Consider the following 57671-nt stretch of genomic DNA (forward strand, 5'->3'; position numbering starts at 1 on the left):
CCCCCCCTTCTACCCTTGCAATTTTACCTGTTTTAGGGAATGAAACAGCCCTGCCTTCTAAAGGGGGGAATCGGAATTAAAGTCCCCCAATTGATCGGGGGATTTAGGGGGATCTAGAACGTTTTGATACCTACAATAGGACTTTTCAAACAACCTCTAAGCTATATGCTGATAAGTAGTTAAGGGTAATCCAGTACGCTGTTTCACATCAATTAACGATTTATACTCACCTCGTCGTTGCCTTTCTGCTACAATTTGTTCTGCGATCGCTCCGTCTAATCCACAAGCAATCAATTCTGGAGTTGAATATGTATTTAATCGTTTCCAAGAAAAATCAGCTTCTTTTTTGTGGTTGTAGCCAAAAGTAATTAGCGGTGTAATTCTAGCCACTTGCTTTTCGGGAATTCCGGCTATTTCTATCAACTCTTCTACATGAGTAAAAACATATCCCTCATTCATTAGAGATTCAATGTTATTTGCATAGACTATCGGGAGCCCTAAATAGTTAACTAGTTCATTTTTAGAGCATTCATTAATATCTACTTTATCCCGATTACTGGCAACTAGATTTGCTAACTCTTGTTCTTCAGGAATTGGTAAATTCTTCGGATAAGTTTTAACTAAAAAAGATTTTCTCAGGTAGAATGCTACAGCGATTTGAGCCATCCAAATTGCTAACGCAAAATTATTTGCCGAAAAAGCAAAAGCTAAAGCAGAGATGATAATTCCTATAACAATCCAAGTCTTAGTCTTAGATTTGTAACCACCGTAGGCAATGGCAAATCCTCCTAATATCGGAATTAATGAGAACCATACCCAAGCAGGAGTTTGTTGAAACCAATATTTAGATTGTGACACAATAAATTGACTGATGATTTGGATTTACAAAAATTTCAGAAGATTTTGCCGTTTTTCTTCATACTCTTCTGCGGTAATTACACCAGAATCAAAAAGATTTTTTAAATCAGCTAGCGCACTGGTTGCATCTTTAGCAGATACGGCTCCACCTGTGTTTATTACACCTTGGTTATATTTTGTATTGAATTCAATATCTGACATAGTAATTAGCACAAATAACTCAACAAAGGCTATTAATGCCGGGATAAAAGTCCAAGAAAGGAACAAGTACAAAATACCTGCAACATTTTGTCCTAAATAAAATTTGTGAATTCCCAGAAACCCACCAAAAAAGCAAAGCAGAATTGCTGTAGATTTACTCCTCATGTCATTTCTTTCCTTAATTAACTCTAATCAATATCTATTACCATTCAATACAATCAAAATTTTTAAATTTCCTTAATTATTTATGTGTTTTATTATTGAATTTCCCTGTCATCAAAAAAACAATAATTATACATAGCTGGGATTCTATTAAGACTAAATATCCTTTAAATAGATAGTTTAAATCTAGGTTGGAATTGAAGTAAAAAATTAGAGAACCAATTACTATATATGGAAATAAACGTAACTGATAAAATTTAAGTTTTAGTTTTTGGTTCTTCAAGTTGCTCATTAGCAGATAAAGTTATGTTGAACAATAATTGCTTCTCAACAATTGATTGGTTGCAACAAGTTTGTTTGGTTTAACAGATATTGACCATATACAAAGGTAATTTTATCTAATTTATATCTGTTAAGCCTCACAATTTTTACCGAATTTACTTATAGTTACATCAACAAATTTACGTAAAGTTCCTGATGACTAAAGTAAAGTACAAAGCAGAAAAAACACTGAGGTTTAGCTTTGATTGTTGTTCTAGACAATAAAATAATCCAAAATTAAAGCATGACAGTAATTAGTACTTATTGCCCTACTTTGTATAACTCTGATTCATGCCTAAAAGCTTGTTTTTAGTACAATTTGTTTCAGTAGCCCCAGGCTTTAATCTGAAAGCACTTTTTATGCAGTTTTATCACTCTTAGTAGCTGCTTCCTCTGAAATTGCTCTCAAGCGTGTTGCTGTGCTTTTACGGATGCGATCGCTTTTGCGAACAGCACCCGCCATTTCATATTCCCGGCTATCTTTGCCATATTTAAAAGCAACCCCAATCAGCATTTTTTCGGTTAAATCGCTTAAATTTTTATCCAATTCGTCCATCTCAGTTCTAGAAGAATCAATCACGGCAAGAGCAGTATTATAAGCATCTATTTTGCTCCGGTATTGCTCAATTAGTTGTGTCATATTTTGTAAATTGCGCTCATCCCCAAAATCCATACTGGGATCAATTGCTTTAAGTCCCGCCGCCCTTAATTCAGCTTTTTCTAAAACGCGGTATGTACGTTGCTTCCCAGGCATAAATGTATCCCTTTTATTCTGCTTTAGAGCTAGTTTGCCTTACTAAAGCTGTATCCTAGTTCAGTAAAATCCTCATAAATTAGTATCTGGTATGACTTGAATATCAGTATTTATCACAAAAATTATGTTTTTGTTGATGAAAGACATGTTTTTGTTAATGAAAGACATGTTTTTGTTAATGAAAGACATGTTTTTATTGATGAAAGACATGTTTTTGTTGATGAAAAAGATGTTTTTGTTGATGAAAAAGATGTTTTTGTTGATGAAACAGTTGCACTAAGCGACTGGAAGTTGCGGCTACACAGACAAAACCCGCCTACGCGGGTTTCAACAAGCCCTTAATTTTTTATTAGTCCGCGTAGGCGGAGTTTGTTTGTATAGCCGCAATTTATAATTGCCAGGGCTAGATACTAAAAATTAGGGAATTTAGAACAAAGGCGGTGTATTAATATTTAGATACCATACACATAGTCAAAGCAAGATATGATACTGGAAACTGCTGCGATCGCAATTGGCACTATAATAGCCACCAAAGCCTTAGAAAAAACAACCGAAAAAGTCACAGAGTCTTTAGTAGATAAGACTGGTAAGTTTCTCGTCACGCTGAAAAAACAGTCTCCCCATACTGTAGCAGCGATCGAGAAAGCACCAGAACAACCACTTGATTATGACAAGACTGTACGAGAGGTGGAATCTGCGGCTAAAGCTAATCCTAAAGTGGCTCAAGCTATGCAAGATTTAGCATTATTAACAGAAAATAATCCACCCTCTAACTTGGCTGAAATTCTGAAGGAGATAAAAGCGGCTGTGGAAAAATCTCAACAATCATACCCTTCAACTTTTACCCAAAACATCGAAAAAGCAATTAATGCGGCTCAAAACCAAACCATTGACCAAAGAGGTAGTACTTTTAATTTTTGAGTGGAGTCGTCTGACGGGGAACGGACAAAGTTAAGCCCCACAAAATCTATTCCTTATCGCGGTTCTGTTAATTTTGTTGGGCGAGAAACGGAACTGAGAATGGTGCATGAAGACTTGCAGCGCGGAGATTATGTAGCAATAGCGGGAATGGGTGGCGTGGGCAAAACTGAATTAGCCACCCAATACGCTAGACGATATCAACAAGATTATGGCGGGATTGCCTGGTTTAACGACAGAGAAACCAATCTCACTGCCGAAGTTTTAGAGTATTTCCAATTCCAATTAGGTTTTGAGATTCCCCAAGAATTAGGAGGAAGACTTTTAAACCTTAAAGAACAAGTCGCTTGGTGTTGGTCTAGATATCCTAACTCTAAGTTGCCAATTTTAATCGTCTTCGATGACGTAACTGATTTAGACAACCTCCGCCAAGTCGTTCCCAACAATAACCGCTTTCGAGTCTTAATTACTACTCGACTGCGAAATTTAGACCCGAATTTTATTCAAGAGATTCCCTTAGATGTTCTCTCACCCCAAAAAGAACCAGGCAAAGCCTTAGAACTGTTAAAACGACTGTTAGGGGAAAAAAATAAGCGAGTCAAAAACCAAGCACAAGCCGCAACAGCAATATGTGAATGTCTGGAATATTTGCCCTTAGGCATAGAGTTAGTGGGAGGCTATTTAGCAAGCGACCCGGACATATCTTTAGATATCATGTTTGGGCGATTGCAAGAACGTAAATTAACAGAAGCAGCTTTACAAGACCGGGAAACTCTCAACTCGACTCAATTGGGAGTCAAAGCCGCCTTTGCTTTAACTTGGTCAGAACTCGACCCACTGGCGCAACAACTAGGAAAATTGTTGAGTTTATTTTCTCCTGCACTAATTCTCTGGGATTTGGTTATTTGGGTAGCGACAGGTGGAGGAGAAGCAGAAAATGAGGAAGAAAGACAGCTAACTTGGTCAGAAAATGAATTAAACGAAGCTAGAAAGCAACTCTATGGGCGTAACTTGCTGCAACGGGTAGAAGAGAGAGAAGGATGTTATAAAATTCATACCTTAGTGCGGTGGTTTTTGCAAGAGCAGTTAGCGGCATCCGGCAAAACCAAATCAGTTTTAGAAACAACCTTTGCGATCGCTATGATAACCGTTGCCCAAATACTTCCCGATTCACCAACTTCTGAGCAGATTGAAAACATCAGAGATGTTGTTCCTCATCTCGAAGACCTGGGAAACCGTTTAATTGCAGAGATAAAGCAAGCAAAAGAGGCAGAGATAATTTCTCTAGCATCAGTTCCTAATGATGAAGTAATTTGGATATTTGTAGGGATAAAAAGATTTTACGAAGGACAAGGATTATATCAATTAGCAGAACCTTGGAGTGAAGAATGCGTAAATGTTTGCCAGTCCTTATTTGCTGGCGATCATTCCAATGTCGCTAGTAGCTTGAACAATTTAGCAGGACTCTACAATAGCCAAGGGCGCTACAGCGATGCCGAACCTCTCTTAATTGATGCCCTGGCAATGACAAAGCGCCTGTTTGCTAGCGACCATCCCAATGTCGCTACTAGCTTGAACAATTTAGCAGAACTCTACAATAGCCAAGGGCGCTACAGCGATGCCGAACCTCTCTACATTGAAGCCTTAGCAATGAGAAAGCGCCTGTTTGCTGGCGACCATCCCAATGTTGCTACTAGCTTGAACAATTTAGCAGAACTCTACAATAGCCAAGGGCGCTACAGCGATGCCGAACCTCTCTACATTGAAGCCTTAGCAATGAGAAAGCGCCTGTTTGCTAGCGACCATCCCAATGTCGCTACTATCTTGAACAATTTAGCAGGACTCTACAATAGCCAAGGGCGCTACAGCGATGCCAAACTTCTCTTAATTGATGCCCTGGCAATGACAAAGCGCCTGTTTACTGGCGACCATCCCGATGTCGCTACTAGCTTGAACAATTTAGCTTTACTCTACAATAGCCAAGGACGCTACAGCGATGCCGAACCTCTCTTAATTGATGCCCTGGCAATGACAAAGCGCCTGTTTGCTAGCGACCATCCCAATGTCGCTACTGGCTTGAACAATTTAGCTTTACTCTACAATAGCCAAGGACGCTACAGCGATGCCGAACCTCTCTTAATTGATGCCCTGGCAATGAGAAAGCGCCTGTTTACTGGCGACCATCCCGATGTCGCTACTAGCTTGAACAATTTAGCTTTACTCTACAATAGCCAAGGACGCTACAGCGATGCCGAACCTCTCTTAATTGATGCCCTGGCAATGACAAAGCGCCTGTTTGCTAGCGACCATCCCAATGTCGCTACTAGCTTGAACAATTTAGCAGAACTCTACAATAGCCAAGGGCGCTACAGCGATGCAGAACCTCTCTACAAAGAAGCCTTGGCAATGTCCGATCGCATTTTCGGGGTTGATCATCCCACTACAGCAACAATTCGAGAAAATCTAGCAATCCTGCAACGCCAGTCTACTCCCCGTGCTATCTGGTTACGTCAGTTAGGTCAGTTTGTGCAAATCTTGTTAGCAATATTTATTTTACCTTTTTATCTATTGTGGCGATTGGCTAAAAAATTAATTCGTAATTAAAAGAGCGAGTTCAGGCGATAGAGATTGCAATCTAGTAGTTTAGAGCGATCATTCGCGCAGCGTCTCGAAGAGAAGACGTTGCCGTTGGCGGTAGCGTCTCTGAAAGAGAAGGCATCGCTTTTTTCTCATCAACAAAGGTGCGATCGCTAAACTTTTGCTTAAAGACAATGCCGGGAGCATCCCACTTTTTTGTATGTCATTGCGAGCGAAGCAAAGCAATCGCAAAATCTCTAACGAAGAGTGAGTCCATGCGATTGTTTGTCTACGAAACGCACTTGCGTTCGTCGTCCCTCCTCTCTACGAGACGCTACGCGAAGGCAATGACAGTTATTTTGTCAGCAAAACGGTTTGCCTCACTTCAACTGGTTCACCCGTCAAACTAAAAGGGCGAACTTCGGTAATTTTTACCTTCACTAATTGCCCTTGGAGTTCTTTGATATTGCCGCTAAAGAAGGTCAAACGATTACCACCAGTGCGTCCCATCACCTGAGTTTGATCTTTAGGATTTTGGTCTTCTACTAAAACTTCTTCAATGCGTCCAAAGTAACGTTGCGATCGCTCTGCTACTTTCAAGTTTCCTAAATGATTGAGCCGTTGCAGGCGATCGCTTTTTATTTCTTCACTAAGTTGATTGTCCCACAAAGCGGCTGGTGTCCCTGGGCGCGGCGAATATGCTGCTGTATTCAACATATCAAAGCCAATATCTTCCACCAGTTTGAGAGTATTTTCAAACTGTGCTTCTGTCTCACCAGGAAAACCAACAATGGCATCGGCACTAATGGAAGCATCTGGCATATACCGCCGAATGGTATCGATAATCCGGCGATATTTCTCATGGGTATAACCCCGTGCCATCGCCTTTAAAAGTTCATTATCCCCAGATTGAAAGGGAATGTGGAAGTGTTTACACACCTTGGGCAACTCAGCACAAGCCTGAATTAATCTCTCAGTAAAATAACGGGGGTGACTAGTCGCAAATCTTAGCCTTTCAATCCCCGGCACATCATGGACGTAATAAAGCAAATCTGTAAAGTTGTTCAGATGCCTACCTTCTGCTGTCACTCCGGGTAAATCTCTGCCGTAAGCATCAATATTTTGACCGAGTAGAGTAATTTCTTTATAACCTTGCCGTCCTAATTCTTCCATTTCAGCCCGGATAGCTGATGGAGTGCGAGATTGTTCGACACCGCGCACATTGGGAACTACGCAATAAGTGCAGCGTTCGTTACAGCCGTAAATCACATTTACCCAAGCAGTTACTTTACTATCTCGTCGCGGCTGGGTAATATCTTCAATAATGTGAACTGGCTCAGTTGCTACAACTTGGTTGCCTTCAAAGACCGACTCCAGCAAATCTTTCAGACGGTTGGCATGTTGTGGCCCCATTACCAAATCTAATTCTGGCACTCGCCGCAACAGCGCTTCTCCTTCTTGCTGGGCAACACAACCAGCCACAATGAGGGTTAAATCTGGCTGTTCATGTTTGCGCTTTGCTTGTCTGCCCAGGTAAGAATATACCTTTTGTTCCGCATTATCCCGAATTGTGCAGGTATTGTAGAGAATTACATCTGCGTTATTTGGGTCTTGGCACCACTCAAAGCCCATTTCTTCCAAAACGCCAGCCATGCGCTCTGAGTCAGCTTTATTCATCTGACAACCGAAAGTAGTGATGTGATATTGGCGTTTAGAAGTGGTCACGTCGCTTCGCTCCGAATTCAAAATTCAAAATTAATGATCCCCATCAATAAATTTAGGGGCTTGTCTCATGAGTCGTTTTCGGTCATGGGCGACTCTGCTTAATCAGCGTAATGTATTATAAGCTTTATTTCTATTCTATAAGTTTGAAATGCCAATACTAGCTCTGGCGATTAGAAATCAGAGGTAGGAGGCACGAGGCAGTATAAATTAGAGGTTGTTTGAAAAGTATTTCACTGTTTCAGATCCCCCCTAACCCCCCTTAAAAAGGGGGGAACCGGAATTGAAGCCCCCCTTAAAAAGGGGTTGGGGGGATCGATAACGTTTTGCTACCGACGAAAGAACTTTTAAAACATCCTCTTAAACGAGTTTCAAAAGCTTTGCATGAAAATGTTTTAGGAACTAGTATTTTTACTCAACACTCAACACTCAATCAGCACCAGGTTTGCACAACATGACCCTTTAACTGTTGTCCTAACCAAGGTGTATTTTGTGAAAGTGTATAAAGACTTTTCCGTTCGACTTTCCAGGTTTGCTGGGGATTAAATAAAGTAAGTTCTGCTGGTTGATGAGGTAGAATCGCACTTACTTTCTGCCCTAAACACTCTGCTGGACTGGTACTCAATGCCCGCCATAATTCTAAAGCTGTAAATTCTTCAGTTTCAACGAGATATTGCCACAGCAAAGGTAATGCTAACTCCAAACCAATTGCTCCGGCTGGTGCTTCGGCAAAGGCTTGGACTTTTTCTTCATAACTGTAGGGTGTGTGGTCAATAGCGATCGCATCAATCACACCTGTACGGACTCCGGCACGTAACGCCACCACATCACGAGGATTACCTAAAGGCGGGTCTAAATGCAAGCTAGTGTGATAACTCTTAACTGCTTTTGTATCCAGTAAAAGGTGCATCCAGGTGGTGCTGGCAGTGATTGGTAAACCAGCCGCTTTAGCTGAGGCGATTAATTCCACGCTGCGAGCGGTGGAAACGCGCATAATATGGACTGGTGTACCAATTGCTGCAACCAATTCTAACAAAGCTGCGATCGCAGTTGTTTCAGCGCTGGCGGGTATTGGGGGTAAACCGAAACGGAGAGCATCGGGCCCTTCTCTCATTACACCATTTGCTGTTAATTGGCGATCGCTAGGCCAAAACGCTACTGGTTTCCCCAACGGCTGGAGATACTCTAACACTCCTCGCACCAACGCCAAATTTTCTAACGGCTTACCATCTGTAAAACCAACAACTCCAGCCGCCGCTAAATCTGCCAATTCCGTCATTTGCTTCCCAGCAACATCTAGGGTGATAGCACCCCAGATATGAAGCAGGGGAGTAGGGGAGCAGGGGTGCAGGGGAGACAAACTTCCTCTCCTCTTCTGCTGCAACTGTGCCACAAGTGCAGGGTTATCAATAGCTGGAGATGTATCGGGTAAAATGCTAACTCTGGTAAAGCCGCCAGCGGCAGCAGCTTGTAAAAAAGACGAAATAGTTTCTCGTTCTTCAAAACCAGGTTCACCTGAGTGGCTGTACAAATCCACCAACCCAGGGCCAAGAACTAATCCCTGACAATCTCTGATTTTAGTATCGGAACTAATATCAGAAATGTGCGAAGCTACTGCTTTGATATAACCATCAGTAATCAGTACATCAAAGAGTTCATCGATTTCAGAAACCGGATCAATCACCCGTACTTTTTGCAGCAGTTCTATCATAATTTTTTTAGTTAGGAGTTAAAAATAAAGTTAGGAGTTAGAAGTTACAAGTTATGAGTTAAGATTTACCAGTTATTTGTTCCTTGCCGATCATTTTTAACTTTATTCATAACTCATAATTTTTCACTTTTAACTTAACTCCTAACTCCTCACGCCTGACTCATTACTCACAACGCTCCCGCAGCTGTTTTATCTAGTACGCCTCCACCCAAGTGAGTGGTGATGTTCATCGCTTGCAAGACTGGTAAATCAGCGATTCCAGAAGGATAGTCAATAACGCTGACTGCGCCATTACCCTGACGAAAATTCCAGAAATTTTCCAGCGATAAGCCCAGAATGTGACAAAGCAAAGTTTTGTTAGTAGCGTCATGAGCTACTACTAATACAGTTTTGAATTCATTATTTAATGCGGCTTGTACAATAGATTGCCAAGCAACAACACTGCGTTCCCACACCTGTTGCAAATTTTCTCCTTCGGGCATTTGCACTTCGGCTGGTACTAGCCGCCAACGTTGCAACTCTCCCGGAAACTCTTGCTCTATCTCTGTTTCTAATTTTCCTTCCCAAAGTCCATGACTGATTTCTCTTAAACCATCTTGCAACTCTAACTTTACATTCGGATGTTGTTTTAAAATAATCTCTGCTGTTTCTTTAGGGCGTAACATTGTGCTACTTACCGCAAAATCAATCGCTACCTCTTGGAGAAATTCGCCTGCTTTTTGCGACTGTTGTCTACCATTGTCGTTTAGAGGGACATCAATTTGTCCTTGAAACCTAGTTTGGCGATTCCAGTCAGTTTCGCCGTGACGCACCAGCAACAATCGTACTCCTTGATGATCCGGTCGCAATGAGGGTAAAGATTCTCCGGTGTGTTGCGTCTGATTTAAGGATTCTAGCTGGACTGGTTCGCCCAATCTTCCAGCAAAATTTAATACAGTGATGCCACAGTTAGATTGCTGTATTGAGTGATAGCGACTTGGAGAAATTCCTAGTGCTGTGCTAATCAGGGCGCGATTAATTCCGTTATGTCCCACAATCAGAATAGTTTCGCCTTGATGGTGAGACAAAGTTTCTTGCCAAAACTGTTTTGCTTGTTCGTATAAAGCAAGAACGGGAAAATGTTCTCTTGTCCCTTGTGCATCATTAAGCAGCATCCGCAGTTCGTCTGGGCGTTGATGCCAAGTGCGGTAGTCTTCGGCAAATTTCTGCTTGACTTCGGAAGTCAGCAGTGCTTCCCATAAAGGCAGGTCGATTTCTAACAGTAAATTAGAAACTTGGATTACAGCAGATTGTTCAGCATGATTAGCTAACTCACTATGGATAATATCTGCCGTGTGCTTTGCTCGTTGCAAAGGACTGCTATAAATTGCATTAAATAAGATATTGCTGAGGGCTTTGCCTACTTTACTGGCATCGTTACGACCTTTTTCGGTTAATGTTGACGCATCAGTACGTCCTTGGATACGCCGCTCGGTATTATAACCACTTTGACCGTGGCGCACAATGATGACACGAGTCATCTCAAAGCCCTCCTCTATCTTGACGATTAATTTTACTGCAAAATGATTGCATAATTATCGACTCAAGAAGGCGGATTGAAGAAGAGGCAGGGGGGCAGGGGGCAGGGGGCAGGGAGTAGGGAGCAGGGGGAAAGAAACTTGTTTTGGATAATTTCTTGGAAATCCCTAAAGCTATAACCTCGAATTCTAATAGAATTCGAGGTTATGAGACACTAAATATTAAGAAGATTTGCTGACTGAAAAACTTTTACAATTTCTGGCCTGCGTAAATTGAGCGCACTTCGCCGTTACGCCGGATGACTGCTTCGCCGTTACTGACATCCACTAGTGTCCAACCGCTTGAGCCGATACTTTCACCCATATTGATGCGGCGAGTCACGCCATCAATTTTAAACAATGCAGCAGATTTATTGCCCAACTCTAGCAATCCCTCTAAGGTATTACTCGGAGCCTCTGCGATCGCAGTTGCAGGATATACTTGTTCCTGGGTAATAGTTGGTTCTGACTCTGGGGCGAGTGCAGCACGTAATGGAACTACTGGTAATGCAGGCAGAGGCTTAGGTGTCTGCCGCACGGTAATGGGTGCAGTTTTCCCCGCTACTGGCTTGAGTTCAGATCGTACAGCCGCAGCTAACATATTGACGGTTACAGGCTTGGCAGCTTGCCGCACTGTATTCAGGGCAGTTTTCACAACATTAGGTTGAGATCCCTGCAATACATTGGCAACTTGTGGTAGAAGTGTAGAAGTCCCAGGAATAGCTGGAAGGGCATAGCGCATTGGCGACGGCGCTTGATAAACAGGAACGTAGATGCGCTCAACAACACTCCCAGAACGGTTGGAGGCTGATGATGTATTGTTAGTTAGAAGTGGAAGTGCTGGCAGATTACCTGTTGTTTGCTCGTTACCAAGGGCTATTTGTTTACTATTTGCCTGAGTGGAGAATCCGCGACTGAAAGATTTTTGATTGGGTGTTGCTCCTTGCTTATCTATGACTGCTAGTGATTGGAGCATATAGTCAACTAACTCTGCCTCAAGTTCTGTTTTGACAGGTAGCTGTGACTGCGATTGTGTCACTAGAAGCGCTGATTCGGGCAATTTGGCATTTAAAAGATATACAACTCCAGACTGCACCAGGTAAATTATACCTGCGATCGCCACGCCTAAAGTTGTTCCCACCATCAGCAGTTTGCCCAAAGCCGGCCTAGTTTTCTGACGCTTTCTACTAACTGCTTTCACAGCGCCGCTATCAAACACAAAGGTACTCAATTGCTTATGCTTATCTTGAGCATCTGACTGATTTAGGCTGTCTGGTAAAATAATCTGCGGTATTGTAACTGTTTGCAGAGGCACATATCCTGGAGGTGACTGGCGTTGAGCTTGGGCAGAAACCCCAGCAACAGAGTGGTGCCTAACAGCTTGAGAAGGCAGATTACCACTAACATCCAGAATGTAGTCGATATCGGCAAAGAGTTCATCCATGAGGCCATCAGCATAGTTTTCTATCGACCAAGGCTCGTTGGCGATTAAGTCTTCTGATGGTTCTGGTACTATGAGACGGGTGCTGGCTTCTTGTAACATAGACGTTCTGGGTTGTTGCTAGGACGGGGAAACGCCGTCTCTACTGCCTGGAAATTGGGATTATTCTTAAAGAGAGAATAGGGAATCGGCAACAGGAAATAGGTGGTCTCTTACTACCAAACAGGGAACATGAAATAGAAAAAACTGTTCCCTGTTCCCTTCCTTGATGAAACATCCAATCCCGGTTCTCTTAAGACGAGTTGATTAAGCGTTGGTATTAAACTCAACTTTCATCTGGGGATTGTTGATGATGGCAGTACTAGGAGTTATGTCATCTATCATACCAATCTCCCTCCTTACTACTATACTCAGTATTTATGAAGTTGGTGTTAAGCTAACGCTCGAAACTGTTGCTGGTTCTTGGTTCTACGCAATTCTAGATATAATAATAAAGCGTTTATATCTGCTGGGTTTACACCACCTATACGTGATGCTTGACCAAGAGTCAGTGGTTTTACGTGAGTCAGCTTTTCCCGTGCTTCTTTGGAAAGAGTATCAATTGTTGTATAGTCCAAATCAGCAGGTAACTGGCGGTGCGCTTGCCGAGCAATTTGGTCAATCTGATGTTGTTGCCTAGCGAGATAGCCAGAATACTTAATGTCAATTTCTGCGCCTTCTTTCTCAGCGCGCTTGAGGTTGGGGTTTCCCAATCCGAACCTGTCGAGGTCAACGTAATGGAATCCCGGACGCCGCAGCAAGTCGTTCAGGGTAATTGAACCTTTAATTGCTTGTTGGGTATTAGATGCGATCGCTATTCCCATTTCATCATGTTCTTTCACTCGTGTAGCTTGTAATCTTTGTTTTTCTGTGGTGATATTACCCTGTTTTTCAATAAACATATCCCAACGGCGATCGTCAATTAAACCGATTTCCCGTCCCAAGGGTGTTAGGCGTTGGTCGGCATTGTCAGAACGCAATATTAATCGGTACTCTGACCTACTGGTAAGCATCCGGTAAGGCTCCCGCAGGTCTTTTGTACACAAGTCATCAACTAGCGTCCCAATGTAACTTTGCTCGCGCGCAAACACAATCATTTCTTGAGAGCGAACAAATCGAGCTGCATTAATTCCCGCCACCAGCCCTTGAGCTGCGGCTTCTTCATAACCTGTAGTACCGTTAATCTGCCCAGCACAAAACAGTCCCGCAATCTTCTTAGTCATCAATGTGGGGTAACACTGAGTTGCTGGTAAATAGTCATATTCCACAGCATAAGCTGGACGCAGCATCACACATTTTTCCAAACCGGGGAGAGTCCGCAACATTTGCAGTTGCAGATTTTCTGGCAACCCTGTAGAAAACCCTTGAATATAAAGTTCGGGTATATCCCTTCCTTCCGGTTCAATAAAGATTTGATGGCTTTCTTTATCAGCAAAGCGAACAATCTTATCTTCAATACTGGGACAATAACGCGGCCCTTTGGCTTCCACCCAACCGCCATAAACTGGCGACAGGTGCAAATTATCCTGAATTAGGCGATGGGTTTCGGCGGTGGTGCGGGTGATATAGCAAGGCATTTGTTCCCGTTCGACCCACACATCGGGGTCAAAACTGAACCAGCGCACGTCTTCATCCCCTGGCTGAATGAGCATTTTACTATAATCTACCGATCGCTTATCGACCCGTGCCGGAGTTCCAGTTTTAAGTCTGCCGGTTTCAAATCCCAAGCGATTTAAGGTTTGTGTCAATCCTTCAGCGGCAAATTCCCCAGCGCGTCCGGCTGGCATTGATTTATTGCCAACCCAAATTTTGCCCCCCAGGAAAGTGCCAGTTGTCAAGATAACTGCTTTACATTGGAACCCCACACCAAAATAAGTTTCAACGCCAATGACTTCACCGTTAGCACCCAGCACCAAATCTATCGCCATACTTTCGCGGATTGTCAAGTTTTCTTGATTCTCAACAATATTTTTCATCACTGCTGCATATTCGCGCTTATCCGTCTGGGCGCGTAATGCCCACACAGCAGGCCCCCGTGAAGAGTTGAGGATACGTTTTTGCAGATAGGTACGGTCTGCTACTTTACCAATTTCTCCGCCGAGTGCGTCTACCTCATGAGTCAACTGAGATTTGGCTGGGCCACCCACCGCTGGGTTACAAGGTTGCCAAGCGATTTTATCCAAGTTGAGCGTCAATAGCAGGGTACGACAACCGAGGCGTGCAGAGGCGAGAGCTGCTTCGCAACCGGAGTGACCTGCACCGACGACTATGACATCAAAAGCGTCTTGAAATTCAACGGAATTGTGCATGGTCATACTTACAGGATCGGCAAGCTGAGAGTTCTTTTCAATTTTAACTGTTCCAGTGATTTCATGGATGTAACTTTCTGCTAAAAAAGTTATCAAAATTACTAGTACTCAAATCAAAGCAAGTTTTTATTTTTAAACTTAAGCATTAAGTAAAAAATATAATCTTTTTTTAAATTTTGTGACAACGTTCCGGTTTGTTTATCACAGCTATTGTTCATGTAGTTGGATATCACATAAATTAACTCATTGTTTAATATTGGTTTTCTATAAAAAACAATGTCCAGCATCAATAAATTGTCTTTCATTTAAATAAAAACAAATAAGAAATATTTTTAATAAATCCATTTATTTTACCTTCAAACCAAGCAACAAGCAATTATTTAAGAATGAAACTCACCATCAGTAAGAAAATAAATATTAATAGAGCTATCAGAAAAGCAACTTTCATCATGATAGTTATCTTGATGATTTTTGTTTTAGTAGCTAGTAATGAGATTACCCGCCACAAAGTTGCTATAAATGCCCAACCATTAAACGGATGCTTGAGTACTGATTCATTGCTTTGTACAGATATCTCTAAAGAAACAACATCAAAACCATTTATTCCCGATCCAAAATTAAATAATCAACAGCGTTTTTTATCTGCGATCGCTAGAAAATTACCTACAATTCCTCAGTCTGGTACTTATGAATATACGTTACTACGAACTTATGGTGCAGTCTTTGTAAATCAAGATGTTGGGATTAAACTGCCGCAACAAGATATCTTCGCTAATGAAAAAGAAACTCAAGATTTTCAAGCTACTTTAACAATGGGTCATGTTGATGGTACCAACGACTGTTACTTACAAAAATCGGCGGCTGATGCTTTAAATAAAGCACGAGTTCAGCAACAGATTCCACTAAAATCTGGTTATGGTTCTGGTGATTGTACCCGCACTTTTAACACGAATTTAAGATTTTGGCACAAATATGCTAACGATCAAGTTTTAGCAAAAGTTCAACAGGGTAAAGAAACAAAAATTCTTGGTTTAGTTGCACCTCCCGGAACTTCTCAACATCTCTGGGGATTAGCAATTGATTTACGCGTAGGCAGCAAAGAACAAAGAAAAGCTCTGAATCAAAATGGTTGGTTTCAAACAGTAGAAAATGATACTCCACATTGGACTTATGTGGGTTTATCTGAAGAGAATTTATCCCTGTTTGGTTTTAATAAACAAGTTATTCGGGGCATTATTTATTGGATAACGCCACTATGATTGTTAGATAGCATAAAACTTCTACTGTTGGCCTAACGCCCGTAATCATCTAACAACATAGTAGTCTGTTACTCGGTAATTTACTTTATATATAAATTCAGTTTGATTTTTGAAAAAATTAAATATTTGTAGTGTATTAGTGTTTCGCGTAGGGCACCCTACTAGTGTGGCAAGCTTAAAATAGTACATTAGAGGATGTTTTAAAAGTCATCTGCTCGGTAGCAAAACGTTTTAGATCCCCCTAAATCCCCCTTAAAAAGGGGGACTTTTAGAGACTTTGCCCCCCTTTTTAAGGGGGGTTGGGGGAATCTAAAAGTGCCTAAAATTACAGCCACCCACTTTTAAAACATCCTCTTAGAGGTAGGTTGTGTGGAGCGGAGCGCAACCCAAATATAATGTATCAGGATGTTGGCTTTGGCAAAGCCTCCAACGCCACTTGCTACAACGCCGGGAACCCGCGCAACGCAGTGGCTCCCCAACCTACAATTGTTTTGTAACATTTTAGCCTTGATACGCGACTACGTATCTTTTCAAAAATCAAATATGATTCCTATAGTAAGCATCAGTGCTAGGACGAGATTGGAGAATATCTAAAATAGCCTTTCTAATTTCAAGGTTAAGTGTATATTGTTGAATTAATTTAACTGCTTTCTCATAGTTAATTGGAGTAAATGTATCATGAATGCTAAAGCTTAATTGAGATACTCTTACTCTGACTAGACTACAGCGATGTCTACGACTGGCTACGCCTACGCACTTCCACTTTTACATAAAAACCCATGAGTCAAATTAATCCTGAAACAACTCCCTTACATACCTTAAACCCACTCAACCGATTTTCTGAGAGAGCAGAGGATTATGTAAAATATCGACCAAGTTACCCCGCAGATGCAATTGATATTATCTTGGAAGGATTAGGTGATAATTCACAACTTGTAGCAGCAGATATTGGTGCAGGTACAGGAATTGCTTCAAGACTGTTAGCTGAACGCAAAGTTAATATCATCGCCATAGAACCAAACGCGGCGATGCGAGAAGCTGCCCAAGCATATCCTTTGATAGAGTTTCGTGATGGAACAGCAGAATTGACCCAACTCCCTGATAATTCAGTTGATTTAGTTACTTGTTTTCAAGCTTTCCACTGGTTCAATCCCGAACCAAGTTTATTGGAATTTCGCCGTATTTTAAAACCATCAGCACGCTTGGCCGTGGTGTGGAATAATCGAGATAAAGAAGATGCCTTAACTACAGAATATAGCCGACTAGTCCGCGAAGCATCTAATAATCACCCAGCAGAATCTCGAATGGAGTCGGTAGAGCCACTGTTCATAACTCCCCATTTTATTAACATCCAGGAATATACTTTTACTTCTAGGCAACAATTAGATTTAACTGGACTGATTGGACGAGCCAAGAGTGTTTCTTATCTCCCACATGAAGGCTGGGTATACGAACAGCTTATTAACAATTTTCAAGAATTATATCAGCACTTTCGTGATGAGAATGGTTTTATCTATATGGTTTATCGCACTAGCGTATACCTTGGTGAAGCTATTTAAAAAGAAAAATGGGAATTATAAAAAGTAGAGTGCATTAATTCACTCTCAATAAATATCAGGATTCAGATGGTACAACAAAAATATGAAGGTTATTGCGAATGCAATCCTACCAAATTAGTCAGAGAAAAGTTTGGAGATGTCAATGTTTATGCCCAGAATGCTAAATCACTTTTAACAAAAGCTACTGGTTTTATTGGTAATTATGATTTTACTCTCAATCCTTATAGGGGATGTCAATACGGTTGTAGTTATTGCTATGCTGCTGCATTTACCCCTAATGCTCAAATGCGCCAAGATTGGGGTAAATGGGTAATTTTTAAGGAAAATGCTGCTGAGATATTAGCGAAAGAATTAAAAAAATGGTATGAAAAAAATCCTTACACTCCCCCTAGTATATACATGAGTAGCGTTACCGATCCTTATCAACCACTTGAGTCTAAACATCAACTGACTCGTCGGTTGTTGGAGGTAATGCTAGATATGGGGATTGACGGTTATCCAACTCCAACTTTGGTGATTCAAACTCGTAGCCCAATTATTACTAGAGATATTGATTATTTACAACGATTTAAGCGATTGCGAATTAATATGAGCATTCCGACTGGGAGTGAATTAGTGAGAAAAGATTTTGAACCGCGATCGCCAAGTATTAAAGCTAGACTAAATGCGATCGCTAAAATTAAACAAAGTATTGATTATTTCAAAGGTTTTGTTCCTAAAGTTTCTATCACTATTACCCCTCTGCTTCCTACTTTATCAACTGATGAAGCTACTTTTATTGACAAACTAGCTATCGCCGATAGGGTTGTCATTCAAGCTTTTCATGCTAGCCACAGTCGTTCTCTCATCGCATCAACTCGCCAAGAAGCTGAAGAAATTAAGCAAAAATACGCTTGGTGGTATGAAGACGAGCAATTAAGCTATATGAAATTTAAGGAAAAGTTAGTTTCTCGGCTTCCAGGTGTAGAAATTATGGAAGGCAAAGAGGGATTTGGTTATGAATAATCTTATCGTAAATTGGTGGCGAAGTCGGCAGTTAAAATTATCTTTAAAGCGGGGGGATATCCGACGTGCAGTGCAACTATTGCAAGAGATTCAAAAATCAGGTGCAAGATTCTCATGGTTAGAAAAACTATTTAGGGATAAACTTCAACTTGAACGTTATTCACAAGAATACAAACGACAAACAGAAACTTTAAGTAAACAACTAACAGAAGCATCTCAGTAAAAAGATAATCTCATATTAATCCCAGATGAGGAATTTATTAAATATATCTATAAGGTTTTTAATTTAATAGAGCATGATGAATCTAAATTGCAATTTACTAGTATTGATGAATGTATATTTGATGACTTGGAATCAAATCTAGTTGAATATCTGAAGGAAGAATTTAGTAAGATTCCTGAAAACAAGTTATTTATTAAGCTAGAAGATGCTCTTGAGGATATTAATAACTTAAAAATTGGGCAAGCTCCAGACTACCGTTTTAGTCTAACTCCTCATGTCTATTTTATGAAGTATTTTTTAGAGAATGTATATTGCATATATTTAGCTTGGTTTCTCATTTACCAGGATGCTTTACTGCCAAGTAAGGTTAATATCCTTGATATTGCAGCAGGCCCAGGAACAGTTGCTTATGGTTTAGCTTTATTTCTCCAAAGTAGTAGCGGTTTTTTTCATATTCCACAAATGCACATATCCTACTACTCTTTAGAAAAACAAGATGCTTTCCAATTTCGCGGACTTCAGTTTTGGCGACGATATATAGAATCACGTCCAATGCCAGTAAATGCTTTCTTTCGCTTTGTTACTACTGATATTTTTACTTGGGAAAGCCAATCAAATAATCTACCCCAAGATTTTTTCGACTTTATCGTAATTTCCCATTGCTTTTTTATAGATAAAGCCAAGAGAGTTGAAGCTAATAATACTTATAAGCAAATATTTGCCACTAGCTTAAAAAAATCAGGTTATATTCTGCTAATTGTGCAAAATAAAAAAATATTCAAGATTTCTGATATTCACCAAGTTGAAAACCAAGAACAGGAAAAAAATGTAGTGGATAAATTTCTGGCAGAACTTGGATTAGAGTTAGTCTGGTATAAATATCTAACCTCAACAGGTTCAAGAACACCTTTGTCCATTGCTGAATTTGGTAAATTTGCTCGAGAAAAATTACCAAAACAACTGTATATGAGTCCAATACTCCAAAAGTATTTTGCTCAGAAGCATCAGTTACACTATACATTAGATGATTATGTAATCTTGGCTAAAAAATTATATTGAAGAAGAATTCAGAATCAAGACGCTTGATAGCGACGCGCAAAGCGAATCCTTGAGCGTTGCTATCAGTCGGGGATTTAAACCTGCGACTTTCTTGTTGACCGCCAAATCTACAATTTGGTGGGGGCTTGTACCCTATTTCTAATTAGCTTTGCCATTTCCTTGAAAATTTAACAACTGATCGTCATTGACCCAAATTGCTTGTTGAGGCACGGAGATGGAAATTCCCGCTTCGTCTAGGGCAACTTTTAGGCGGCGGCGAAGTTCTCGTGCTACATCCCATTGTTTAAGGGGCTGTGTTTTAATCCAGACACGGATAATCAAACCGCGATCGCCAAATTGATCTATTCCCAAAACTTGCGGCGGTTCCAAAATTTGACTCTGCCATTGCATTTCTTGATTCATCTTATTGGCAATAGTTGCAATCAAGTTTAAAGCCTCTTCTGTATCGGCTTGGTAGGCGATGGGAACTGTTAAATCGGCTCGTGACCAACGACTAGAAAGATTGGCAACAACTTTGATTTCACCATTGGGAATCGTGATCAAGCGCCCTTCAGAATCCCGCACTTGGGTCATCCGCAGATTCAGAGTTTCTACTAAGCCTCCCACTTCTCCCACAGTAATCACATCGCCTAAAGCATACTGATCTTCTAAAATGATCAGGAAACCGTTAATCGCATCTTTAATTAAGTTTTGCGATGCCAGAGATAATGCAACACCAACTAAACTAGCACCCGCTAGCAAGGGAACGATATCTATTCCCAAGGATACTAGCGCTAGCAAGAAGGCTACTCCTACCCAAATAGCAGTAGTGATACTTTTAGTCACACCAGAAAATGTGGAAACTCGCAGTTGTAGCCGTGCAGAACTTTCTGGAGTTAAAAAAGCACCACTGCTGATTAAAGTGGAGGCAAAGCGGTCAATCAGAGCGTAGGTTAAACGGATTGCTACATAGGTTCCCAGAAATACGACACCTAATCGCAAAGGAAATTGGGCGGCTGTGAGAATTCCTACCTGAAAACCTCGTGTATAGGGAAATAGACCCAAAATAAAAAAGCTTCCACCTCCCCAAATTCCGGCTTGACTTAGCTGAAATAATCGTCTCTTAGCTTCTTGAAGATGTTGCTGTTGTCGTTGATTTAGTTGTGTTGTAATTACTTGATCTGCTGGTTTTGGGTAGTTGAAGAGTTCCCTTTGCGGTTGGGAGGCAATGGAGTGTTCTAAATCCTTTTGAGAACCCCGCTGCCAGCTATATACCCCCCAACTCATAACAATCATTGCTAGTCCGATACCGCCAGCAATTTTACCTTGGTCGATTAAAGATTGAGTTTGCCTTTCTTGCTTGGCTTGTTGCAAGTCTTCTTGTAACGATTCGGCGACTTGATTTGCCGATGTTGATATATCTACCTGTCGGAGTCCAGCATCTTCAGAAGTAACGGTCATCAGATATTGACCGTTGACATAAATTACTGGTAATTCGTTGACTTTCCGAACTTCCACCTTGACTGGCGTTTTTGCTGGTGATTGAAAGTAATTTTGGCCAATTTTCTCCAACTTCTTTTGAATATCTTCTGAACGCTCAGGAAAGTTGGTTCTTGATGCCGCTATTTGAAATAACCGACGACCATCTAAATAAATCCAGCCCGAAACAACTCTGTTATCTGAATCATTACTCACACTGCTGGGAGCTTGCAGTTGCGGTAAAAAAGGAATTTGGGCTGTGGCTTTTGGCACAGATACAACGCATATAGCTATTGAACTGGCGATGCCTACGGCGGGCAAAGCCAACGCCAAAAATTGAAAGCGCACTCAAACACCTCCTTGAGTAAAATCTACTAGTGACTATTTCTATAGCTATCCTCTGCAATATCTTTGGGTAGATGTACCTATCTAAAGTTGAAGTTTTCTTTTTAAATGATGAAATTTTGATGTTGTTTTGCTTGTACTCTATCTTTAGAGAGATGACAAAATGCTGAAAATCAGTAGCTAAGACAGAGATAATTTGAACTCTTACCAAAGATAAAACAAAAAGGAAGAACCTGGAGAGGAAGTTGACATTGCGCTGATCAAACGTCAAGCTAGTTTTGAAGACTATTAATTAGTAATTTGCTAATTGCCAGCAAAAATCAGCAGTAGTAGAATAACCTAATAGAGTGCGTAAATTTTACGTAGCTTTTTTAATTTTTTGAGGTAACTTTTGATGACCGCAACTTCTCCCCGATTAAAGCACGAGGTTAAAGACCTCGGCCTAGCTGCCTTGGGAAGACAGCGCATTGAATGGGCTGGACGCGAAATGCCAGTTTTGCGGCAAATCCGCGATCGCTTTGCTATCGAGAAACCCTTTGCTGGTTTACGCCTTGTAGCTTGCGCCCACATTACAACCGAAACAGCACATTTGGCGATCGCTCTGAAAGCTGGTGGTGCAGACGCGCTTTTAATTGCTAGCAACCCCTTATCAACCCAAGATGACGTAGCCGCTAGCCTCGTCCTCGATCACGAAATTCCCGTCTTTGCTCAAAAAGGCGAAGATAACGCAACTTATAACCGCCACGTTCAAATAGCTTTAGATCACCGCCCCAACATTATTGTTGATGACGGTAGCGATGTGGTTGCAACTTTGATACAAGAACGCCAACACCAAATTGCTGATTTGATTGGTAGCACCGAAGAAACCACCACTGGTATTGTGCGGTTACGCGCCATGTTTAGAGAAGGCGTTCTTACCTTCCCCGCAGTCAACGTCAACGACGCGGATACCAAGCACTTCTTTGATAATCGCTATGGTACTGGGCAATCAACCCTAGATGGCATTATCCGCGCCACAAATATTTTGTTGGCTGGTAAAAACATTGTCGTCGTCGGTTATGGCTGGTGTGGTAAAGGTACAGCCCTCCGCGCCCGTGGGATGGGTGCTAACGTCATCGTAACCGAAATCGACCCCATCAAGGCAATTGAAGCCGTAATGGATGGCTTCCGCGTCCTGCCAATGGCTGAAGCTGCACCTCAAGGTGATATTTTTATCACTGTGACTGGTAACAAGCACGTCGTTCGTGGCGAACACTTCGATGTCATGAAAGATGGTGCGATCGTTTGTAACTCCGGTCACTTTGACTTAGAACTTGATTTGAAATACTTGGCTGCACAAGCTAAGGAAATCAAAGAAGTTCGTCCTTTCACTGAAGAGTATAAGTTGAAAAATGGTAAATCAGTAGTCGTTCTCGGACAAGGACGCTTGATTAACCTAGCTGCGGCTGAAGGACACCCCAGCGCGGTAATGGATATGAGTTTTGCCAACCAAGCTTTGGCTTGTGAATTCCTGGTGAAGAATAAGGGTAAGTTGCAACCTGGTTTGCACTCAATCCCTGTTGAAGTCGATCAAGAAATTGCTCGGTTGAAGTTGCAGGCTATTGGTATCAAGATTGATAGCCTAACAGCAGATCAAATTGAGTACATTAACTCTTGGACAAGTGGAACTTGATACATTGATTAGTTGATTTTCTGAGGGATAGGCTTTTGAGCTTATCCCTTTTTTTGTATTTTAAGATTTGAACGCAATCATTACATAAACTATATCCAGCTATGAAAAACTACTTTTTTCAAGCCGCTAAGATTTTTTTTAACCCGGAAACCTTAGTTCCCTTCATTATCGGTACGATTTTTTTATCTGTTTTGGGGAATGCTCTCAACCCCATTGAAATTACTCTCAAGGAGCAATTTCGCAGAGGGAAAAACTAAATGAAATAATTAAATTGTAATATCTACGGCAAAATTCCGTAAATTATCCTGTCGCCACTTGGCATCAGCTTTGCGATTTGTCCGCAACTCCAAAACTCGAATTCCTATAGTTGGAAGATGGTTTAATCTTTCCTGTAACTGTTGCCAAGAAGTAATCAATTCATGCTGCACATTATAAGTTGCACACAACTGAGCAAAATCAATATCCTGGGGAGTGCCGAAAAACTCTTCAAATGGTGGGTCAAACTTGGCAACGGGTAACATTTCAAAAATGCCACCGCCATTATTGTTAATTAATACAATCGTCAGATTTCCGACAAACTTATTGCGGATTAAAAAACCATTGGTGTCATGCAACAGTGCCAAATCTCCCGTCAACATCACACTACTTTGCTGGCGATGGGCAATTCCTAAAGCTGTGGATAATGTGCCATCAATGCCATTTGCACCCCGGTTAAAGTGCGATCGCACTCCTAAATTATTCGGTTTCCAGAAATACTCTACATCCCGCACAGGCATACTATTAGCAATAAATAGAGGCGTTCCTGGCGGTAAAATCTGAGAAATTAACCAAGCTGCTTTACTCTCAATCATTTCATCTATTTTCCCCATCGTCTGGTCAACAACTAACCTGACTTTAGTTTCCGCATCACACCATTGCTTTCCATAGTCTGAGGAGAAGGATAAATTTATCTCTTGTGCTTTTATATCTTCTATAGATATCCGTAAATGCGTCGTTCTCCCATGCAAAGGGTCGAGGTTTTGGTCGCTGGGATCAATTACCCAGCGTCGCGATTTGGTTGTGCTAATCCAGGTACGCAGTTCTTTACTAGTAGGCATTTCACCCACTTGAATCACCATATCGGGTGCTAACTGCTTGGCTAATTGCTGATTTCGCAAAATCAAATCATAAGTTGAAATCAAATAAGGGTTGAGTTCGGCATAATTTCTCAGTGGGGAAAGTCCCTCTGCTAGCACAGGCCATTTGAGAGTTTGGGAAAGGCGCGCGATCGCTCGACAATATTCCTCTGGTTGCGACGGTTGGGCGACACCTGCGATGATGATACCGCGATCGCATTCTTTCCACTCTTGGGGAATGGGAAATTGGGAATGGCGCATAGGGTATGGGTTTGCTATTCCTGCGAAAAAGTCTTCTGGGTGAAACTGCGATCGCAAATAACTCAAGTCAGTTCCATCAGGAACAGGCGCTAAGGGATCGCGAAAGGGAATATTCAAATGTACTGGCCCCTTTGTAGGAGTTTGCGCCCTTTCCCAGCTATGAATTACCGTTTGTCGCAGGTAAGCTAGCATTCCCAAATCGGCTGAGGGTAAGGCTAACTCTGTTTGCCAATTTGGGTAGTTTCCATATAATCTCAATTGATCCACAGTTTGCCCAGAGTGACAATCTCGCAATTCTGGGGGTCTATCGGTGGTCAATAGCAAGAGTGGTACGCGACTTTCTTTCGCTTCAATGACTGCTGAATAAAAGTTTGCCCCTGCTGTACCAGAAGTGCAAACAACTACCACAGGGCGTCCGGTTGCTTTAGCTTGTCCCAAAGCGAAAAAGGCGGCGGAACGTTCATCAAGAATGGAAATCGCTTCAATCTCAGGTACTTGTTGAGCAAAGGCGATCGCTAGAGGTGTAGAGCGCGATCCGGGGCAAATGATGGCACAAGTCAATCCCAACCGCTTTAGTGTCTCTGTTAAAATATAAGCCCAAAGTTGATTAACATTCCTATAAGCGATCGGCATTAAATCAAACATAGTTATAAAACAATCTTAAATTTTAGATTTTGTCTAGGGAAATTCAATTTAAAATCCATCAATGCGGTGATGGAACCCAACACCGCCAAGCGAGTTTCTGGGAAAGAAAATCTCCAAGCAAACTTGCTCAACTTTCTACAAAATGCCCAATTTGCTCTCAAATTTTTATGGACTGCATTCATTTAACGGGAATTCGCGGCTATGGCTACACTGGATATCTACCAGAAGAACAGGTGCTAGGACAATGGTTTGAGGTAGATGTGAGGTTATGGTTGGATATCTCCACAGCGGCCAAGACTGACGCGATCGAAGACACTTTAGATTATCGCAGCGTCATTAGCTTGATACAACATCTGCTCAAAACCTCTAAATTTGCTTTGGTGGAGAAATTGGTAGCAACGATCGCAGATTCTATCCTTCAAGAGTGCGATCGTGTAACAAAAGTCCAAGTCACTCTCAGCAAACCTGCCGCACCTATTCCAGACTTTGGTGGCAAAATTAGCATTGAATTGACTAAAAGTAAGTCCAATCTATAAATCACAAAATGTGTTTTTTTTCAATATCTATACAGCTAGTAAAAAAGGGGTTCACATGGAGCGTAGAAGTATCTCACAAAGATAATTTTTCCTGCCATTGCCCCCAGCATTGGCTCACGATCAAAAAACTACAAAGTTCCGCGATCTGCTTATTAGTATTTAACTTACACATTTTCAGCTCGTAAGATTTTTGATTGAACAAGAATTCAGAAGTCAGAATTTAGGAGCAGAGCAATAAAAGCTCTGGCAAGGCTTCAGAATCGCTTTCGTCGGGGATTCTGAAGTGAATTATAGCTCCTGACTCCTGAATTCTTTCTTGTTAAGAATTAACCAGCAGCGATGAATAGTTCTAAGTAATACTATTTCAATTACTATTCAAGATTTAAGACAGTTTCAGACGGTAATTTAGACCCAGATCGAGAAAAAACTATTTTTAGATCAAGTGATATTGAACTCTTAAATTTCAGATAATGATTAATCTTTAATATCAATTGAGTGAATGTACATTATTATATGACATACAACACACTATATAATTTTATTAACTTATATGAAAGTGGCATGTCGTGATTTCATGAACTTTTATTCTTGATTAATTTTTACATAAATACTATACTTAGCATTTATGCTTCTCCGAAGAAAAACTATTGTATACGTTTTAAAATCAGTTATTGAATGCTTGTAATTACATGGGAATTTGAATAGATGTTAATGACATGATATTAGCTGCATGGATTAATCAGAATTAGCTTTGATAAGCACAGAAATTACCGGAGGTTAATAACATGACGCTATTTATTCATTAACTTAGTATTGATATCAAGCAAGAAGACAGGGTACTTAGATATTGTTTATGGTAAAATAATTACTTTTCGATCGAATTAACACTGACAGCAAAAATCTGAACCTTAGCAAACAGGTTATTTTAACATGCTCGCCCGCAAAATCCTAGTTGTTGAGGATGAAAAAATTCTCGCCTTAAATATTAGAAAAAGTTTACAAAAACTAGGTTATTCGGTTTCAGAAACAACTAAGTCTGGTAAAGAGGCAATAAAAAAGGTAGCAGAAACTCTTCCACATTTAGTATTAATTGATATCTGCCTAGCTGGGGAAATTGACGGCATACACGTAGCAGATATTATCCAGAATCACTTTCATGTACCTGTAGTATATCTAACAGAGTGTTTGGAATATAAAACATTACATAAAAATCAGCTAAGTGAACCTTTTAGCTACATAGTCAAACCAGTTATTGAAAGAGATTTACATTATGCGATTGAAATGGCTCTGTACAAACATCAAAGCAAAAAGATATTATACGAAGAGAAACAAAGGCTGGCAACAATTATTAACAGTATGGGCTGTGCAGTGATTGTGACTTATGCAAATGGTTCTATTCAAATGATGAATCCCATCGCAGAAAGAATCACTGGTTGGAAGCAAAGTGAAGCGTTTGGTAAAAATTTAGTAGAAGTTGTTAACTTAGTTGACAAAGATGTAGGAGAAACAATTGAAAATTTAGCCACAGATGTAATGGAAGCAGGTGAAATTTTCAATTTACCAGAAAACTGTACACTGATTACAAAAGATGGTAAAGAAATAGCGATTGGGGATAATGTTTCACCCATCCGCGATCGAGATGGTAATATTACTGGCGCGGTTTTAATTTTTCAAGATATCACCAAACGCAAGCAGACGGAGGCGCAACTGATCCGTAATGCGTTTTATGATGGACTGACAGCATTACCAAATCGTGTTTTATTCTTAGATCGGCTCAGACAAACTATTGAACGTAGTAAACGCAGAAGCGATTATTATTTTGCAGTTTTATTTTTGGATTTAGATGGCTTTAAAGAGATTAACGATCGCTTTGGGCATGGAATCGGGGATGATTTTTTAATAGCGATCGCTAGACGTTTAGAGTTGTGTTTACGTGGTGGCGATACTGTAGCACGATTTGGTGGTGATGAGTTTACTGTTCTTTTGGAGGATATTAAAGATATTACCGATGCTACCAATGTTGCCAAACGTATTCAAGACTCCTTACGATTGCCAGTTAACCTCAATGGATATCAATTATCTGCTACAGCTAGCATCGGTATTACTTGGAATTTTACTAATCATGACGAGCCTGCAACTTTGCTACGGGATGCTGATATTGCTATGTACCGAGCTAAACGGCAGGGAAAAGCTACTTATGCCATATTTTAGTTAATAGTTCTTTCTGCTGCCAATTCAAATAAGTGAGTTATGGAAAAAACTGAAAAACAGAAAATGCTCGCAGGCGAATTATATTTGGCAGAAGATCCAGAATTGGCAGCCGAAAGTAAACGAGCTAGTCGTCTGTTGCGGAGGTACAACTCTACAACCGAAGAACAGCAAGAGCAACGGCAGCAAATTTTGCAAGAATTATTTGGCAGAATCGGTGAAAAAATAGCAATTGTGCCACCTTTTCACTGTGACTATGGTAATAATATTTTCGCTGGTGACAAATTATATATGAACTATGGCTGTGTAATTTTAGACTGCAATAGAGTTCACATTGGTGAAAATGTCTTATGCGCTCCTTATGTGCAAATTTATACTGCTTATCATCCTACAGAGCCAGAAATTCGCCTTTCTGGTAGAGAATTAGCTGCTCCAATCAACATTGGTAATAATGTCTGGATTGGTGGCAGTGCAATTATTTGTCCAGGTGTAACTATTGGTGATAATACAACCATTGGTGCTGGCAGTGTAGTTGTCAAAGATATACCTGAGAATGTTGTCGCTGCCGGTAATCCCTGCCGCGTCATTCGCTATTTGTCGTAGAATTTAAAACTTATATTCTCTAGCAATCCAATAGAGCCAGTCTGCGATCGCTTCTTGAGTTTCACTATCAGCGTCAATGGCTGCTATTTCAGATAATTTTGCAGAATATACATCATCATCTTTACCATTAATATAAGCCACTTCTACAAACATATCTTTTAAGCACTCATCATCTGGGGCCATTCCCACGACTTCGACTTGTTTCTCCTCGGCGGCAGCTGATTTGCGTCCCTTCTTAGTCCATTTTGCCAGAAAAGGAAAATTTAGAGTCTCTTCGAGGTAATAGTACCAACCCATAGCCCTGTCTTCTTTGTCTTCGGCATCTACAATAATCTCTGTTTTAATGCGATGCTCTCGATTTTCGTCGGCTTCAACACTAGGCATAAAATGACGCGTTGCGTATAATACATTTTGATAATATTAGCAAAGTCTTGACTAAGAATAATTTTTCTCAAACATAGACACTGTAGCTAATTACTGCTGGAGGTACTTAAATATGCAGGAGTTAAAATCCGCCGAGGAAATGCCTGGTAGCTTTGGCTTGCCCATTTTAGGCGAGACTTTAGAAATATTTCGGGATTTAGAACTGTATATATGGCGACGATTCCAGCAGCATGGTTCAGTTTTTAAGACGAGTGTCATGGGATACAAACGTGCTTATATAATCGGCCCTGATGCGAATCGGCTGGTGCTGGTAGAACAAGCGGAAAATATGTCGTCGCGGATCGGGTGGTATTTCCTAGAATCAACATTTGGCAACAATATTTTATTACAAGATGGGGAAGAACATCGGTTAACTCGTCGTTTGATGTATCCAGCATTTCACGGAAAAGCGATCGCTACATACTTCGATACCATTCAAAATATTGTGCAAGACTTCCTCAAAGATTGGGGAGAGCGAGAAACGATTCCCTTAAATTCTAGTTTCCGCCAGCTTACCCTGATAGTTGCGACTCGCCTGTTCTTGGGAAGTCAGAACAAGAGCGAAGTCGAGCAAACCAGTCAGTGGTTTACACAACTGATAGATAGCAGTATGGCAATATTCAAATGGAATGTCCCTTTCACTTTATATGGTCGCGGTCAAAATGCTAGGGGTAAGTTAGTGGCTTTCTTGCGTCAAGAAATCGCCCAACGTATCGAGCAAGGTAATTTAGAAGAATCAAAAGATGTGTTGGGATTACTTTTAGCGGCTGTTGATGAAGACGGTAATAAATTGAGCGAAGCACAGGTAATCAACGAAGCATTACTACTGCTCTTTGCTGGACATGAAACTACAGCCTCCTTGCTAACTTGGGTAATCTTTGAATTAGGTAATCACCCAGAATGGCGAGAACGACTGCGCCAAGAACAATTAGCAGTTGTGGGAGATAATTCCCTTAACCTGTCCCATCTCAAACAACTTCCGCAGTTAACCAACGTACTAAAAGAAATAGAAAGGCTCTATCCGCCAGTGTATGCCTATAATCGTGGAGTTCTCAAGGATATTGAGTATGGAGGCTATCGCATACCTGCTGGTTGGTTTGTGACAATTTCGCCGATGCTGACTCACCGTTTACCAGAACTGTACACCGATCCCGATCGCTTCGACCCCGATCGCTTTGCACCACCTCGCGAAGAAGATAAGAAACATCCTTTGGCACTAATGGGTTTTGGTTATGGTTCACACAGTTGTCTAGGTATGGAATTTGCCCAAATGGAAATGAAAATTGTGCTTTCCACACTGCTTCGTCATTACGACTGGACAGTAAAACCAGATTATTCTGCGATCGCTCCAGTTCGTAAGCCTTCTAAAGTTAAAGATACTCTACAAGCATATATTGAGCCTTTGAATAGCAAGCTAAATTCCTGACATGATTATAAAGACAAAAAGCAAATCTATAACTAAGTTAGAAGCTCATCTCTATAAATGGTCAACCTAGTATATCAACCAAGTGCTACGCTACAGTTAGCAAGATTGAGAGGCAACTATGACTGCCCTGATTCTGAACCTCAGCCCCGCCATTGAACTAACAGATGAGCAGTTCTTCCAACTGTGTCAGAATAATCGAGATTTGCGACTTGAGCGCACAGCAGAGGGAGAATTAATTATCATGCCACCAACTGCATGGGAAAGCGGAAATCGTAATAGTAGACTGACACAGCGTTTAGGTAATTGGACTGACGCTGATGGTACAGGACTGGCTTTTGATTCTTCCACAGGTTTCAAACTCCCCAATGGTGCAAATCGCTCTCCTGATGCATCTTGGGTGAGTCGCAAGCGATTAGAAGCTCTGAATCCAGACCCCGACAGATTCCTACCGCTTGCTCCCGATTTTGCGGTAGAATTACGTTCTGCTTCAGACAGCTTAAAAACTGTGCAACAAAAAATGCAGGAATATATTGACAATGGTGTGCGTTTAGGTTGGCTGATTGATCCGCAGAACCAACAGGTAGAAATTTTCCGCCCAGGACAGGAAGTTGAGGTTTTGCGTAGGCGTAGCCCGTCGGAGACATCGCCTACCAGCTTATCAGGTGAGGATGTATTGCCTGGGTTTGTACTGGATTTAACACAGATTTTGAGTTAAGCGATCGCTGAATTTCACTCATTTCATATTTTGAGCAAATTTTAACTATAATTTGATAAAATTTTACCAAAAAATTAATACTGACTTAATATTAAAAATACTGTCTGCAATAACCCGATAACAAAACCCAAAACACCACCTAAACTTACAATCGCCTGCAATTCGTTTTTCACAATTCCCTCAATTGCCGCTTCTAAATCAGCCGGTGAAGTTGATTTTACACGGTCAACTATCACTTCATCTATCGACAAAATTGGAATTACCTGGGTCACAATTGCTTCTAAATCTTTTTCCAAATACTTATCTAAAATTAGAGCCAATTCTTGACTCATGACTTCTAAAGAAGTACTGACAACTGGTGAAGTACTAAGACGATTCAGCAGCACTACAGCAATATTTTCCCAATCAACAGAATCAGTTAATCCTTGTAAAAAATCGCTACCACTATTTTGCAGATAATGGCGAACACTTTCGCGGGTGGTCTTTTGGAGTTGGCGCACCGTCCCCATTGGCAAGTTTTGTAATGATAAATTTTGCAGTAATTTCCGAATGCGATCGCGCATCTGCAAATCTTGAATCAATTCCTGTAAGCGAGTATTGGTAGCCTCTTTTTCATCCAAGCAAAAAGTTCGTAGCCGTGTGAGAGTATTACGTAAGCCAAACAAATTTGCTACTACCCAATAAGTCCCACTGGTTTTTTCGCGGAAGCCTTCATCGATAATTTGAATCGTGCGATCGGTCAAAAAATCAACTATCGCTTGGCGTAGCATATCTGGCGGTAAAACTACTTGCAATAACCAGTCAGCCAGCCGCGTAGCTTGTTCTTCGCTTAGTTGAAATTCCAGCAATATCTGGTCAAAAATTTGATTGATCTGTGCTTCCAAAAAATCTTCCCGTCGCGCCAAAACCTTGAGTAACCGGGGCAAGGATTCCCCTAGTAAATCCCGCAAAATTCCCGCAACAATTTTGGCACTTTTCTGGTTTTTATCTGTTTTGATTTGTTCAATCGCCAGATGCAACAACCAAAGAATTGCAGCTTGAACGCGTTCTGTTTGCAACAAACGCCGCGCCAGATTTTGTAATTCTTTTGGTGTCAACAGTGACCCCATGATTGTATTGGAAATGTTCTTAGCCAGACGTTCCTGGTTGCGGGGGATCAATCCAGGGGTGAAGGGTACTCTTCGTCCCGCAATGTGAATTGCTCGGTAAGGACGGAACAACATTTTTATCGCTATATCATTTGTGAAATAGCCAATAATTCCACCCAGTACCGGGGGAGACACATAAAGCCAAAGATGAGACCAGTCCAAGGGAAGAATTAAAAAAGTTACGAGGTTAGAGCTTAGTGTTAGGAGTTAGGAGTTAGGAGTTAAGAGTTAAGAATGATAAATTTTAAATGAGAATTTATCACTACTGATAATTCATAACTTTTAACTAATAACTCCTAACTTACTAAGCACTAACACTCCCATCATACCGTTCGCAATGGGATAGTGTGTGGCAACAGCAAAACCAACTTGACGAGCTAACTCTATTTGCTCTTTGCCAATGGGAAAGCGGTCTAGGCTGGGACTGATGTAAGCATATTCTTCTTTTAAGCCCAAATAAGTGGCAACTGGCACCACGAAACCGTCCAGATACCACTGCTGAAAGGTACGTAGCTGAAGATTACTCGGTCGATGAAAGTCTAAAATTGCGGCTTTAGCTCCTGGCTTCAAAACACGGTATAACTCTTGGAGACTGCGGGGAATATCTTTAACATTTCTTAAACCATAACCCATTGTTGCGGCATCAAATTGGTTATCGTCAAAGGGTAAATTGAGGACATCAGCTTCTATCCAGGCGATCGCCGGTTGGGGGTACTGCTTTTGAGAGCGTTCTTTAGCGTTTTCGAGTAGGTTTGAGGAAAAATCCACTCCGTACACCTTTCCTATTGCTCCCACGCGCCGCGCCAAACGCAAGGCTAAATCACCACTACCGCAACACAAATCTAATGCACTATCTCCCGGTTTAGCTGCACTCCATTTTACTGCCATTTCCTTCCAGATTCGATGCTGTCCCAGACTCAAGCAATCGTTCAACTGGTCATAAACTGGAGCAATACGGTTAAAAATGGACTGAATTTCGTTACTCATTTAATATTGGGCATGGGGCATGAGGTATGGGCAAAACAGTTTCATTAGCGGATAGCTAGGTTTGAGCCAGTTCCGAGTTCCCAGTCCTGAGTAAAGAAATAAGATTCCCCACTCAGCACTCATTACTCAGCACTTTTGAGGGGCATTGCTTGTTGACTAATGACTAGTGACTAATGACTACTAGTCAGAGCGATCGCCACTAGTTGCGCTGATAAATTAATTAGGGTTAATTCATCTTCTCGCAAAGTGCAGGGTTGTTTCCACTGTAGTGATAATACGCCCAAAAGTTTATTACGGTAGCTAATGGGAATCACTAAATGTGCTTGCACACCTGTATTTTGGTAGTGAATAGCATCAACTAATTTAGTGTCTTTCAGTATATTTAAGGAAACTTGCATTTGCCCGGTGGCGATCGCTTCCCTTGTGAGTGGGTCTTGAGATAACCAATTTTCTATTGTACCTGTATCGCTGTAACTTCCTTGAGTTCCAACCAGAGTATTTCCATCTGTAAGTTGTAAAATACAGCCATCTGCCCCAAAAGTCTCACTCACAGCCCTAGCAATTGGAGCAAGAGTTTCCTCTAAGCTAGAAGCTGCTTGAGTTACCTGTACCAAAACACTCAGCAACGCCATTTGAGCATGAGCGCGGCGTAATTCTTCTGTGCGTTGCTTGAGCAAGTCATAGGTTTCTGCTGCTCTTTGCACCACTGCCTTCAGTTCCCCTGGGTCCCAAGGCTTGGTAATATATTTGTAGACTTGCCCCGCATTAATCGCTTCTACCAAGTCTTCAATATCAGTAAATCCGGTGAGAATTATTCTTACTGTATCGGGAAACTGAGGTACTGTCTTGCTGAGAAACTCAGTTCCTTTCATTTCTGGCATTCGTTGATCGGAGATAATCACCGCTACCTCGCCTTCTGCGGCCAAAACTTGTAGGGCGTTTACTCCACTATTAGCTTTGAGAACGTTAAAGTCGCGTCGAAATGTACGATAAAGTAGATCGAGATTATCTGGCTCATCGTCAACTACCAAGATTTTCAGCTTTTTTGGTCGTTCGAGAGTCATAACTTGATACTGGACTTTATCAATTTCAACACTGGGATTATCCATAAGATATTTCCTTTAAATATTCACTCTCTTGTTATATTCCATACCAAGTTTAGTTGAGAATAGCCGAAAATTGCCAAAGGTTTATACGGAGTTATTTTGCATGTTTTAAAATGCTAAGAGTGAGCGCTACAGGGAAAATTTACTTGCCCACATATCCGAATTAGAAAAAATCGTAAAATAAGAACCAACTAAATCAGCTTAACTGGCTGTTTTTATTATGGATGAGGTAGGTTAAAAACCTCCTTACAGCGCAATATGTTTCAGTTAAGAGCTAATGGTAACAATTGTGGATTTTCGAGACGCGATAAATCGCCGTCTCTACAAGTGTTTTGGGCTGATCTTAACTGTATTGCTTTAAAGTGTTCCAAAAAATAAATGATCCAAAACTTGTCATTGCGAGCGAAGCGAAGCAATCGCAATGACAATTGGAGATTTTTTTAATAGGAGTACTCTTATAGTCTTTCCCGATAAGCGTGAGGTACACCCGTAGGGGCACGGCACTGCGCCCTACACTCACGATATAATGTTATACCGCATCTGAATGGGAACCGCTATAGCAAAGCAGTAGCCTTTGTGCGTAGCTTCACCCGTAGGCTGGCCTAGAATTAGATGGAGTTGAAAGCAATAAAAGCAATAAATTCCAACCTCCTGCCCCCAAGATAAGTTTCCACAGATAAACTCAAGGCAGTAGGTCTGGGTAGTTCATAGATTAGAATAAGACTTGCTCATGAGGTGTTAATTAACCTCTCAAGTTGAAGCTCGCACTCTGATTATGACTGATCTACCACCCAACGCTCAGAATCCCGAAGACAATGCTAATAACGATGTAGCACAAGAGTTACTGCGAAGGCTGAGGCAAAAACAAGGTAACTGGGTGGAATGGGGAACAGCGATCGCCTCGTTACTAAAAGCCGGTTACAATCCCCAAGACATTTTTGAGGCGACTGGATTTGAGCCAATTCAACAAAATCAGGTGGTTGTTGGTTCTCAAGTTTACAATTCTTTGGAAAAGTTTGGAGTATCGGAAGCAACGCAATCGCACTATGCCACACGCGGCAGTGATGTTTTATACGAACTGCGTTTACTCACCCAAGAAGAACGCGCCGCCGCCGCCGAACTAATCTTCGTTCACAACGTTGATGCTGATGAGGCACGGGAAATAGCAAAAGCCCTGAAAGAGTTCTCTTATTACCGCACTTTGCCAGAAGGGTTTTCTGCCCATCCTGGGGATGCTGTTGCTCATCAAGTTTGGAAACTGGCACGCCAAAATGCAGATTTACAACAGCGATCGCGCCTAATTGCCAAAGGTTTACGTTTTGCTCACACGCCGGGTGCAAGGCAAAAAATCGAACAACTACTGACTGATTTTACTACCGTTCCCCAGCGTCCAGCGCCAATTTTACCCTTTTACCGTCTGGAATTTGAAGAACAATTACCCCGAATCTTGCCCGTGGTAGGCGAGTTGCCATTGTCACGGCAAGACTTGCAAGCTGTGCCCATATTGACAGAAATTGAACCATTTCGGATGGTCAAGTTTTCTGGAGAACAAGCTTGGGTACCCTTACCAGGTTGGCAAGTGCTTTTGGCGGCAGAAGATCCAGTAGTAATTTTAGCGAATAGCGATCGCTTCCCCATCCAAACCCAAAGCCAAATAGGGTCAGTTGTAGTTGTGGTAGATCGTGCCCAGCGAGAATGGGATGCCTCCAGCTACTTTGTTGTTGAAAATGGTGGTGAATTAGATTTTCAATGGTTTGAAACTGAGCCAGAAGTCCCTCTACTAGGTCAAATTATCATCATCGTTCGTCCTAAGAAAATTTTGGATGAAGAATTAACTAAAGATTCCTGGCAGATTGACGAATAAATTCAATTTTCAATACTGTTCGGTTAAGGAAAGAGACGCGATGAATCGCCGTCTTTACAATAATTCAGTCTTTTGTCTTGACAGCGATTTATCGCGTTTTTGCGATCTATAATTTTCATCAAAAAACCTTAACCGAACCGTATTGATTCAATTTTAAGACTCCCACACTTTCGGGAGTATCTCAATGAGTGTAAAAACACGTTTGCCCTAGCGAATAGGATTCGCGGCTATACAAACAAAACCCACCTTTCCTGCGGAACGCTACGCGAACGTGGGTTTCAAATCCTTTGAGTCCGCCTTTACGGACTTCTCTGCGAGACGCTACGCGAACGTTTGTGTAGCCGCGATTTCTAATCGCCTGATATATTTGCAAAGGTGAAATGCTCCCCACACCCGGAAGGTGTGGGAGTCTTAAAGATTATATTAACTAGAACAAGAATCTTAATAAATCAATGTATCACGGAAGCAAAATTCTTAAGAAATTAAGTATTTTTTTTGTTACTTTAGCTTTTCCGCTATCTTCATATTTTATCACCACAATTATTGAATAAAAAACAATTTCCTATTTTTTCGATTTAGTTTCATAACGAAACAAACATGATGCATTTCTTGTTGATGTGAATAACTCAAGTATTGTCCAACATAGCTATCACTCGTTTATAGCTGAACAAGGAGTTTTCCGAAAATGTCTCTAACTAAACGTTGCTTGGCCGAATTTATTGGTACATTCTGGCTTGTTTTAGGTGGTTGTGGTAGCGCTGTTCTAGCCGCAGCCTACACAGCGGATGCTGCCAAAATCAGTGAAAATACTTCTTTTCCATTGGGTATTGGATTAGTCGGTGTATCTTTGGCATTTGGGCTTACCGTCCTCACCGGAGCTTATGCTCTTGGCCATATTTCTGGTGGGCATTTCAATCCAGCTGTTTCCTTTGGATTGTGGGCAGGTAGGCGCTTTCCGGCATCTGACTTACTACCTTACATCGTCTCTCAAGTAATCGGTGCAGTTGTGGGTGCGGGCATTATCTACCTCATTGCTAGCGGCAAAACTGGATTTTCCCTGACTGGCTCCAACCCATTGGCTACTAATGGCTACGGGACTCACTCTCCAGGTAGTTACACGCTATTTTCTTGCCTGATTACTGAAGTTGTAATGAGTTTCATGTTTCTGCTGATTATTCTGGGTGTAACTGATAGCCGCGCTCCTAAGGGATTTGCACCCTTAGCAATTGGTTTTGGACTCACCTTAATTCACCTGATTAGCATTCCTGTAACCAATACCTCAGTTAATCCCGCCCGTAGTACGGGAGTTGCTCTATTTGCAGGTGTAGAACTTTTTTCGCAAGTCTGGCTGTTCTGGATAGCTCCGATCTTGGGAGCTATTTTAGCAGGATGGTTGTATGTAGCCATCTTTAGTGAATCAACCGTAGGTGAACGACAAAACGTCAAAGAGCTAGTCTAAAAGTCATTTTCAACTGTACAATTTGCCCAGGTATTTCTAGCTTTTATCGGCAGTTCATCAATCTTCAGTTGAAGTTGCGTAGGTGCAACCCAAATTATTATATTGGTGTCAACTTAACGCGAAACCACTCGTCCGTCGGGAATTGAAATTCCCGCCTCATAGCTAAAGTCATCTGAAGATGACTAAATATCGCCAAAAATCTCCAGTCTACTTCAGCAGACTTAAGCTATTAGCTTGAGAATTTATTCCCTGGCGGGTGACAAAGCCAACAGTTAAGCTATTTCCAGCTTAAGTTGACACCAATGCCCACATTAGTCATCGCTTGCCATTTCGTTTTGAGATTCCTTAATAATCCTCCGACTTAGAGAGCAAATGAGCCTAGCAAAGTTTGTTTTGTCGGGGGATTATTAATTCTATTTCTAGCAGAAACGCTTAGATCGTCGTCTTAGTGCTTGACAGGATAGTTAAGTGTATATACACTTATTTTATGCAAGACCAAACTACTCAACTAGCTCTACTTAAAAAAGTTGCAGCTACCTGTACCTGTTTTAATCTCCGCAAAGCATCTCGCACAGTTACACAAATTTTTGATGAGATTTTGCAACCAAGCGGGGTTTTGGCTAACCAATTCACCTTGCTGACTGCAATCAACTTAGCTGGCTCAGTAACAATCACGCGCCTAGCTCAAGAGTTAGTTATGGATCGAACCACTCTGACACGTAACCTCAAACCACTAGAAAAGCAGGGGTTGCTCCAGATTCAGCCAGGACAGGATCGACGGATGCGGGCGATCGGTTTAACAGATAAAGGACAAGCCGCTTTGGCCAAGGCTTTACCTCTATGGGAGGTAGCCCAAACTCGTGTATTAGAACAATTAGGGGAAGAACGATGGAGTACTTTGTTATCAGGTTTGTCCGATACAGTATCCTTGCTGCGTAAAGGCTAATTTTTTTCTCAAAAAAGTGTATATACACGTATTTTTTAATTAGGAAACTTGTATGTCTAAATTTGACGATCATCCAACAGTCAGACAATATCGCGAGCAAAGCACTATCGATGATTCCACCGTCGCTTCTCCTTTAGATGCTGATTGGCTACGTAGCCTGTGCTTAGAGCTAGGAGCGGATGATGTTGGCTTTGTAGAGATCGATCGCCCAGAGATTGCTGCTCAACGCCAGGATATTCTGGTAGCTTTTCCACCAACGAAGACACTAGTTAGTTTTGTGTGTCGCATGAATCGGGAGAATGTTCGTAGTTCAGAGCGATCGCTAGCTAACATAGAGTTTCACACTACAGGCGATGAAGTCAACCAAATTGCTCATGAGATTGTTGCTACCCTTGAACAAAAAGGAATTCGAGCTTTAAATCCAGCAATGGGTTTTCCAATGGAAATGGATCGCTTTCCAGGGAAAATTTGGGTTGTTTCCCACAAACCTGTAGCTGTAGCCGCAGGTTTAGGTCACATGGGGATTCACCGCAACGTTATTCATCCCAAATTTGGCAACTTTATTTTACTAGGGACGATTTTGATCGAAGCTGAAGTAACTAAATATAACAGACCAATTGACTATAACCCCTGCCTGGAGTGCAAATTATGTGTAGTAGCTTGTCCAGTGGGAGCTATTGGTAGTGATGGACATTTCAACTTCTCAGCTTGTTACACTCACAATTATCGAGAGTTTTTGGGAGGATTCACCGATTGGGTAGAAGATATTGCCGAAAGTAAAAGTGCCCATGAATACCGTCAAAAAGTGAATGATTCGGAATCAGCGTCGATGTGGCAAAGTCTTGCTTTCAAATCAAACTATAAAGCAGCTTATTGTGTAGCTGCTTGTCCAGCAGGGGAAGATGTAATTGGTCAATTTTTGAGAAATAAGAAAGGCTTTGTTAAAGAAGTAGTCCGACCCTTACAAGATAAAGAAGAAACTATTTATGTTGTTTCAGGTTCCGATGCCCAAGACTACGTAGCGAGAAGATTTCCACACAAAAAAGTTAAGCAAGTTAGCAACAGCCTTCGCCCTAATTCTATTCAAGGGTTTCTTTCCGGGTTGCCTCTGGTATTTCAAAGGAATCAATCAGTAGGACTGGATGCTATTTATCACTTCACATTCACTGGAAAGGAAGAATGTCAGGCGACAGTCATAATTAAAGATAAGACAATTCAGGTGGAAAATAGTCATATTGGAACAGCCAATATTCACATTTCTGCCGACAGTCACACCTGGCTTCAGTTTCTAGCTAAGGAACAGAATATTGTTTGGGCGTTAATCAGGAGGAAGATCCGCGTTCGAGGCTCGTTACGTTTACTTCAGGCTTTTGGAAAATGTTTTCCCTGAGGAATTACTGTAATCGAATATTTACAAAGTTTTTTTCAGGGTTTGTAGTCAGCACTTTAGTAGTTAAAAAATAATCACTGAACTTCTAACTACGAAATTACTTACTAATCCAATAAAACTAGACAGACTACTATCAACAATTTAGTAATTTGAGATTAATAATCACCTAAAATTATTTATGTATGTGATTTTTGAATTAAATCCAAAATCTCAAATCTCAAATTTTATATGTCTGACTTTAATTTTACTATTCCTGTTGTTCAAGAATTACTTGACTCAGAATTGTCTGAGCGATCGCCAGTTCCTTCTTTACAGGAAAAGATTCTCGCAATTCGCAACAGTCTCCGCCCTGGACAGCAGCAAATGGCTGACTGGCAATCTGGGCCTTTGGCGATTTCAGCCGTCCCTGGTGCAGGGAAATCTACGGGTATGGCGGCGGCGGCGGCGATCGCGATCGCCCGTCAGTATGAGCGTTCATCCTTCCGCAGTCACTTGGTAGTCGTTACCTTTACTCGCTCTGCTGCTGCCAATATTAAAGCCAAGATTCGCAAATTCTTACGAGATGATTTACGTCTACCCCAGACAGGCTTTTTTGTATATACCTTGCATGGTCTAGCGTTGAACATTGCCAACCGCCATTCTGATTTGTCGGGTTTGCAGTTAGAAAATGTCACATTAATTACGCCAACCCAAAGTCACCGCTTTATCAGAACTGCTGTAGAACAATGGATTGCAAATAATCCAGACCGATATATGCGGTTATTAGAAGGTCATCAATTCGACGGAGAAGAGACAGAAAGGTTGCGTCGTCAATCGGTGCTGCGAACAGAAGTATTACCAGAATTAGCAAATACGGTAATTCATGAAGCAAAAAGTTCTGGGATCTCGCCAGAATTGTTACGCGAGTGGAGTAACCAAACCACAGACGAATATGGAATTTTGAGTGTAGCGGCGGGATTGTACGAACAATATCAAAACTTAATGCGATCGCGTGATTTCATTGATTACGACGATATGATTTTAGCCGCACTGCGCGTTTTAGAAAATGACAGTGCCCGTCGCGTTGAGCAAAATCAAGTATTCGCCGTCTTTGAAGATGAAGCCCAAGATTCTAGCCCTCTTCAAACGCAGCTATTAGAAATTTTGGCAAGTAATGCGGGAGATGAGGCAGGGGGACTCGGGGCCCCCTTTGGGGATAGGGGGAAGAGGGGGCAGGGGGCAGAGGGCAGGGAGAGAATAATAACTCCTCAATCATCAATCATCAGTCATCAGTCAACACTCAATTTAGTCCGAGTTGGCGACCCCAACCAGGCGATTAACTCTACTTTCACCCCAGCCGATCCGATTTATTTTCGGCAATTTTGCGAAGAGTGCGATCGCATCGAACGATTGGCAACAATGGATCGAGCCGGTCGCAGTACTAGAATTATCATTGAAGCCGCTAACTTTGCCCTCAAATGGATTAATAATCAGTGGTTAGCAGCAACCAACAACAAACCACAAACACCTGACAACCGACAAGTACCATTTCGCTTGCAGACAATTCGCCCTGTGGAAGCTGGCGATCCGCAAACTAACGCCAATCCCGCAGCAGTAGGACGAGGACTGGAACTTTATACACCCGATGATATTCATCACACCGTTAAGTTGTTATCTCAAAGGGTGATTGAGTTATTTGGCGAAGATCCAACAAAAAATAGTGCAGCAGTTTTAGTCCGAGAAAATCGTCAAGGAAGATGGTTAGCAGAGGCTCTGACATCTGTATGTAAAGAGCATAATATTACACTTTACGATGTCGGCGAACGCGATCGCCGTTCCCACGTTCCTCAAGAAATTTTGGCATTATTGCAATTTTGCGATCGCCCCCACTCCCCCGATTACCTCAAAGCCGCCCTAGAAGCATTAGTACAGCGCCAGTTAATTCCTACCCAAGACCTCAACGCCCTTGCTAGTCTACCAGAAGAGTTTTTGTATCCTGGCCCCCTAGCAACACCCCAGCCAGAAACAGTGCAAAAAGCTGCAAAATTGTGTCGTAGTTTACTTCGCGCTCGTTTGGAATTGCCCCTGTACCAGCTAATTTCCTTTCTCGCCTTGACCTTAAATTACGACCAGGCAGAATTGGCGACTGCTGACAAACTAGCAGAACGGGTTAACCAGCAAATAGCTGGCAATAGTTCGATGGGGGGAATGCTTTCAGCTTTGAGTGAAATCGTTAGTTCCGAACGGTTTGAACCAGTGGAAACCGAGGATTCGGAAGAACGTTACACCCGTCGCGGCCAACTAACGATTATCACCATGCACAAAGCCAAAGGGCTGGATTGGGATTATGTATTTCTTCCCTTTCTCCACGAAAACTTGATTCCTGGGAGATTTTGGGTTCCTCCCCAAAGCCAATTTTTAGGTGACTTTACCTTATCAGAAGTAGCCCGCGCCCAAATTCGCGCTACTCTCCATGAAGAATCTGTCATACCGGATGTTAGTCAGGCATGGGAGGTGGCAAAAAATTTGAAAACATCTGAAGAGTACCGTTTACTTTATGTTGCCATGACACGGGCAAAGCTGCTGTTGTGGATGTCTGCGGCGCAGAAAGCCCCCTTTACTTGGAGTAAACCGGACAATCTACAAGAACAAGCGCCTTGTCCGGTATTTCCGGCATTAAAACGCCAGTTTCCTGAATGTGTGATGAATTATAGCGGTAATGAGCAAACAAGCCTGATGAAAACTGAGGTCAAATGCGATCGCTTGGGTTAAAAAATTTATCCATTGAGGCAGGGGGGAGAAAAAAGCTTATCTGAACTGTATTGTGGTATATACTTTGTGATCGCTCCGAAAACTTGCCGCCAAATCCCGTTTTAGAGCTTCGTAGCGATCACCGTTGGTTAAATCCTTTATTTAATTGCAGTTATAGGAATTTTCATAGTATATAATAATGGATCGTGTCGAATCAAAGCTAGACCATGCCTAAACTAAAGACTCGTAAAGCTGCGGCAAAGCGATTCCGTGCCACCGGTACCGGCAAAATCGTCCGTCGTAAAGCGTTCAAAAGCCACCTTCTAGAGCATAAAAGTTCTAACAAAAAGCGTAGCCTGCGTCAGAGTACCCTTGTACATGAACGCGATGAACTCAACGTGCGCTTGATGCTCCCATATTTGTAAGTATTTTAGGAAATAAGTTATGACTCGGGTAAAACGCGGTAATGTAGCTCGGAAGCGCCGCAATAAAATTCTCAAACTAGCTAAAGGTTTTCGCGGTTCCCATTCAACTCTGTTTAGAACCGCCAACCAACAAGTGATGAAAGCGCTACGGAGTGCCTACCGCGATCGCAAAAAGAAAAAGCGCGATTTTCGTCGCCTCTGGATCACCCGGATCAACGCTGCTTCAAGACAACACGGCTTGAGTTACAGCCAGTTGATCGGTAACTTGAAAAAAGCTGATATCCAACTCAATCGCAAGATGTTGGCGCAATTGGCAGTCCTCGATCCAGCTAGCTTCGGCAAAGTTGCAGAATTAGCAATTCAAGCTAAAGGATAAAGGTAGCAAGGGATGTATAACAGATGTAGCAGATGGCAAGTAATTACTCGGTTACATCTGGTATTATCCGCCACTATTTTTTTGATTTTTTGCTTTTCCATAGTGGGGACGGGATTCACTGCATCTGCTGCCGAAATGTCAGAAATTCAGCAGCGGGGCTATTTAAATGTTGCCGTTAAAGATAACTTGCGTCCCTTGGGATTTAAAGATGGTAACGGGAATTTGCAAGGCTTAGAAATTGACTTAGCAAAGCGTTTGGCAGTTGACTTGGTTGGTAAAGCCGATGGTGTCAAATTTCAACCTGTAGCGAATCGCGATCGCCTGTCTGTAGTCTTAGACAAGAAAGTTGATTTTGTGATCGCTAGAGTCACAGCAACCGAATTTCGCAGTCGCATAGTTAGTTTCAGTGTTCCCTACTATTTGGATGGCAGTTTATTAGTTACAAAAGATACCTCTGTGCAGCAGTTGAATGATTTGGCAAAACAAAAAATTGCTGTACTCAACAACTCCAGTACCATCGCGAAAGTGCGGTACTATCTGCCAAACGCCGAGTTAGTAGGAGTAAATTCTTATGAAGAAGCGCGAGAGGAAATAGAAAATAATGCCGTTGCAGCCTTTGCCGCAGATGCTAGCGTTTTGAGTGGTTGGATACAACAATATCCTCAATATCGGCTACTACCAACCAAGCTATCAACAGAACCCTTGTCTATAGTAATGCCCAAGGGATTGCAATACGATGAGTTCAGACGAAACGTGAATCAAGCGATCGCTCGTTATTTAGAACAAGGTTGGCTCCAGCAACGCGCTCAATATTGGGGTTTACCGTAAATTAGTCATTAGTCATTAGTGAATAACACAAAGGACAAATGACAAATGAAAATAGATTACAAAAGCAACTTTATAATATTTGTATTTGCAGCAATGGATAACAGTCTAGCCGTTGTTTATCTCTCGATTTTGGTAGTTATACTCACAATTGCAGCCGTGAGTGTGTTTCGCCAGATTTTCAAAACTCGCAAGGTTGAAGGCTCTTTTGCAAGATTGCGAAAGAAATTAGAGAAAGAGAAAGGTACGGCTCAAGAATATTATGAGTTAGGTAGTATTTATTCAGAAAAAAAATTGTACTCTCAAGCGATCGCGCTATTTCAAAAAGCTCTCAAAGCTGCTGAAGAAGAGGAAGAAAAAAATATTGCCCCCATTTACAACGGCCTGGGCTATGTTTATTTTATCCAAGAGCAATATGACTTAGCAATTCGTCAGTATAAAGAAGCTCTCAAATCTAAACCAGACTATGTTACAGGATTGAACAATCTCGCTCACGCCTACGAGAAGAAAAAATTAACTACTCAGGCGTTGCAAAGTTACGAAGAAGCACTAAAGTTTGATCCAAATAACTCTATTGCGAAACGTCGTGCTGAATCTTTACGCCGTTTGGTTTCGGCATAAATTAGTTATGGGGAATTGGGCATGGAGCATTGCTTCTTTCTCTCCCATCTGCTTATTCGCCAACTATTAAGTAAGCGTAGAGAATTAATTACAGTCATTGCAAGCGAAGAGAAGCAATCCCAGCCGCAAGCGAATTGCTTCTCTTCGCTTCTCTACGAACTGACTTTTCACGTTATGTGGAAAAGCCAACGATAGACCTAACCCCCTAACCCCCTTCCCGACGCGGGAAGGGGGAAATTCAAATGTCTCTCCTTTTAGGCTACGGTGTACACACAAGTCGTGAAATTCTACCTGACACTTGGTTTCGTCCTCTAGCTTTAGGTTGTGCGATCGCACTGAAAGCCTGTCATTGCGAGGAGGAACGACGAAGCAATCGCAAAAACTTACGGGATTATGTGATTACTTCGCTCCGTTATCACTGCGCTCGTAATGACAATTTAAGGGGTCTATAACGCCTGAAACCCTTTCAGATAGTACTTGTGTGTACACCGTAGCCTTTTAGGAGAGAGAAATAGAAGTGAGGTTTTCCAGATACCGTGAAAAGTAAGCTCTACGAGATGCTACCGCGTAGCAAGATCCCCGTAGGGGTACGCTGCATTCGCAATGACATTGTGTAATTAATTTTGTTTATCTACTTAACAAATTAATTTGGCTTTAGCCTCTTAATTTATCGGTTTTCAATCTTAGGCTTGGAAATAGATAACTATAAGTCTTTTGTAAAAATGTAAAAGATGATTAAGCGGCTAAAGCGTTTTTTGTGGCTATCTATTGCGATCATTTCCGTCATTTCTATCTCAATTGGATTAATGGAAACATTGATGGCTCAACAGCCTTCGATTTCCCATCCTCTCACTTCGCTAACTGAGTCAGAAATTAGTACAGCCGTTTCGGTCATCAAAAGAGAAAAAACTTTGAGCGAAATGGCAGCTTTTCCACTGATTGCTTTACAAGAACCCGATAAAGAAGAAGTTCTAAATTTTACACATGGTAAAGCTTTTGGGCGAAAAGCTTTTTTGGTAATTTATGAACGTTCGCAAAACAAAACTTATGAGGGAATTGTTGATCTAACAAGCAAAACTTTAAATTCTTGGAAAGAAATACCCTCTATTCAACCTGCGATCGCTAATTCAGAATACGAACTAGCAACTCAGGTAGTTAAAGCCGATCCCCGATGGAAAAAAGCAATGCAAAGGCGGGGAATTACCGATTTTGAGCGAGTCAAAATTAGTTGGTGGCCACCAGGAATCCTGAGTCAACAAGAAGAAGCAACAGGTAATCGTCTTTGTCGCGGCTTATTTTACTACAAAGGCAAAGCCTGGAACTATTACGGTAGTCCGATTGAAGGAGTCGTAGCAACAGTTAATTTGAACACAGGTAAAATCGCTAGTTTTATTGATAAAGGAAACGTACCTTTCTCTAAAGAAAATTGGAACTACGATATCAAATCCTTGGGACAATTACTTTCACCACTGAAAGCATTGAAGATTGTACAACCTAATGGTCAAAGTTTCCAGATTAAAGACAATGAAATTAGCTGGCAAGGTTGGAAATTTCGCTATTCAATGCATCCTCGTAATGGATTAATGCTGTACCAAGTAGCATACAACGACGGAGAAAATATTCGACCAGTTTTATACCGTGCTAGCCTATCAGAAATGGTAGTACCTTATGGCGATCCTGAGCCTACTTGGTCATTTAGAAATGCCTTTGATGTTGGAGAATACAACTTAGGTTTACTAGCAAATACGATGGAGTTAGGCAAGGAAATTCCCGAAAATGGCTTGTTGCTAAATGCTATATTTGCTAATGAGCAGGGAGAACCTTATAAGATCCCAGGGGTGATCGGTATCTACGAGCGCGATCGCGGAATGCTGTGGAAACACTATGAGTATAATACTCAGCGTAATGATGTCCGTCGCAGTCGAGAATTAGTGATGTCGATGACTGCGGCCGTTGACAACTATGATTACAGCATGAATTGGATCTTTCACCAAGATGGGACTTTGGAAGTCCAAAATGAGTTAACAGGTATCGTGCTGGCGCAGGGAACGGCTGCTCAAAAGCAATCTGAGGATGATTCCTATGGTCAGTTAATTGCTAAGAATATCTTTGGAGTAAATCACCAACACTTTTTCAACTATCGCCTAGATTTCGATGTCGATGGTCAGGCTAATTCTGTAATGGAAATGAATGTGAAAGCTTTGCCAATGGATGAGAAAAATCCTTTAGGAAATGCGATCGCAGTTACAGAAACCCCACTCACAAAAGAAACTGCTGCTGTGCGCGATTTAGATATGAAAAGCAGTCGGGAATGGATGATTGTTAGTGCAGACAAAAAGAATGCTCTTGGCGCTGCACCTGGATATATGCTGATGCCTGGAGGAAATTCTATATTTTTCCCTGGGGAAGGCTCAAAAATCCGTCAACGGGCAGAATTTGCGACTCATCACGTGTGGGTAACAAAATATAAACCTGCTGAACTCTATGCTGGCGGCGATTATCCCAACCAAACTCAAACTGAACAGGGTTTACCAAAATATATTGCAAATGATGAGTCTTTGCTGGGTGAAGATATCGTGCTGTGGTACACAATGGGCGTAACTCATATTCCGCGATCGGAAGATTGGCCTGTGATGCCTGTTCACCAAGTTGGCTTTAAGCTAGTCCCTAGAGGATTCTTTAGCCGGAATCCAGCGATAAATTTACCTGAGTAAAATATTTCTTGGCTCAAGTTTCCTCGCTTCAGGTTTTTTGTCATGTCTAAAAGCAGTAACTTGAATGCTGATAAACTTATATAGGTCAAATACAGGCACTTGTTAAAAGTAGGATATCTAATGAGCTTTCCAGAAATTAATATTCCCGGTGATGGCAAGCTGCACGCTCGCTTAATTACTTCCTTGGGTGAAATTGTAGTTCGTTTGGAAGAAGAGCGAACCCCCAACACCGTCAAAAATTTTGTTGGTCTAGCAACCGGAACAATCGACTGGAAAGACCCTAAAACTGGTGAATCTGGTAAGGGAACTCCAGCTTACGATGGGGTTCGCTTTCACCGCGTCATTCCTGATTTTATGATTCAGTGTGGCGATCCTCTGAGTCGTTATCTAGATACAGGCAACCGATGGGGTACTGGTGGCCCAGGATATCAATTTGAAGATGAGTTTCATCCTGAATTGAGACACACTGGTGCAGGTATTCTGTCGATGGCTAATGCTGGACGCGGTACTAATGGTTCGCAATGGTTCATTACAGAAGCACCAACGCCTCACCTTGACAACAAACACAGTGTTTTTGGTGAAGTTGTCCAAGGTCTAGATATAGTCAAGAAGATCGCTAATGTGCCTACAACTAGAGATCGTCCGAATCAAGAAGTGGTGTTACAAAAAGTAGAAATTTTTCGGCAGTAATTAACACCTCGGGTTGTAGTACACCTGTAAGGGCACGGCACTGCCCATTAGACATCTCCAGAAATTAAATATGCGTTACCCATAACCCTTGTAGAAACGTAGCACTGCTACGTCTCTACATTCTTTTTCAGAGATGTGTATTAGTGTCAACTTAAGCTGAAAATCCTTTAACACCTCGTTTCCAGCCGTAGGCTGGAAATGCTGCTCATAGCGGCTCTACCGCCAGTAAGAGAGGCGGAGCCTCAACGACGAGCATTCCCAGTCGGAGACTGGGAACGAGATAAACATCATATCCGGTTGAATAATTGTCATTGCGTTCGCTCTTAGCGTTCCCGCAGGATGCGAAGTGAAGCAATCGCAAGGGTTCGGAGATTGCTTCACTTTTTTGTGTACTTACTCTGCGGGAAGTGCTTACCCATCAAGATTTTGCAGCCCCATCGCAATCTTACTGTGTTTTTCAATTTGCCCCATCACTTGTTTTGCTCGTTGAATAACTACAGTTGGTAAACCCGCCAATCTTCCCGCTTCAATTCCATAAGACTTATCAGCACCTCCTGGTTGGACTTGATGCAAAAAGATAATTTGGTCGGGTAATTCTTTCACCGTCACCTGATAGTTAGCCACATTCGGTATAATGCTAGCCAGTTCATTTAACTCATGGTAATGGGTGGCAAAAATTGTGCGTGACCGAATATCCACTGCGATATATTCTGCCACCGCCCAAGCTATGGAAAGACCATCAAATGTTGCTGTGCCACGGCCGATTTCATCTAATAATACCAGCGATCTAGATGTAGCATGGTTGAGAATATTTGCGGTTTCATTCATCTCCACCATGAAGGTAGATTGACCAGTTGCTAAATCATCTACTGCACCGACACGGGTGAAAATGCGATCGCATATTCCCAATCTAGCAAACCTCGCTGGTACAAAACTACCAATCTGCGACATTAACTGAATTAATCCTACCTGACGCAAATAACAACTTTTGCCGCTAGCGTTTGGCCCAGTCAGAATAATTAAATCGGGATTGTCATTTGTGGTTTGTCCTTGGTCATCTACTAATGACATAGGCGTTTCGCCTTCTTGCAGGGTATCACTAATGACTAATGACTCTTGACCCAATTGCGTCGAATTCGGCACAAAGAACCCCGCAGGTAAAGACTGTTCCACCACAGGATGACGACCATCAACAATGTTAATCTCCCTTCCTGGCAACATTTCGGGACGACAGTAACCTTGATGCACCGCCAACTCAGCCAAACCACACAACACATCCGCCGCCGCTACTGCACGAGATAGATTGCGAATTACTTCCGCCTCTTGTGCTACCTCTTCTCGCAAAGCCGTAAAAATCTCATATTCCAACTGATTTAAATCATCCCGCGCCGTCAGAATTCGGGCTTCTCGTTCCTTCAAATCGGGGGTGATGTAACGTTCCTCATTGGTCAAGGTTTGCTTGCGGATATAATTAGCGGGTACTTGGTCAGCTTTGCTGCGGGAAATACTGATATAATAACCAAAAGTTTTGTTAAATCCTACCTTCAGTGTCGAAATTCCTGTTTTAGCTCTCTCATCAACTTCCAAGTTTGCAATCCACTGCTGGTCTGCTTCTACAGTCGCCTTTCTTTCATCCAACAGAGGATTTACACTGGGGCGAATTAATCCGCCTTCTTTAATTAGTATAGGTGGTGACTCTACAAGATGTGCGTGTAACTTTTGTGCCAATTCTTCCAACACACTTGGAACTTTTTGCAAAGCTTTGAGAAAGGGGGAACGCGTCTCAACTACTAAGTTAGATAATTCCGGTAAACGTGAGAGGGAATCTGCCAAAGCTACTAAATCTCTAGCATTCGCTGTACCAGAACCCGCCCTTCCAGTAAGACGTTCTAAATCATAAATTTGCCTTAACAAATGCCGCAAATCTTGACGCAGGGGCGTATTTTCCATCAATTCTTGAATGGTATCTTGCCGCGCCCGAATGCCTTTAATATCGAGTAGGGGTTGCAACAACCACCGCCGCAAAGCCCGCCCACCCATTGCTGTACTCGTTTTATCTAACGCCCAAAGTAGGGAACCGTGAAAAGTGCCATCCCGGACGGTTTGAGTAATTTCTAGGTTACGGCGGGTTTGATTGTCAACAATTAGGTAATCAGTGACAGTGTAGCTGCGGAGTCTCTGGAGGGTGACAGGGTTTTCTTTTTGAGTATCTTCCAGGTATTCGAGAAGACCGCCAGCCGCACGGACAGCGAGGGGAAGATGATCGCAACCAAGCCCTTCGAGCGATCGCACCTTAAATTTCTGCAATAATCTAGGTCTAGCTTCACCTTGAGAAAAAGGTAGTTGCGATCGCAAACTATAACAAAATGATGGTGGCAAACACTCCGGCAGATGTGGCGAAGTCTCTCCCGGACGCAACAAACTACCCAAATCGGGCGCATTTGTCGGCACTAAGACCTCTGAAGGTTGCAAGCGCATTAATTCTTGTGTCAAATGTTCTAAATCACTACCTTGTGTGGTGAGAAATTCACCTGTAGAGATGTCTGCATAAGCTAAACCCCAATGATTTGCGGCAATTACTACTGCTGCTAAGTAATTATTGCGACTGGATTTCAGCATTCCTTCTTCTAGCAAAGTACCAGGAGTAAGGATGCGCGTTACTTCCCGCCGTACCAATCTCCCAGCAGCTTCAGAAGCATCTTCCACTTGGTCACAAATTACCACTGCATAGCCTTTTTCTACCAGCATCGTCGCATAGCGTTCCCAAGCATGATGCGGAACACCAGACATCGCCACCCGTCCCTGTTCTCCAGCTTGCTTACTAGTGAGAACTAATTCCAATTCTTGTGCTAGTTTGACAGCATCTTGGAAATAGCATTCAAAGAAATCTCCTACCCGATACAGCAATACCGCGTGAGGATATTTATCTTTCGTCTCGACATAGTGCAGGTACATTTGACTTAGCTTACTGCGGTCTACCTTTTGATGGTCGGAAATAAAAGTACTCGCGTCGGGTTTGGTAGATGGAGTTTCAGAGTGAGAAGCGGTCATAGATGCTATTGAGTTACGCGCGGAAATTCCACAATATCCGATGATAGCTTGATGTTAGAGGTGAATAGCGATCGCTCAAGATTTTTTTACTCTTGGCTGGAGTTGTAGGTTGATACACCTATTATTGCAGTTAGTGTGGTGAACAGGCGATGGCTTGTCTACGACACGCTACGCGAACGCCAACACCTTCGGTATCACGCAGTCTGGCGAAGCTTAGCGAATCCTAGCTACATGCAACAACGCTAAAAGGTTTGGGGCGTGTATGCTTTTATGATAATTGCCCTTCTCCGTGTGGCAAGTAGCTGCCTCAAGCCATACTTTCAGAGTAGTTTTAGAAACAATTTTTACGCTCCTCTCCATAAAATTCTCTGAAAACATCAATATCAGCAATTTGGCGATTTTTCCGTAATTCTTAATTGCTACTAATTGTCCAGAACACATCTCCATAAATTAATTATGTGTTGCCATAAATCCTTGATATGCATAGTTCATTAATTGTGTATACGTCATTTTTACTAGATGTTTAGTACAGAAAATATTTGCAGTATAACTGTTCTTTTAAGCAGTAATTAGGGAACTATAAGATTGATTAACTTTGCAATTATTGCAATGCTTGTTCGGGATATTACCAGAAATGTTAACTCAAGGTTAAGGATTGAAAGTATGTTAGCTATACATAGCATGACAAATGCTAATAATCTGAACTTGCGATTAGAGTCTACTTTGCAAGAATTACCGCTTTGGTCTGTTTACTTCGATGCAGATAATCCAGCAAATGATTTGAATAGACTTTTTAAGCAAGAGCCTTTACTACCAGGAATTATCCTAATGAAAAATCATAACTATGTAGGCATGATTTCCCGACAAAGATTTTTTGAACACATGAGCCGTCCCTATAGTTTCCCACTATTTTCTAAACGACCTGCGATAAATCTGATTAACTTTTTGCAACCAGATGTATGTGTAATTTCTGAGGAGACGCTCATTATAGAAGCAAATAAGGTAGCTTTGCAACGAGAGTCTCAATTTGTATATGAGCCGATTTTAATAGAAACTCAGTTAGGCAGCTATAAACTACTCGATTTCCATCAGTTACTTTTAGCTCATTCTCAAATTCATATTTTAACATTAGCTCAATTAGAGCAAGTAGAAGAACAATCTAGAATCGCCAAACAAGGTTTTCGTAACCTGAAGAATAACTATACTCGATTAATTCAGAATGAAAAAATGGCGGCTTTGGGGCAACTTGTTGCTGGGATTGCACACGAAATCAATAACCCTGTTAACTTTATTGCTGGCAACCTTGTTTATGCGCTCAATTACACTCAAGATTTACTAAAATTAATTAACCTATATCAATATCATTATCCTGCACCAGTATCAGAAATTCAAGCTGCGATCGCAGAAATGGAACTAGAATTTTTAACTGCTGATTACCTCAAGCTTCTTGATTCTATGAAGTTTGGTACTGAACGTATCCAAGAGATAGTTCTTTCATTACGCAATTTCTCTCGCCTCGATGAATCTGAGAAAAAAATAGTTGATATTCATGAAGGTATTGATAGCACTCTCATAATATTACAAAGCCGTCTAATCAATCAGCAAACAGGTCAAACAATTATTATTTCTAAACAATATGGGAATATTCCTTTAGTAGAATGCTATCCTGGGTTAATAAATCAAGTATTTATGAATATTATAGCAAATGCAATTGATGCTATTTTCGATAATTTTGAATCAGATGATTCAACTCTAAAATCACCCTTAATTCGTATTCGTACTGAAGTCACAGATAATCACCAAGTAGTGATTCGCATTGCCGATAATGGTACTGGAATTCCCAAGGATATACAAAAGCGATTATTTGACCCTTTTTTCACCACTAAACCCGTCGGTAAAGGCACTGGATTGGGGTTATCTATCAGCTATCAAATTATTGTAGAAAAACATTGTGGTCAACTGCAATGTATATCTCCTGTAAAAGAAGGAACTGAGTTTATTATTACAATTCCTGTCCAACTTAATTCATAACAATTTAGTGAACAAACCAGTACCTATCTAGATTTAGCTACTAACAGACTGACAAATAAAAAAATATCCAATTAACTCTTGTGGGGTGGGCAAAGCCCGCCGCAGGCATCGCACAATATTTTTCTTCTTCAACATCCCACCTAAAAGACAGCAAAGCCAGCAGACAAAGTAAAAAATTGCGTAATTACTCTATCTAACTGGCTATATTTAGCCGATTTATTTTTCTGGCGGTAAATCTACACTGTAAACAGTCTTCCCAGCCAAGTTACGCAGTGTTACCGTCATCACCTTTGTATTTCCATCAATTTTAACTCCTCCAAAGAATTGCAAACCTTCGCTTGGCGGTCGATTTGCTTTTGTACCTGGAGGAAGGCTTTGAAATACCAGTTGTGGGCCAAAAGTATTTTCCAATTGGTTAGGCCCAAATGTACCAGAGTTAAGTGGCCCGGCGACAAACTCCCAAAAAGGCTTAAAGTCGGTAAACTGTGCTTTGGCGGGGTCATAATAGTGGGCTGCTGCGTAATGTACATCAGCAGTTAACCAAACAACATTTTGGATATTTTTATTTTTGATAAATTGTAGTAAATCGGCAAGTTCTAATTCTCTTCCTAAAGCTGGGCCATCTCCATTTGCCCAAGCTTCAAAATCAGTGCTACCGTCTTTAACTAGCAGTCCCAAAGGCATATCACTAGCAATCACTTTCCATGTTACTTTTGATGACAGCAATTGCCTTTTCAACCATTGCACTTGTTTTTTGCTCAAAAAGTCTGTTGCTTTACTTGGTACTGGCTGATTATTGGGGGAATTTGGCCCCCGGTAGGTGCGCTCATCCAGCATGAAAATGTCTAATAGTGGGCCATAGTTGAAAGAGCGATAAATTTTCGCTTTATCTGGATTATTGCTTTCATATCCAATAGGCAGATATTCTAAAAATGCCTGTCTTGCCCTTTCGGCTAGCAAGTTAACATCCTTAACTGTATAACGGTCATCGTTGAGGATAATTTGTCCGGGATACCAATTGTTTCTTGTTTCGTGGTCGTCCCACTGTGCCAATATGGGAACTTCAGCGTTGAAACGCTTAATGTTTTTATCCAGCAAATTATATGTATAGTTGCCACGAAATTCTGTGAGAGTTTCTGCTACTTTGGATTTTTCTGGTGTAGTGATGTTTTTCCAAATTGTGCCGTCGTCTAAAGTCACTTGTGATTGAATGGGGCCATCAGCATAAATATTATCGCCCGAATGGATGAAAAAATCGGGATGAAGTTGGCGCATAGTTTCATAAATTTTCATCCCACCGAAATCAGGATTAATTCCCCATCCTTGACCGGCGGTGTCGCCACCCCAAACAAAGAATACATCTCGCCCAGATTTGGGGGGAGTTCGGAAAGTACCATAAAAAGGAGCGCTGCAAGTACGTTGATAATCTAAATCTTGGAAAATTACCCGATAAAATAATTTTTGGTCTGGTGGTAGATTCTTCAGATAAAGTCGTGCCGTAAAGTCGCTATTTTTTAAAGCATTAGGCCCGACAACTCGCTGCACATTGCGAAAAGATTCGCTGCTAGAATATTCTACAATCATTTTGGCGGCGCGATCGCTGCGACTCCAAATCACAATGCCATCGTTAGATATGTCTCCACTTGCTACACCATAAGGTATAGTAGGACGCATTTTATCAGAGGTGATAATTGCAGGCGCTTGGGCAAAAACTGGTGATTTTGCTACAAAATCTGTAGAAATAATTCCACCGGCAGTGATAGCAGAGCGTAGCAAAAACTGGCGGCGGTTTAGCTTCAATGGGTGATGAGATTCCATACTAAATAATAGCAACCTTAAACTAAGGTATTACAGGATAAATGTTTACCACATCCTTTTATGGCAATGAGTAAAGATTGAGTTATCCCAGGGTTAATAAAATATATTTAGTTTGATGTAATCAGAATGGTAATCTTGATTAATAACTTGTACGAGCAAATTTATCTATGACCGAAATTTATGAGTTTGTTAATTTTAAATTTTGAATTTTGAATTCGGAGCGAAGCGACGTGACTGCTGCTGTATTTTTAGAAAATGTCTACAAGTTTTACAACAATGTACCTGTAGTCAATGACCTGTCATTCAAAATTGAAGCAGGAGAGATATTTGCTCTACTTGGCCCGAACGGTGCGGGTAAATCAACCACAATTCGGATGCTGACTACACTCACCAAACCATCTCAAGGACGCATAGAAGTAGGTGGATATGATGTGATGCGCCAAGCAACGTTGGCAAAACAGAGTATTGGCGTAGTCTTGCAACAAGTCAGTGTAGATAATGATTTAACCGTTTGGGAAAATATGGAACTGCACGGGAGACTACATCACATTAGTAACCCGCAGCGACAAAAATTGATTAATCAATGGCTAGAGTATGTTGAACTAGCAGAAAAACGTGATGATTTGGTAAAAACCCTGTCTGGGGGTATGAAACGACGGTTGCAGATTGCGAGAGCTTTGTTGCATCAACCGCAAATTTTGTTTTTGGATGAACCAACGGTAGGACTAGACCCCCAAACCAGGCGACGCCTCTGGGAAATTATTCGGGATTTAAATAAACAAGGGATGACGATGCTACTGACGACCCATTATATGGATGAGGTCGAATTTTTGTGCGATGCCTTTGGCTCTACCAAGCCAGGACGCATCGGTATTATGGATAGCGGTAAACTGATTTCTTTGGGAACTTTACAACAGCTGCGTTCTACTCACGGTGAAGGTTTGGTGATGAAACAATTAGGTGTGTCTGATGTGGGAAGTGATGGCGCTCGTAGTTGGGAATATCTGTTTTTCCCATCGTTGGAAGCAGCAAATATCTACTTGAATGAACAGCCTGATAAAACCGGAATGATGGTGCGTCCCTCTAATCTGGAAGATATTTTTGTAGAATTAACGGGACGCCAGTTAGATTAATCTCATCCTCCTAACTGCCGCAGCATGGCTTCTACCCTTTCGACACCACCTGAGTCATTGCGGCGCTTGTACAAGTCACGGGCTTTCTGAAGCAAGCTGTTCGCTTGTTTGGTTTGTCGTCGCTGTTTATACATCGAACCCATCAACTCATAAGTTTGGGCGTTGTTTTTATCCAAGTCTATGGCTTGTTGGTATGCCCAAGTAGCTGCATTATAGTCTCCCATACGCGATTGCGTCACAGCCAATCCTAAATAGGCGTTAACGTTGTTACGATTCAGCTGTATGGCACGACGGTAGCCTTCCTTTGCCCCTGGTGTGTCGCCCAAATTCGCTTTGATGTAGCCCACAGCGTAGTAAAAATCACTGTTGTTAGGGTTGATTGCGATCGCCCGACGATAAGCTGTTAATGCTGCCTGGTAATTTCCTTGTTGAGCGTACAGATAACCAATGCCTGAATGGATTTTAGCATTTTTGGGATCTAAACTAGCTGCTTGTTGATAAACAGCGATCGCACCACCATAATCACCGGCATCCACCAGCCTCCGTCCTTCTTCTAGCAGTTGCTTTAACTGTGGGTTTTTGGCTTGTGCCACTAATACCTGGGCGTAAGCTACTGAAGGTATGGTGAAGGTAAAACATCCTAGTAACACCACGCTAAACACGAATGATGTTGGCTTGTACACAGTAAATTTCCTGAAATTTTAGAGAACTTTTTTCTTGTACATTAAAACAAAAATATGGACTTTTGAAAACTGTATTTATTCGTATTGATTAAGATGTTAATAGTTCATTCATCTTTCCTTTACAATCAACACTGCGTAACAGAGTTTTCACTGAAGGATAAAGTGTAAGATATCAACTTTCACATCAAGTTACCCTACATATAAACCAGTACAAACGCAAAATGACACCTCTTTCAGTCAGTAGTTATACGTGCTATTCGGAAAATCCCAACAGGCATCTGACTTAATCCTAAATGTTGATGTGCCAAGGTTACAGGGTTTAAGATTCATTCCTGTTTTTTATTTAAATCCAATTTTCTAATTTAGAGTTCTTGATACTACCTTTTGAGAAATCATCATCTAGGCATTCACATCATTCTTTGGTCATTACACGGTAAGATAAATTTAATCAGTCAAATGTTCCTTGAAATCTTGGTTTCTGTTTAGAGCAATATTAAAGGTCAAAGCGCAATCTAAAATTGTGTGAGAGGATATTTATCAAACCGATATTCTGTCATCAAAGTTACAATTGCTCAATTATTTCGATAAACATC

The 57671-nt window shown here is 41.5% G+C and carries 46 protein-coding genes; 29 read left to right on the forward strand and 17 right to left on the reverse strand.

What is annotated here, in order from left to right; translation table 11 throughout:
• Positions 1 to 156 precede the first annotated feature (156 nt).
• From HWQ39_RS29705 to HWQ39_RS29715, 3 genes are all read right to left on the reverse strand, one after another.
• Positions 157 to 858: a helix-hairpin-helix domain-containing protein gene (locus HWQ39_RS29705; protein ID WP_292853414.1), complete on the reverse strand. Its 702-nt coding sequence runs from the start codon at positions 856 to 858 to the stop codon at positions 157 to 159.
• 24 nt (positions 859 to 882) lie between these two features.
• Positions 883 to 1224: an NINE protein gene (locus tag HWQ39_RS29710; protein ID WP_292853416.1), complete on the reverse strand. Its 342-nt coding sequence runs from the start codon at positions 1222 to 1224 to the stop codon at positions 883 to 885.
• A 676-nt stretch (positions 1225 to 1900) separates the two neighbouring features.
• Positions 1901 to 2296 (reverse strand): hypothetical protein, encoded by a 396-nt coding sequence (locus HWQ39_RS29715; protein ID WP_292853418.1) that lies wholly within the window; start codon positions 2294 to 2296, stop codon positions 1901 to 1903.
• Positions 2297 to 2392: 96 nt separating this feature from the next.
• Between HWQ39_RS29715 and HWQ39_RS29720 the strand changes: the two genes are divergently transcribed.
• The 3 genes from HWQ39_RS29720 (at position 2393) to HWQ39_RS29730 (ending at position 5818) form a co-directional block, all read left to right on the forward strand.
• Positions 2393 to 2638 carry a hypothetical protein gene (locus HWQ39_RS29720; protein ID WP_292853420.1) on the forward strand — a complete coding sequence of 82 codons (246 nt, stop codon included), beginning with the start codon at positions 2393 to 2395 and terminating at the stop codon, positions 2636 to 2638.
• 141 nt (positions 2639 to 2779) lie between these two features.
• Entirely contained in the window at positions 2780 to 3217 is a 438-nt protein-coding gene (locus tag HWQ39_RS29725; RefSeq protein WP_292853421.1) for a hypothetical protein, read from the forward strand.
• Positions 3218 to 5818 carry a tetratricopeptide repeat protein gene (locus HWQ39_RS29730; RefSeq protein WP_292853423.1) on the forward strand — a complete coding sequence of 867 codons (2601 nt, stop codon included), beginning with the start codon at positions 3218 to 3220 and terminating at the stop codon, positions 5816 to 5818.
• Positions 5819 to 6145: 327 nt separating this feature from the next.
• Here the strand turns inward: HWQ39_RS29730 and miaB are convergent, their stop codons facing one another.
• The 5 genes from miaB to mnmG all read right to left on the reverse strand — a co-directional run bounded on the left by miaB (position 6146) and on the right by mnmG (position 14575).
• Positions 6146 to 7516 carry a tRNA (N6-isopentenyl adenosine(37)-C2)-methylthiotransferase MiaB gene (miaB, locus tag HWQ39_RS29735; RefSeq protein WP_292853425.1) on the reverse strand — a complete coding sequence of 457 codons (1371 nt, stop codon included), beginning with the start codon at positions 7514 to 7516 and terminating at the stop codon, positions 6146 to 6148.
• Positions 7517 to 7946: 430 nt separating this feature from the next.
• Positions 7947 to 9227, reverse strand: a complete 1281-nt coding sequence (locus HWQ39_RS29740; protein WP_292853523.1) for a dihydroorotase — start codon at positions 9225 to 9227, stop codon at positions 7947 to 7949.
• A 164-nt stretch (positions 9228 to 9391) separates the two neighbouring features.
• Positions 9392 to 10744 (reverse strand): histidine phosphatase family protein, encoded by a 1353-nt coding sequence (locus HWQ39_RS29745; RefSeq protein ID WP_292853427.1) that lies wholly within the window; start codon positions 10742 to 10744, stop codon positions 9392 to 9394.
• A gap of 247 nt (positions 10745 to 10991) precedes the next feature.
• Positions 10992 to 12323 (reverse strand): hypothetical protein, encoded by a 1332-nt coding sequence (locus HWQ39_RS29750; RefSeq protein WP_292853429.1) that lies wholly within the window; start codon positions 12321 to 12323, stop codon positions 10992 to 10994.
• Positions 12324 to 12652: 329 nt separating this feature from the next.
• The gene (gene mnmG, locus HWQ39_RS29755; RefSeq protein WP_292853525.1) at positions 12653 to 14575 is read right to left on the reverse strand and encodes a tRNA uridine-5-carboxymethylaminomethyl(34) synthesis enzyme MnmG; all 1923 of its coding nucleotides are present in this window, start codon (positions 14573 to 14575) and stop codon (positions 12653 to 12655) included.
• A 380-nt stretch (positions 14576 to 14955) separates the two neighbouring features.
• On the opposite strand from mnmG, the gene HWQ39_RS29760 reads away from it, so the two are divergent.
• The 5 genes from HWQ39_RS29760 to HWQ39_RS29780 all read left to right on the forward strand — a co-directional run bounded on the left by HWQ39_RS29760 (position 14956) and on the right by HWQ39_RS29780 (position 19674).
• Positions 14956 to 15828 carry a D-alanyl-D-alanine carboxypeptidase family protein gene (locus tag HWQ39_RS29760; RefSeq protein WP_292853431.1) on the forward strand — a complete coding sequence of 291 codons (873 nt, stop codon included), beginning with the start codon at positions 14956 to 14958 and terminating at the stop codon, positions 15826 to 15828.
• Between the two features lie 779 nt (positions 15829 to 16607).
• Complete coding sequence (locus tag HWQ39_RS29765) at positions 16608 to 17387, forward strand: class I SAM-dependent methyltransferase (RefSeq protein WP_292853433.1); 780 nt, start codon at positions 16608 to 16610, stop codon at positions 17385 to 17387.
• Between the two features lie 66 nt (positions 17388 to 17453).
• On the forward strand, positions 17454 to 18392 hold the full coding sequence (locus HWQ39_RS29770) for a radical SAM protein (protein ID WP_292853435.1): 939 nt from the start codon (positions 17454 to 17456) through the stop codon (positions 18390 to 18392).
• Entirely contained in the window at positions 18385 to 18615 is a 231-nt protein-coding gene (locus tag HWQ39_RS29775; protein ID WP_292853437.1) for a hypothetical protein, read from the forward strand. Before HWQ39_RS29770 ends, HWQ39_RS29775 begins: the two co-directional genes overlap by 8 nt.
• Before the next feature lie 87 nt (positions 18616 to 18702).
• Positions 18703 to 19674: a photosystem II assembly protein gene (locus HWQ39_RS29780; RefSeq protein ID WP_292853439.1), complete on the forward strand. Its 972-nt coding sequence runs from the start codon at positions 18703 to 18705 to the stop codon at positions 19672 to 19674.
• Positions 19675 to 19812: 138 nt separating this feature from the next.
• Here HWQ39_RS29780 and HWQ39_RS29785 read toward each other — a convergent pair whose 3' ends face one another.
• Positions 19813 to 21480, reverse strand: a complete 1668-nt coding sequence (locus HWQ39_RS29785; protein ID WP_292853441.1) for a mechanosensitive ion channel family protein — start codon at positions 21478 to 21480, stop codon at positions 19813 to 19815.
• Positions 21481 to 21871: 391 nt separating this feature from the next.
• On the opposite strand from HWQ39_RS29785, the gene ahcY reads away from it, so the two are divergent.
• Both ahcY and HWQ39_RS29795 read left to right on the forward strand, forming a co-directional pair.
• On the forward strand, positions 21872 to 23149 hold the full coding sequence (gene ahcY, locus HWQ39_RS29790; RefSeq protein ID WP_292853443.1) for an adenosylhomocysteinase: 1278 nt from the start codon (positions 21872 to 21874) through the stop codon (positions 23147 to 23149).
• Positions 23150 to 23250: 101 nt separating this feature from the next.
• Positions 23251 to 23406, forward strand: a complete 156-nt coding sequence (locus HWQ39_RS29795) for a hypothetical protein (protein ID WP_292853445.1) — start codon at positions 23251 to 23253, stop codon at positions 23404 to 23406.
• A 9-nt stretch (positions 23407 to 23415) separates the two neighbouring features.
• Here HWQ39_RS29795 and menD read toward each other — a convergent pair whose 3' ends face one another.
• A complete protein-coding gene (gene menD / locus HWQ39_RS29800; protein ID WP_292853447.1) occupies positions 23416 to 25170 on the reverse strand; it encodes a 2-succinyl-5-enolpyruvyl-6-hydroxy-3-cyclohexene-1-carboxylic-acid synthase in 1755 nt (584 codons plus the stop codon).
• A 167-nt stretch (positions 25171 to 25337) separates the two neighbouring features.
• On the opposite strand from menD, the gene folB reads away from it, so the two are divergent.
• The 3 genes from folB (at position 25338) to HWQ39_RS29815 (ending at position 28517) form a co-directional block, all read left to right on the forward strand.
• Positions 25338 to 25706: a dihydroneopterin aldolase gene (folB, locus tag HWQ39_RS29805; protein ID WP_292853449.1), complete on the forward strand. Its 369-nt coding sequence runs from the start codon at positions 25338 to 25340 to the stop codon at positions 25704 to 25706.
• Positions 25707 to 26636: 930 nt separating this feature from the next.
• Entirely contained in the window at positions 26637 to 27917 is a 1281-nt protein-coding gene (locus tag HWQ39_RS29810; protein WP_292853451.1) for a diguanylate cyclase, read from the forward strand.
• A 39-nt stretch (positions 27918 to 27956) separates the two neighbouring features.
• On the forward strand, positions 27957 to 28517 hold the full coding sequence (locus HWQ39_RS29815) for a sugar O-acetyltransferase (protein ID WP_292853453.1): 561 nt from the start codon (positions 27957 to 27959) through the stop codon (positions 28515 to 28517).
• A gap of 3 nt (positions 28518 to 28520) precedes the next feature.
• Here the strand turns inward: HWQ39_RS29815 and HWQ39_RS29820 are convergent, their stop codons facing one another.
• Positions 28521 to 28901 (reverse strand): calcium-binding protein, encoded by a 381-nt coding sequence (locus tag HWQ39_RS29820; RefSeq protein WP_292853455.1) that lies wholly within the window; start codon positions 28899 to 28901, stop codon positions 28521 to 28523.
• Between the two features lie 112 nt (positions 28902 to 29013).
• On the opposite strand from HWQ39_RS29820, the gene HWQ39_RS29825 reads away from it, so the two are divergent.
• Positions 29014 to 30366, forward strand: a complete 1353-nt coding sequence (locus HWQ39_RS29825; protein WP_292853457.1) for a cytochrome P450 — start codon at positions 29014 to 29016, stop codon at positions 30364 to 30366.
• Positions 30367 to 30484: 118 nt separating this feature from the next.
• Positions 30485 to 31081, forward strand: coding sequence for a Uma2 family endonuclease (locus tag HWQ39_RS29830; RefSeq protein WP_292853459.1), 597 nt, complete (start codon positions 30485 to 30487; stop codon positions 31079 to 31081).
• Between the two features lie 74 nt (positions 31082 to 31155).
• Here the strand turns inward: HWQ39_RS29830 and HWQ39_RS29835 are convergent, their stop codons facing one another.
• From HWQ39_RS29835 to HWQ39_RS29845, 3 genes are all read right to left on the reverse strand, one after another.
• Complete coding sequence (locus tag HWQ39_RS29835; protein ID WP_292853461.1) at positions 31156 to 32391, reverse strand: DUF445 domain-containing protein; 1236 nt, start codon at positions 32389 to 32391, stop codon at positions 31156 to 31158.
• A 120-nt stretch (positions 32392 to 32511) separates the two neighbouring features.
• Positions 32512 to 33216 (reverse strand): bifunctional demethylmenaquinone methyltransferase/2-methoxy-6-polyprenyl-1,4-benzoquinol methylase UbiE, encoded by a 705-nt coding sequence (ubiE, locus tag HWQ39_RS29840; RefSeq protein WP_292853463.1) that lies wholly within the window; start codon positions 33214 to 33216, stop codon positions 32512 to 32514.
• Between the two features lie 170 nt (positions 33217 to 33386).
• A complete protein-coding gene (locus HWQ39_RS29845) occupies positions 33387 to 34325 on the reverse strand; it encodes a response regulator (protein ID WP_292853465.1) in 939 nt (312 codons plus the stop codon).
• A gap of 772 nt (positions 34326 to 35097) precedes the next feature.
• Here HWQ39_RS29845 and HWQ39_RS29850 point away from each other — a divergent pair.
• The 12 genes from HWQ39_RS29850 (at position 35098) to HWQ39_RS29905 (ending at position 48362) form a co-directional block, all read left to right on the forward strand.
• The gene (locus tag HWQ39_RS29850) at positions 35098 to 36186 is read left to right on the forward strand and encodes a RuBisCO accumulation factor 1 (protein ID WP_292853467.1); all 1089 of its coding nucleotides are present in this window, start codon (positions 35098 to 35100) and stop codon (positions 36184 to 36186) included.
• Between the two features lie 685 nt (positions 36187 to 36871).
• Positions 36872 to 37645 carry an aquaporin Z gene (gene aqpZ, locus HWQ39_RS29855; protein ID WP_292853469.1) on the forward strand — a complete coding sequence of 258 codons (774 nt, stop codon included), beginning with the start codon at positions 36872 to 36874 and terminating at the stop codon, positions 37643 to 37645.
• A gap of 487 nt (positions 37646 to 38132) precedes the next feature.
• Positions 38133 to 38591: a MarR family winged helix-turn-helix transcriptional regulator gene (locus HWQ39_RS29860; RefSeq protein ID WP_292853471.1), complete on the forward strand. Its 459-nt coding sequence runs from the start codon at positions 38133 to 38135 to the stop codon at positions 38589 to 38591.
• A gap of 52 nt (positions 38592 to 38643) precedes the next feature.
• A complete protein-coding gene (locus HWQ39_RS29865; protein WP_292853473.1) occupies positions 38644 to 39981 on the forward strand; it encodes an SCP2 sterol-binding domain-containing protein in 1338 nt (445 codons plus the stop codon).
• Positions 39982 to 40209: 228 nt separating this feature from the next.
• On the forward strand, positions 40210 to 42732 hold the full coding sequence (locus tag HWQ39_RS29870; RefSeq protein ID WP_292853475.1) for an ATP-dependent helicase: 2523 nt from the start codon (positions 40210 to 40212) through the stop codon (positions 42730 to 42732).
• A 206-nt stretch (positions 42733 to 42938) separates the two neighbouring features.
• Positions 42939 to 43136, forward strand: coding sequence for a 50S ribosomal protein L35 (gene rpmI / locus HWQ39_RS29875; protein ID WP_292760699.1), 198 nt, complete (start codon positions 42939 to 42941; stop codon positions 43134 to 43136).
• Between the two features lie 19 nt (positions 43137 to 43155).
• Positions 43156 to 43512, forward strand: coding sequence for a 50S ribosomal protein L20 (rplT, locus tag HWQ39_RS29880; protein ID WP_179065135.1), 357 nt, complete (start codon positions 43156 to 43158; stop codon positions 43510 to 43512).
• A 12-nt stretch (positions 43513 to 43524) separates the two neighbouring features.
• Complete coding sequence (locus tag HWQ39_RS29885) at positions 43525 to 44340, forward strand: transporter substrate-binding domain-containing protein (protein ID WP_292853477.1); 816 nt, start codon at positions 43525 to 43527, stop codon at positions 44338 to 44340.
• 93 nt (positions 44341 to 44433) lie between these two features.
• Positions 44434 to 44958: a tetratricopeptide repeat protein gene (locus HWQ39_RS29890; protein WP_292853527.1), complete on the forward strand. Its 525-nt coding sequence runs from the start codon at positions 44434 to 44436 to the stop codon at positions 44956 to 44958.
• Between the two features lie 242 nt (positions 44959 to 45200).
• On the forward strand, positions 45201 to 45410 hold the full coding sequence (locus tag HWQ39_RS29895) for a hypothetical protein (RefSeq protein WP_292853478.1): 210 nt from the start codon (positions 45201 to 45203) through the stop codon (positions 45408 to 45410).
• 279 nt (positions 45411 to 45689) lie between these two features.
• Positions 45690 to 47672, forward strand: coding sequence for a primary-amine oxidase (locus tag HWQ39_RS29900; RefSeq protein WP_292853480.1), 1983 nt, complete (start codon positions 45690 to 45692; stop codon positions 47670 to 47672).
• A gap of 120 nt (positions 47673 to 47792) precedes the next feature.
• Positions 47793 to 48362: a peptidylprolyl isomerase gene (locus HWQ39_RS29905; RefSeq protein ID WP_292853482.1), complete on the forward strand. Its 570-nt coding sequence runs from the start codon at positions 47793 to 47795 to the stop codon at positions 48360 to 48362.
• A gap of 411 nt (positions 48363 to 48773) precedes the next feature.
• Here HWQ39_RS29905 and mutS read toward each other — a convergent pair whose 3' ends face one another.
• Positions 48774 to 51413 carry a DNA mismatch repair protein MutS gene (gene mutS / locus HWQ39_RS29910; RefSeq protein ID WP_292853484.1) on the reverse strand — a complete coding sequence of 880 codons (2640 nt, stop codon included), beginning with the start codon at positions 51411 to 51413 and terminating at the stop codon, positions 48774 to 48776.
• Between the two features lie 663 nt (positions 51414 to 52076).
• On the opposite strand from mutS, the gene HWQ39_RS29915 reads away from it, so the two are divergent.
• Positions 52077 to 53444, forward strand: a complete 1368-nt coding sequence (locus HWQ39_RS29915; RefSeq protein WP_292853485.1) for an ATP-binding protein — start codon at positions 52077 to 52079, stop codon at positions 53442 to 53444.
• A 216-nt stretch (positions 53445 to 53660) separates the two neighbouring features.
• Here the strand turns inward: HWQ39_RS29915 and HWQ39_RS29920 are convergent, their stop codons facing one another.
• A complete protein-coding gene (locus tag HWQ39_RS29920) occupies positions 53661 to 55262 on the reverse strand; it encodes an alkaline phosphatase D family protein (RefSeq protein WP_292853487.1) in 1602 nt (533 codons plus the stop codon).
• Positions 55263 to 55492: 230 nt separating this feature from the next.
• On the opposite strand from HWQ39_RS29920, the gene HWQ39_RS29925 reads away from it, so the two are divergent.
• On the forward strand, positions 55493 to 56395 hold the full coding sequence (locus HWQ39_RS29925) for an ABC transporter ATP-binding protein (RefSeq protein WP_292853489.1): 903 nt from the start codon (positions 55493 to 55495) through the stop codon (positions 56393 to 56395).
• Positions 56396 to 56397: 2 nt separating this feature from the next.
• On the opposite strand, the gene HWQ39_RS29930 is transcribed toward HWQ39_RS29925, so the two are convergent.
• Positions 56398 to 57078: a tetratricopeptide repeat protein gene (locus HWQ39_RS29930; RefSeq protein WP_292853491.1), complete on the reverse strand. Its 681-nt coding sequence runs from the start codon at positions 57076 to 57078 to the stop codon at positions 56398 to 56400.
• Positions 57079 to 57671 lie beyond the last annotated feature (593 nt).

The sequence above is a fragment of the Nostoc sp. NMS8 genome, from assembly GCF_017115045.1.
In the GTDB taxonomy this organism is placed as follows: domain Bacteria; phylum Cyanobacteriota; class Cyanobacteriia; order Cyanobacteriales; family Nostocaceae; genus Nostoc.

Bases quoted from the DNA above. Each gene is read 5' to 3' on its own strand.
- HWQ39_RS29710 (WP_292853416.1), bottom strand. From the start codon at position 1,224: ATGAGGAGTAAATCTACAGCAATTCTGCTTTGCTTTTTTGGTGGGTTT.
- HWQ39_RS29715 (WP_292853418.1), bottom strand. From the start codon at position 2,296: ATGCCTGGGAAGCAACGTACATACCGCGTTTTAGAAAAAGCTGAATTA.
- HWQ39_RS29725 (WP_292853421.1), top strand. From the start codon at position 2,780: ATGATACTGGAAACTGCTGCGATCGCAATTGGCACTATAATAGCCACC.
- HWQ39_RS29745 (WP_292853427.1), bottom strand. From the start codon at position 10,744: ATGACTCGTGTCATCATTGTGCGCCACGGTCAAAGTGGTTATAATACC.
- HWQ39_RS29750 (WP_292853429.1), bottom strand. From the start codon at position 12,323: ATGTTACAAGAAGCCAGCACCCGTCTCATAGTACCAGAACCATCAGAA.
- mnmG (WP_292853525.1), bottom strand. From the start codon at position 14,575: ATGACCATGCACAATTCCGTTGAATTTCAAGACGCTTTTGATGTCATA.
- HWQ39_RS29760 (WP_292853431.1), top strand. From the start codon at position 14,956: ATGAAACTCACCATCAGTAAGAAAATAAATATTAATAGAGCTATCAGA.
- HWQ39_RS29765 (WP_292853433.1), top strand. From the start codon at position 16,608: ATGAGTCAAATTAATCCTGAAACAACTCCCTTACATACCTTAAACCCA.
- HWQ39_RS29770 (WP_292853435.1), top strand. From the start codon at position 17,454: ATGGTACAACAAAAATATGAAGGTTATTGCGAATGCAATCCTACCAAA.
- HWQ39_RS29775 (WP_292853437.1), top strand. From the start codon at position 18,385: ATGAATAATCTTATCGTAAATTGGTGGCGAAGTCGGCAGTTAAAATTA.
- ahcY (WP_292853443.1), top strand. From the start codon at position 21,872: ATGACCGCAACTTCTCCCCGATTAAAGCACGAGGTTAAAGACCTCGGC.
- HWQ39_RS29795 (WP_292853445.1), top strand. From the start codon at position 23,251: ATGAAAAACTACTTTTTTCAAGCCGCTAAGATTTTTTTTAACCCGGAA.
- menD (WP_292853447.1), bottom strand. From the start codon at position 25,170: ATGTTTGATTTAATGCCGATCGCTTATAGGAATGTTAATCAACTTTGG.
- folB (WP_292853449.1), top strand. From the start codon at position 25,338: ATGGACTGCATTCATTTAACGGGAATTCGCGGCTATGGCTACACTGGA.
- HWQ39_RS29810 (WP_292853451.1), top strand. From the start codon at position 26,637: ATGCTCGCCCGCAAAATCCTAGTTGTTGAGGATGAAAAAATTCTCGCC.
- HWQ39_RS29815 (WP_292853453.1), top strand. From the start codon at position 27,957: ATGGAAAAAACTGAAAAACAGAAAATGCTCGCAGGCGAATTATATTTG.
- HWQ39_RS29820 (WP_292853455.1), bottom strand. From the start codon at position 28,901: ATGCCTAGTGTTGAAGCCGACGAAAATCGAGAGCATCGCATTAAAACA.
- HWQ39_RS29825 (WP_292853457.1), top strand. From the start codon at position 29,014: ATGCAGGAGTTAAAATCCGCCGAGGAAATGCCTGGTAGCTTTGGCTTG.
- HWQ39_RS29830 (WP_292853459.1), top strand. From the start codon at position 30,485: ATGACTGCCCTGATTCTGAACCTCAGCCCCGCCATTGAACTAACAGAT.
- ubiE (WP_292853463.1), bottom strand. From the start codon at position 33,216: ATGAGTAACGAAATTCAGTCCATTTTTAACCGTATTGCTCCAGTTTAT.
- HWQ39_RS29845 (WP_292853465.1), bottom strand. From the start codon at position 34,325: ATGGATAATCCCAGTGTTGAAATTGATAAAGTCCAGTATCAAGTTATG.
- HWQ39_RS29850 (WP_292853467.1), top strand. From the start codon at position 35,098: ATGACTGATCTACCACCCAACGCTCAGAATCCCGAAGACAATGCTAAT.
- aqpZ (WP_292853469.1), top strand. From the start codon at position 36,872: ATGTCTCTAACTAAACGTTGCTTGGCCGAATTTATTGGTACATTCTGG.
- HWQ39_RS29860 (WP_292853471.1), top strand. From the start codon at position 38,133: ATGCAAGACCAAACTACTCAACTAGCTCTACTTAAAAAAGTTGCAGCT.
- HWQ39_RS29865 (WP_292853473.1), top strand. From the start codon at position 38,644: ATGTCTAAATTTGACGATCATCCAACAGTCAGACAATATCGCGAGCAA.
- HWQ39_RS29870 (WP_292853475.1), top strand. From the start codon at position 40,210: ATGTCTGACTTTAATTTTACTATTCCTGTTGTTCAAGAATTACTTGAC.
- rpmI (WP_292760699.1), top strand. From the start codon at position 42,939: ATGCCTAAACTAAAGACTCGTAAAGCTGCGGCAAAGCGATTCCGTGCC.
- rplT (WP_179065135.1), top strand. From the start codon at position 43,156: ATGACTCGGGTAAAACGCGGTAATGTAGCTCGGAAGCGCCGCAATAAA.
- HWQ39_RS29885 (WP_292853477.1), top strand. From the start codon at position 43,525: ATGTATAACAGATGTAGCAGATGGCAAGTAATTACTCGGTTACATCTG.
- HWQ39_RS29890 (WP_292853527.1), top strand. From the start codon at position 44,434: ATGGATAACAGTCTAGCCGTTGTTTATCTCTCGATTTTGGTAGTTATA.
- HWQ39_RS29895 (WP_292853478.1), top strand. From the start codon at position 45,201: ATGTCTCTCCTTTTAGGCTACGGTGTACACACAAGTCGTGAAATTCTA.
- HWQ39_RS29900 (WP_292853480.1), top strand. From the start codon at position 45,690: ATGATTAAGCGGCTAAAGCGTTTTTTGTGGCTATCTATTGCGATCATT.
- HWQ39_RS29905 (WP_292853482.1), top strand. From the start codon at position 47,793: ATGAGCTTTCCAGAAATTAATATTCCCGGTGATGGCAAGCTGCACGCT.
- mutS (WP_292853484.1), bottom strand. From the start codon at position 51,413: ATGACCGCTTCTCACTCTGAAACTCCATCTACCAAACCCGACGCGAGT.
- HWQ39_RS29915 (WP_292853485.1), top strand. From the start codon at position 52,077: ATGTTAGCTATACATAGCATGACAAATGCTAATAATCTGAACTTGCGA.
- HWQ39_RS29920 (WP_292853487.1), bottom strand. From the start codon at position 55,262: ATGGAATCTCATCACCCATTGAAGCTAAACCGCCGCCAGTTTTTGCTA.